At 65.8% G+C, this 56,216-nt stretch carries 50 protein-coding genes and 1 pseudogene (2 of these 51 running past the window's edge); 24 read left to right on the top strand and 27 right to left on the bottom strand.

Annotated features, from left to right (window positions below):
* A protein-coding gene (locus FIV02_RS18975; RefSeq protein WP_152489500.1) for a PqiB family protein crosses the window boundary here: on the top strand, positions 1-115 show its 3' portion. It extends 2,186 nt beyond the left edge of the window; the window shows 115 of its 2,301 coding nt (coding positions 2,187-2,301); its start codon lies beyond the left edge, outside the window; its stop codon occupies positions 113-115.
* A 201-nt stretch (positions 116-316) separates the two neighbouring features.
* On the opposite strand, the gene mksF is transcribed toward FIV02_RS18975, so the two are convergent.
* From mksF to mksB, 3 genes are all read right to left on the bottom strand, one after another.
* Positions 317-3,148, bottom strand: a complete 2,832-nt coding sequence (mksF, locus tag FIV02_RS18970; RefSeq protein ID WP_152489499.1) for an Mks condensin complex protein MksF — start codon at positions 3,146-3,148, stop codon at positions 317-319.
* Complete coding sequence (mksE, locus tag FIV02_RS18965) at positions 3,145-3,837, bottom strand: Mks condensin complex protein MksE (protein ID WP_152489498.1); 693 nt, start codon at positions 3,835-3,837, stop codon at positions 3,145-3,147. The genes mksF and mksE overlap by 4 nt, the downstream gene beginning before the upstream one ends.
* A 168-nt stretch (positions 3,838-4,005) precedes the next feature.
* Positions 4,006-5,247: an Mks condensin complex protein MksB gene (mksB, locus tag FIV02_RS18960; protein ID WP_152489497.1), complete on the bottom strand. Its 1,242-nt coding sequence runs from the start codon at positions 5,245-5,247 to the stop codon at positions 4,006-4,008.
* A gap of 224 nt (positions 5,248-5,471) precedes the next feature.
* Here mksB and FIV02_RS18955 point away from each other — a divergent pair, with 224 nt between their 5' ends.
* The 7 genes from FIV02_RS18955 (at position 5,472) to FIV02_RS18925 (ending at position 14,029) form a co-directional block, all read left to right on the top strand.
* Positions 5,472-6,077 carry a hypothetical protein gene (locus FIV02_RS18955; protein ID WP_134678210.1) on the top strand — a complete coding sequence of 202 codons (606 nt, stop codon included), beginning with the start codon at positions 5,472-5,474 and terminating at the stop codon, positions 6,075-6,077.
* 186 nt (positions 6,078-6,263) lie between these two features.
* The gene (locus FIV02_RS18950; protein WP_152489496.1) at positions 6,264-7,292 is read left to right on the top strand and encodes a DUF6160 family protein; all 1,029 of its coding nucleotides are present in this window, start codon (positions 6,264-6,266) and stop codon (positions 7,290-7,292) included.
* Positions 7,293-7,294: 2 nt separating this feature from the next.
* Entirely contained in the window at positions 7,295-8,350 is a 1,056-nt protein-coding gene (locus FIV02_RS18945; RefSeq protein WP_256662998.1) for a hypothetical protein, read from the top strand.
* Between the two features lie 13 nt (positions 8,351-8,363).
* Positions 8,364-8,927: a DUF6160 family protein gene (locus FIV02_RS18940; RefSeq protein ID WP_371923185.1), complete on the top strand. Its 564-nt coding sequence runs from the start codon at positions 8,364-8,366 to the stop codon at positions 8,925-8,927.
* A gap of 10 nt (positions 8,928-8,937) precedes the next feature.
* On the top strand, positions 8,938-11,265 hold the full coding sequence (locus FIV02_RS18935) for a DUF6160 family protein (RefSeq protein ID WP_152489494.1): 2,328 nt from the start codon (positions 8,938-8,940) through the stop codon (positions 11,263-11,265).
* 278 nt (positions 11,266-11,543) lie between these two features.
* Entirely contained in the window at positions 11,544-12,641 is a 1,098-nt protein-coding gene (locus FIV02_RS18930; protein WP_152489493.1) for a carboxynorspermidine decarboxylase, read from the top strand.
* Between the two features lie 143 nt (positions 12,642-12,784).
* Positions 12,785-14,029, top strand: a complete 1,245-nt coding sequence (locus FIV02_RS18925) for a saccharopine dehydrogenase family protein (RefSeq protein ID WP_037055960.1) — start codon at positions 12,785-12,787, stop codon at positions 14,027-14,029.
* 60 nt (positions 14,030-14,089) lie between these two features.
* On the opposite strand, the gene FIV02_RS18920 is transcribed toward FIV02_RS18925, so the two are convergent.
* From FIV02_RS18920 to FIV02_RS18910, 3 genes are read right to left on the bottom strand one after another with little or no spacing between them, the layout of a single operon-like run.
* Positions 14,090-15,397, bottom strand: coding sequence for a CitMHS family transporter (locus FIV02_RS18920; protein ID WP_152489492.1), 1,308 nt, complete (start codon positions 15,395-15,397; stop codon positions 14,090-14,092).
* Between the two features lie 50 nt (positions 15,398-15,447).
* Complete coding sequence (locus FIV02_RS18915; protein WP_152489491.1) at positions 15,448-15,768, bottom strand: hypothetical protein; 321 nt, start codon at positions 15,766-15,768, stop codon at positions 15,448-15,450.
* The gene (locus tag FIV02_RS18910) at positions 15,768-17,117 is read right to left on the bottom strand and encodes an acyclic terpene utilization AtuA family protein (RefSeq protein WP_152489490.1); all 1,350 of its coding nucleotides are present in this window, start codon (positions 17,115-17,117) and stop codon (positions 15,768-15,770) included. The genes FIV02_RS18915 and FIV02_RS18910 overlap by 1 nt, the downstream gene beginning before the upstream one ends.
* Before the next feature lie 110 nt (positions 17,118-17,227).
* On the opposite strand from FIV02_RS18910, the gene FIV02_RS18905 reads away from it, so the two are divergent.
* From FIV02_RS18905 to rimI, 3 genes are read left to right on the top strand one after another with little or no spacing between them, the layout of a single operon-like run.
* Positions 17,228-18,166: a LysR family transcriptional regulator gene (locus FIV02_RS18905; protein ID WP_037055965.1), complete on the top strand. Its 939-nt coding sequence runs from the start codon at positions 17,228-17,230 to the stop codon at positions 18,164-18,166.
* A gap of 20 nt (positions 18,167-18,186) precedes the next feature.
* Positions 18,187-18,978: an energy transducer TonB gene (locus tag FIV02_RS18900; RefSeq protein ID WP_152489489.1), complete on the top strand. Its 792-nt coding sequence runs from the start codon at positions 18,187-18,189 to the stop codon at positions 18,976-18,978.
* Positions 18,979-19,009: 31 nt separating this feature from the next.
* Complete coding sequence (gene rimI / locus FIV02_RS18895; protein ID WP_037055967.1) at positions 19,010-19,462, top strand: ribosomal protein S18-alanine N-acetyltransferase; 453 nt, start codon at positions 19,010-19,012, stop codon at positions 19,460-19,462.
* A gap of 19 nt (positions 19,463-19,481) precedes the next feature.
* Here rimI and FIV02_RS18890 read toward each other — a convergent pair whose 3' ends face one another.
* The 3 genes from FIV02_RS18890 to hmpA are packed head-to-tail and all read right to left on the bottom strand — an operon-like array spanning position 19,482 to position 22,098.
* Positions 19,482-20,660 carry an NnrS family protein gene (locus FIV02_RS18890; protein WP_152489488.1) on the bottom strand — a complete coding sequence of 393 codons (1,179 nt, stop codon included), beginning with the start codon at positions 20,658-20,660 and terminating at the stop codon, positions 19,482-19,484.
* Complete coding sequence (locus FIV02_RS18885) at positions 20,647-20,898, bottom strand: hypothetical protein (protein WP_047586807.1); 252 nt, start codon at positions 20,896-20,898, stop codon at positions 20,647-20,649. Before FIV02_RS18885 ends, FIV02_RS18890 begins: the two co-directional genes overlap by 14 nt.
* A gap of 18 nt (positions 20,899-20,916) precedes the next feature.
* A complete protein-coding gene (hmpA, locus tag FIV02_RS18880; protein WP_152489487.1) occupies positions 20,917-22,098 on the bottom strand; it encodes an NO-inducible flavohemoprotein in 1,182 nt (393 codons plus the stop codon).
* Positions 22,099-22,291: 193 nt separating this feature from the next.
* Between hmpA and norR the strand changes: the two genes are divergently transcribed.
* On the top strand, positions 22,292-23,842 hold the full coding sequence (gene norR / locus FIV02_RS18875) for a nitric oxide reductase transcriptional regulator NorR (protein WP_152489486.1): 1,551 nt from the start codon (positions 22,292-22,294) through the stop codon (positions 23,840-23,842).
* A gap of 74 nt (positions 23,843-23,916) precedes the next feature.
* Here the strand turns inward: norR and FIV02_RS18870 are convergent, their stop codons facing one another.
* Genes FIV02_RS18870 through FIV02_RS18860 form a run of 3 tightly spaced genes read right to left on the bottom strand, consistent with a single transcriptional unit; the run spans position 23,917 to position 25,605 of the window.
* Positions 23,917-24,843 (bottom strand): class I SAM-dependent methyltransferase, encoded by a 927-nt coding sequence (locus FIV02_RS18870; RefSeq protein ID WP_152489485.1) that lies wholly within the window; start codon positions 24,841-24,843, stop codon positions 23,917-23,919.
* On the bottom strand, positions 24,836-25,174 hold the full coding sequence (locus FIV02_RS18865; RefSeq protein WP_037055976.1) for an FKBP-type peptidyl-prolyl cis-trans isomerase: 339 nt from the start codon (positions 25,172-25,174) through the stop codon (positions 24,836-24,838). The genes FIV02_RS18870 and FIV02_RS18865 overlap by 8 nt, the downstream gene beginning before the upstream one ends.
* Positions 25,171-25,605: a group II truncated hemoglobin gene (locus FIV02_RS18860; protein WP_134678224.1), complete on the bottom strand. Its 435-nt coding sequence runs from the start codon at positions 25,603-25,605 to the stop codon at positions 25,171-25,173. Before FIV02_RS18860 ends, FIV02_RS18865 begins: the two co-directional genes overlap by 4 nt.
* A 162-nt stretch (positions 25,606-25,767) precedes the next feature.
* Here FIV02_RS18860 and FIV02_RS18855 point away from each other — a divergent pair, with 162 nt between their 5' ends.
* From FIV02_RS18855 to FIV02_RS18845, 3 genes are all read left to right on the top strand, one after another.
* Positions 25,768-28,131 carry a DNA polymerase II gene (locus tag FIV02_RS18855; protein WP_152489484.1) on the top strand — a complete coding sequence of 788 codons (2,364 nt, stop codon included), beginning with the start codon at positions 25,768-25,770 and terminating at the stop codon, positions 28,129-28,131.
* A 187-nt stretch (positions 28,132-28,318) separates the two neighbouring features.
* Entirely contained in the window at positions 28,319-29,308 is a 990-nt protein-coding gene (locus tag FIV02_RS18850; protein ID WP_152489483.1) for a TerC family protein, read from the top strand.
* Between the two features lie 60 nt (positions 29,309-29,368).
* Positions 29,369-29,680, top strand: a complete 312-nt coding sequence (locus FIV02_RS18845; RefSeq protein WP_152489482.1) for a hypothetical protein — start codon at positions 29,369-29,371, stop codon at positions 29,678-29,680.
* Between the two features lie 7 nt (positions 29,681-29,687).
* Here the strand turns inward: FIV02_RS18845 and FIV02_RS18840 are convergent, their stop codons facing one another.
* The 6 genes and pseudogenes from FIV02_RS18840 to FIV02_RS18815 form a co-directional block, all read right to left on the bottom strand.
* Positions 29,688-30,815 carry an FAD-binding oxidoreductase gene (locus tag FIV02_RS18840; RefSeq protein ID WP_152489481.1) on the bottom strand — a complete coding sequence of 376 codons (1,128 nt, stop codon included), beginning with the start codon at positions 30,813-30,815 and terminating at the stop codon, positions 29,688-29,690.
* A gap of 72 nt (positions 30,816-30,887) precedes the next feature.
* Positions 30,888-32,330 (bottom strand): ATP-dependent RNA helicase RhlB, encoded by a 1,443-nt coding sequence (gene rhlB / locus FIV02_RS18835; RefSeq protein WP_037055988.1) that lies wholly within the window; start codon positions 32,328-32,330, stop codon positions 30,888-30,890.
* A 110-nt stretch (positions 32,331-32,440) separates the two neighbouring features.
* Positions 32,441-33,604, bottom strand: coding sequence for a dipeptidase (locus tag FIV02_RS18830; RefSeq protein WP_152489480.1), 1,164 nt, complete (start codon positions 33,602-33,604; stop codon positions 32,441-32,443).
* Between the two features lie 76 nt (positions 33,605-33,680).
* Complete coding sequence (locus FIV02_RS18825; protein ID WP_152489479.1) at positions 33,681-34,619, bottom strand: GGDEF domain-containing protein; 939 nt, start codon at positions 34,617-34,619, stop codon at positions 33,681-33,683.
* A 191-nt stretch (positions 34,620-34,810) separates the two neighbouring features.
* Positions 34,811-36,708: pseudogene (locus tag FIV02_RS18820) on the bottom strand (acyl-CoA synthetase).
* 24 nt (positions 36,709-36,732) lie between these two features.
* On the bottom strand, positions 36,733-37,392 hold the full coding sequence (locus FIV02_RS18815) for an alpha/beta hydrolase (RefSeq protein ID WP_037055996.1): 660 nt from the start codon (positions 37,390-37,392) through the stop codon (positions 36,733-36,735).
* Between the two features lie 478 nt (positions 37,393-37,870).
* Here FIV02_RS18815 and FIV02_RS18810 point away from each other — a divergent pair, with 478 nt between their 5' ends.
* From FIV02_RS18810 to FIV02_RS18795, 4 genes are all read left to right on the top strand, one after another.
* Positions 37,871-38,899: an amino acid ABC transporter substrate-binding protein gene (locus FIV02_RS18810; protein ID WP_152489478.1), complete on the top strand. Its 1,029-nt coding sequence runs from the start codon at positions 37,871-37,873 to the stop codon at positions 38,897-38,899.
* Positions 38,900-39,042: 143 nt separating this feature from the next.
* Positions 39,043-40,227, top strand: a complete 1,185-nt coding sequence (locus FIV02_RS18805; RefSeq protein WP_152489477.1) for an amino acid ABC transporter permease — start codon at positions 39,043-39,045, stop codon at positions 40,225-40,227.
* Positions 40,228-40,236: 9 nt separating this feature from the next.
* Positions 40,237-41,334, top strand: a complete 1,098-nt coding sequence (locus tag FIV02_RS18800; protein ID WP_047585072.1) for an amino acid ABC transporter permease — start codon at positions 40,237-40,239, stop codon at positions 41,332-41,334.
* 153 nt (positions 41,335-41,487) lie between these two features.
* Positions 41,488-42,249 (top strand): amino acid ABC transporter ATP-binding protein, encoded by a 762-nt coding sequence (locus FIV02_RS18795; RefSeq protein ID WP_152489476.1) that lies wholly within the window; start codon positions 41,488-41,490, stop codon positions 42,247-42,249.
* A 66-nt stretch (positions 42,250-42,315) separates the two neighbouring features.
* On the opposite strand, the gene FIV02_RS18790 is transcribed toward FIV02_RS18795, so the two are convergent.
* Entirely contained in the window at positions 42,316-43,260 is a 945-nt protein-coding gene (locus tag FIV02_RS18790; protein WP_152489475.1) for a GlxA family transcriptional regulator, read from the bottom strand.
* 120 nt (positions 43,261-43,380) lie between these two features.
* Between FIV02_RS18790 and FIV02_RS18785 the strand changes: the two genes are divergently transcribed.
* The 4 genes from FIV02_RS18785 to FIV02_RS18770 all read left to right on the top strand — a co-directional run bounded on the left by FIV02_RS18785 (position 43,381) and on the right by FIV02_RS18770 (position 46,027).
* Positions 43,381-43,851, top strand: a complete 471-nt coding sequence (locus FIV02_RS18785) for a nuclear transport factor 2 family protein (RefSeq protein WP_152489474.1) — start codon at positions 43,381-43,383, stop codon at positions 43,849-43,851.
* Positions 43,852-43,950: 99 nt separating this feature from the next.
* Complete coding sequence (gene pcsA / locus FIV02_RS18780; protein WP_152489473.1) at positions 43,951-44,670, top strand: phosphatidylcholine synthase; 720 nt, start codon at positions 43,951-43,953, stop codon at positions 44,668-44,670.
* Positions 44,667-44,984, top strand: a complete 318-nt coding sequence (locus FIV02_RS18775; protein ID WP_152489472.1) for a GIY-YIG nuclease family protein — start codon at positions 44,667-44,669, stop codon at positions 44,982-44,984. Before pcsA ends, FIV02_RS18775 begins: the two co-directional genes overlap by 4 nt.
* A gap of 107 nt (positions 44,985-45,091) precedes the next feature.
* A complete protein-coding gene (locus tag FIV02_RS18770) occupies positions 45,092-46,027 on the top strand; it encodes a glutathione S-transferase family protein (protein WP_152489471.1) in 936 nt (311 codons plus the stop codon).
* Positions 46,028-46,124: 97 nt separating this feature from the next.
* Here FIV02_RS18770 and eutC read toward each other — a convergent pair whose 3' ends face one another.
* The 4 genes from eutC to FIV02_RS18750 form a co-directional block, all read right to left on the bottom strand.
* On the bottom strand, positions 46,125-46,934 hold the full coding sequence (eutC, locus tag FIV02_RS18765; RefSeq protein WP_152489470.1) for an ethanolamine ammonia-lyase subunit EutC: 810 nt from the start codon (positions 46,932-46,934) through the stop codon (positions 46,125-46,127).
* A 15-nt stretch (positions 46,935-46,949) separates the two neighbouring features.
* The gene (locus FIV02_RS18760) at positions 46,950-48,344 is read right to left on the bottom strand and encodes an ethanolamine ammonia-lyase subunit EutB (protein WP_152489469.1); all 1,395 of its coding nucleotides are present in this window, start codon (positions 48,342-48,344) and stop codon (positions 46,950-46,952) included.
* A 46-nt stretch (positions 48,345-48,390) separates the two neighbouring features.
* Positions 48,391-49,839 (bottom strand): ethanolamine permease, encoded by a 1,449-nt coding sequence (eat, locus tag FIV02_RS18755; protein ID WP_037056018.1) that lies wholly within the window; start codon positions 49,837-49,839, stop codon positions 48,391-48,393.
* 63 nt (positions 49,840-49,902) lie between these two features.
* Positions 49,903-51,423 carry an aldehyde dehydrogenase family protein gene (locus tag FIV02_RS18750; RefSeq protein WP_150606385.1) on the bottom strand — a complete coding sequence of 507 codons (1,521 nt, stop codon included), beginning with the start codon at positions 51,421-51,423 and terminating at the stop codon, positions 49,903-49,905.
* Positions 51,424-51,800: 377 nt separating this feature from the next.
* Here FIV02_RS18750 and FIV02_RS18745 point away from each other — a divergent pair, with 377 nt between their 5' ends.
* On the top strand, positions 51,801-52,871 hold the full coding sequence (locus FIV02_RS18745) for an AraC family transcriptional regulator (protein WP_152489468.1): 1,071 nt from the start codon (positions 51,801-51,803) through the stop codon (positions 52,869-52,871).
* A 3-nt stretch (positions 52,872-52,874) separates the two neighbouring features.
* Here the strand turns inward: FIV02_RS18745 and FIV02_RS18740 are convergent, their stop codons facing one another.
* The 4 genes from FIV02_RS18740 to FIV02_RS18725 form a co-directional block, all read right to left on the bottom strand.
* Positions 52,875-53,195, bottom strand: a complete 321-nt coding sequence (locus FIV02_RS18740; protein ID WP_037049770.1) for a glutaredoxin family protein — start codon at positions 53,193-53,195, stop codon at positions 52,875-52,877.
* Positions 53,192-54,037, bottom strand: a complete 846-nt coding sequence (locus FIV02_RS18735; protein ID WP_152489467.1) for a polyphosphate kinase 2 family protein — start codon at positions 54,035-54,037, stop codon at positions 53,192-53,194. Before FIV02_RS18735 ends, FIV02_RS18740 begins: the two co-directional genes overlap by 4 nt.
* Before the next feature lies 1 nt (position 54,038).
* Positions 54,039-55,046: a nucleoid-associated protein YejK gene (gene yejK, locus FIV02_RS18730; protein WP_037049760.1), complete on the bottom strand. Its 1,008-nt coding sequence runs from the start codon at positions 55,044-55,046 to the stop codon at positions 54,039-54,041.
* 447 nt (positions 55,047-55,493) lie between these two features.
* A protein-coding gene (locus FIV02_RS18725; protein ID WP_134676962.1) for a TAXI family TRAP transporter solute-binding subunit crosses the window boundary here: on the bottom strand, positions 55,494-56,216 show its 3' portion. Its footprint extends 603 nt past the window's final position; 723 of the gene's 1,326 nt are visible here — the last part of the coding sequence; its start codon lies beyond the right edge, outside the window; it ends in the stop codon at positions 55,494-55,496.

Genomic DNA, 56,216 nt, shown 5'->3' with positions numbered 1-56,216 from the left:
CACGCCGAACAATCCGGAGATGGGCGGTCCGGCGCAGCCGGGGCAGACTTTCGCGTTGTTCGATGAGCCGCAGGATGCCTGGATGCAGTGGGCGCCGAAGATCGTCCTGGAGTAGGACGGGGCGCGCGGCGGTTGCCGGGAGGGATGTAAGAACGACATCCTCCCTGCGCAGTAACAGGAAGGGCCGCATTGTGCGGCCCTTTCTTTTGGGGGATGTGAACAGCGGCATCCAGCCGGCTGGTAGAGACAAGCTCGCGGCTGAAGCCGCTCCTACGCTCATGTCCCGAGCCGTGGGAGCGTCTTCGGCCGCGACGAGTCAGGCCGGCTCGGCCGTTTCTGCCTGCTCGGGCGCCTGCGCCTTGGCATTCTCGCGGGGCTTGATGAACTTCCAGTCCGCCTCGTCAATGTAGATGCCGTTGGGGCCGCTGCCGCCTTCCAGGTCGATGGCCACGTGGGCCGAAACCTGCGGCTTGACCGAGGCCAGGATAGGCACGAAGCCCAGCTGCAGGCTGGTCTCGATCAGCGCCTGCTGGTTGCGTTCATCGATGTCCGCCGCCTCGTCGAGGTAGTAGGGCAGGCGCACGCGCCCGGCCTGCTCGCGATCCATCAGGTGCAGCAGCAGGTACATGTTGGTCAGCGCCTTGATGGTCATGGTGGTGCCGTTGCTGGCTGCGCCATCGATGTCGGTGTGAATCACCGGCTGGCCATGCACCTTGGTGATCTCGAAGGCCAGTTCGAACAGATCCTTCAGGCCCAACTGGTTGCCGTTGGCGGCCACCAGGCGCGACAGGTAGTCCTTGGCTTCTTCGTTTCTGGCGTCCTGCTCGGCCGACTGCGACAGGTCGAACACCGACAGAGTCTCGCCTTCCTCGTACTGGCCGGCGCTGTGGATGATCTGGTCGATGTGGCGCAGGGCTTCCTTGTTCGGCGCGAGGACGATACGGAAGCTCTGCAGGTTGGAGACCTGGCGCTTGTTGATCTCGCGGTTGAACAGGGCCAGCTGGTGTTCCAGGTTGTCGTAGTCGCTGCGGATATTGCGCAGGGTACGGGCGATATCGGTGACCGCCGCGCGTCTGGCCTTGGCCAGCGTGAGGGCTTCGTCCTGGCGGTGGGCGTAGGCGTTGACCAGCAGTTGCAGGCGGCGCTCGACATCGTCTTCGCTGTCGAACTTGGCCACGCCCTTGAGGCGTACCTGGGCGTACAGTGCCTCGATCTGGCCGTCGATGCGTTGCAGCGCCTGCCAGGTGTCCTGATAGTCGTTGAGTAGCGGCAGCAGGTTGTCCAGCGAGTCGTCCACAGGTTCCATGAACGGCGTGCCGAACGGTAGGTCGGCCGGTAGCAACTGGCGACGGCGCAGGGCATCTTCCAGAGTGCGTTCCTTGGATTCAAGATCACCAATTTGTCGGCTGATCAGTTGCAGCTTGGCAGAGAGCTGTTGCACGCGTTCGGCGAAGGCATCGCTGGCCCGCTTGAGCTCGTCCTGAGCACCTTCCAGCTCGGCCAGACGCTCCAGTCTCTGTGGTTCCTCGGCGGCCAGGGTCTGGCTCTTGCGGAAGTCCTCCAGGGCCTTCTGCGCATCCAGCACGGCTTGGTACAGGGTTTCGGCCTGCGCTTTGCTGGCGGCGCGATCGGCGGCGACTGATTGCTGAGTCTTGAGCTGTTTCAGCTCGCGCTCCAGGCGATCCTTCTGGTCGCGCAGGGCGGCGCGGTCAGCCAGTGCCTGCAGGGCCGGCGGCTCGATATGGCTGAGGTCGATGGACAGGCCGGGCACGGCGAAGGTGTCGCCCTTGAAGCGGTCGAGCACGGCTTCGACCGCCTTGACCCAATCGTCGCCGTCGGCCTGGATGCCTTTCTCGCCCAGTGGCAGGCTGAACAGTTGACCGTTGAACAGTCGCATCAGGCGGTCGACGTCCTGCTGGCTGAATTCTTCACGCAGGCGCGAGTAGCTGTTGTTGTCGGCGTGGTCGAGTTGCTGCTTGATCGATTTGAGGCGTTTCTCCAGATCGCGCAGACGCTCGTCGAGGTCCTCGCTGGAGAACTGCCGCGACTGCGCCAGGGCGCCAGCCAGTTCGTCGTGGGCGTCTTTGGCGGCGAGCAGTTGTTCCTCCAACACCTTGGCGTTTTCCACCAAGGCGAAGCGGTTCTTCAGCACCGCCAGTTCGCCCAGCCAGCGCTGGATCTCGCTGATCTCGCGCTCCAGGCGCATCAGCTCGGCGGTGCCTCCACGCTGTTCGTTCTGCAGGCCATCCTGCTCGTTGCGGTAATGCTCGGCCTGGATCACCAGCTCTTCCTTACGCGCATCGGCGTAGTCGTGCCAGGTGCCCAGCAGGTTGTCGAGCAGTGGCGACAGGCGATGCAGCTTGCCGCGCAGGATCTCGCGCTGGTCGACGCCGGTGGCCAGCGCTTCGATCAGCGGGCCGGCAGTGACCAGTGCCTGGTAGTCCTGCTCCATGCGGCGCACGTCGCGGAAGGCCTCCTCGGTGGCGGCAATGTAGTCGACGCTGCCCGAGCGCAGGCTGTGCTCGAAGGCATCGAGGAACAGCTGCTTGAGCTTGGCCGCAGTGATTTCGCGCATGTGCAGCAGGTTGATGAACAGCGCGCGGAAGGTCTTCAGGCTCTGCTCGCTGGTCGAGCGTAGCGGAATCAGAGTCAGGTCCAGCGGGATGCTGGTGTGGCCGCCGACCAGCAGGCGACGCAGCTCGTCGGGCTTCAGTTCGTAGGCGGTGATGCCCGCCTGGCCGAGGTTCTTGAACAGTTCGCGCTGACGCAGGCAAGTGCCGTTGCTCTGGTAGTGCTCCAGATCCAGCTCGCCGGCGTAGGCGAAAAACTGGTGGCCGAAGCCGCCGCCTGGGCCGCGACCGGCCACGCCGATCACGTGCGGGCCGTGGGGCAGCGAGACTTCGACGAGGATGTAGCTGGTGTCGCTGGCGAAGTAGAACTTGCGCGAGGCTTCCAAGCTGTACTTGCCGAAGCTCATGTCCGACATGCGTGCCAGGATGGGGAACTGCAGGGCGTTGATCGAAGCGGACTTGCCCAGGTTGTTGGCGCCGTACACCGACAGCGGGTTTTCCAGCGGGAACAGGCCGAGGCTGTAGCCGGCGGTGTTCAGCAGGGCGAAGCGGCGGATGCCGTAGCGTTCCTGGCTCATGCGTCCATCTCCTGTGCAGCGCGTTCTTCGGCCATGGCGCGGGCCAGGGCGTCTTCCTCGGATTCCTCGGTGCCGCTGGCGTCGGCCACTGCGGCGTCACCGTCATCGTCCAGCAGCACCGGTGCCGGCAGCGGCAGGTCGCTGCTGTGCAGGCTGGCGGCCAGGTCACGGTCGTGCTGCACCGACAGGCAGACGTCGAGGAAACGGTGCATCGGCGGCAGGAAACGGTACACGCCGTTACTGTCCTCGGCGAAGCCGAGCTGGGTCAGGCGGCGGATGATCTTGTCTTCCAGCTCCTCGAAGGTGGTCACCTCGGCCTGCAGGAACAGGTCGCGGTACTTCTCCAGCAGAGCTGGCAGTTCGTCACGGCCAATGCTGCCGCCGTCGAGTACGGAGAGCGGGTCGCGGCCCTGGTCGGCCAGGTGCTCGACCAGGATGAAGGTGAACAGCGCCAGGCGCTGGGCGGTCTTGTTCACCTGTGGTGCGACCTGCTCGGGGACGAAGTAGTAGAAGCCGCGCGGGTCGCAGACCAGCTCGAAACCGAGGGCGCGGAACAGGGCGCGGTACTGGTCCTGCATGCTCGACAGCTGGGCGTAGCACTCCGGCTCGCTGCGGGAGATGTGGTAGCCCTTGAACAGGTCGCGAAACGCGGCTGCCAACTGGGTCATTTCTTTCAGGTCGATATTCATAGATGGTGCTCACGGGCAAGCATTGGGTCGAGTGCGCCTGAGCGCGCTCCACCTGAGAGTTCGGGGTGGCCGATGGCGGGCAGGCGCAGGGTGGACGACGCTTGATCCGTCCACCGCCCGGCCATCGGCGAGGCGGACAAGCAGAGCGTTGCCCACCCTACGGGTTGCTCATACATCGGGGCGACCCACCAGGGCGTAGGAGCTGATGCTGATTTCATGCTCGCGGGTCAGGTAGGTCTGGCGCTGCAGGCGGTCGCGCTGGAAGCGGCCTTCGCGCGACAGGCGCGAGAACCAGTAGAGCAGTTCGTCGGTGGCGCCTTCCGGCTCCTGCTCCAGTAGCCAGGTCATCAGATCCGGCAGTGGCAGGGCCTGTTCGCAGCGTTCGATCATCTCTCGCGCGGTCTTCGGCGCCTTGGGCGCGCCGCCCTTTCGGCTGCTACTGGCTTTAGGGAAGTGCGCTGGCTTGGCTTCGAAGCGGGCCAGGGCGTAAACATAGGCCTCGACCTGACTGGCCGAACCGAGGAAGTTGCTCTGCGGTCGGGTGAACAGCGGTAGGGCCGCCTGGGGCACGGCGTCGATGCCTTTTTTACGAACCACTGACAGGGCCAGGGCGGCGCCGCGGGTCACGGCGTTGTGCCGGCGCGCCTCTTCGCGCAGCGGCAGCAGCAGCTCGCGGGCCTTGCGCAGGGTCAACTGGGCGGTGGTTTGCATTTCCAGGATGCGTGCATGGGTTCGCAGCAGCAGGTCGTCGTCGACCAGTTGGCCAAGGCGTTGCTGATCGCCGAGCAGGCGCAGCAGCACCTGTTCGACGCGGCGCACGCCCTGCTCGAAGGCGCCATCGGCGGCGACCAGTTGGATCATCGGCTCGACGTATTCGTCCCAGGTCGCCAGCACCTCGGCGTAACGTTGGCGCAGGGGAATCTGCCGGTCGCTGGTCTTGGCCCGGTCGGCCACGCTGGCCAGCGCCTGTTCGTCGTTAGCCAGCTTCTTCAGTACGTCGCGCACGCGCATGTCGAGCAGGCGTAACTGACGCGCTAGGTCGTTGGCGTCGCGTACCTCGAAGGCATCTTGGATATAACCGGCCAGACGCTCCAGATGGCGTAGGTAGGCCTCGATCTCCAGGCACAGGCCCAGGCGGTGTTCGCGGCGCAGGTAGGCGAGGAAGTCGTGGATCTGTGCGTTGAGCTCGAAACGGTTGGGGCTCTTGGCCACCGGCACGAGGATGTCCAGGCGAATCCAGGTGTCGAGCAGGGCAGTGGTGTCACCGGGCGTGGCGTCGGGCAACTGGGCCGCGAGCTGGCCGCGCAGTTCTACCAGACTCAGGGTGCCGGTGTCGAAGCGCTCGCACAGCGGTTCGAGCAACGTCCAGTGTTCGGCGAGGGCGCGCAATACGCGCTTGGGATCGATCATCGAGGCGCCGGGTTCCAGGCAAGTGAAAAGGAGCGATTGTACTGCAAGGCGGATGCCTGTTTTGAGCCCGAATCGATCAGTTGCAGGTGACGTTATTCGGCACATTGGGACGGGCTGTGGTTCGCTGGTAGCTGCAAACCCTTGAAATGCCGCAGAAATCGGCACTCTGACGGATGGCACGCTTTCTGCCATGTTCCTGAGGAGAACCTGCCAGTGGAGTCACCATGTCCGCCCTTGCCCTTAATGTCGATGCCCGTTGGCACGAGTTGCAGCATCAGCGCGACCTGGATTGGGACCTTCACGCCATCACCGACCGCGCCCAGGCGATCGCGTTCCTGCGGCGTTTCGAAAACCGCCTGTGCATCTACTCCAGCTACGTCGAGAAGCTCTACAGCAACTACAGCTTCGTGGTGCCGCAGGACGAGCAGGGCGGCATCACCATCCTGCCCGACGAGATGGCTTGGCACGACATCTTCCATGACATCCCCGCCGACGCGGTGGAGCCTACCGGCGTGCACGTCCTGCCGGGCGAGGCCATCGGTTGTGACGGGCTGTACATCAAGGTTCCGGGGGAGTCGCGGCTGGTGGCCTCGCGCGAGCTGCCGTTCCAGGAAGGATTGCGCCTGCTGATCGAGCGCTACCGCCAGCGCGGCGAGCATTTCCTGCCCGTGCTGGTGAAGGGGGATCTGCGCGAGTACGAGGCGCGCATGCCGTCGTTACACCTGCACCGCATCAACCCGAGCAAGCTCGGGCACTGCTCCCGGCTGAGCATCGACGCCATTCGCAGCGCGATCGCCGAGCACCTGCTGAGCCTGTTCCGCCAGCGTTGACCGGCAGTGGTGTTACGCCGATGTGACTGCTGGTAACACCCGTCTTGCGGTCATTCTCCCGCTGCAGGCCGTTTGCCAGCCTTTTCTCGACTATGGGTCGGGCCGCTTTTGCCGGTGCGCTTCTATAGTGGCTTCAAGAAATCGAGTCGGAGCGCTCGATGCCACTATAAGAAAAGGGGTTTTGCCATGCGCCGGTCCTTTCGCTTCGCCAGACATGCCCTGGCGGTGGTTTGTGCTGGAGTCCTGAGTGCCCAGGTCCAGGCCAAGATGGTCGAGCTCGAGGACAGCGAGCTGTCGGACATCACCGGGCAGGCCTTCATCAACCTGACCACCGACAGCAATGCCGGCATCAACTACACCCGCGTCAATCTCGGCCTGAACATCGACACCCAGCTGAACGTCAAGAAGCTGCAGCTCGGCCAGTACACCCGTCCGGGGGAGGCCGCCGGTTCGTCCGACATCCTGATAAACAACTTCGCACTGGGGACAGTGGGGCCGAACGACACTATCAACCCGTTCAAGATCTCCAATCCCTTTCTCGAACTGGCTTACGAAGGCGATCGCGTCGTCGGGGTGCGCATCGGCTTCGGCGAGGCTAAGGGTACGCTGTCCGGGGATATCCAGAGCCTGACGGGCAACATCCCGGTGCACATCAAGGGTACCGGCGATGCCATCTACGACAAGGCGACCTTCGCCCAGCGCGCCGCGCTGGTGCTTGCGGGGGTGTATCGCAGCAGTACCGTCGAGGCCGACGCCATACTGGTCAACTCCGGTGGCACGGCAGACCCGGTCAGGGGCACCATGGCCGGTATCAAGAATGGCGATGGTCTGACCTGCACCTCCGGCTGTGCCGGCGGCTGGACCGATGCCCTGCTGGGGGTCTTCGCCTCGGGCAATTGCAGCATCCTCGGCATCCAGACCTGCTTCAATCTGTCCCAGTTCCAGTCGCTGCCGGTGGGTAACACCAGCGACATGAGCAACATGCAGAACGCCGCCAAGGGCTTCTTCATCTCTCTGCAGACCCAGGACGTCGCCTGGCGAGACATGGACAGCAATGCCTTCATCACCGCGCTGCAGGGCGCGTTCATGAACCTGCCCAAGTACCGTGACACCAACGGCAATCTGGTGTCGCCGATCAATATCGACTTCGACCAGGCCTTCAACGGTATTCCCCGGCAGGATACCTGCGTCGGTAGCGCCACTGCGGGGTGCTGAACATGCGTAACGGGGTGCTGCTGATGGCGCTGCTCCACGCCGGAACCACGCTGGCGATGGAGCCGCTGAGCGACGCGGAAATGTCCGACGTGCAGGGCGCCGGCCTGGGCTTCGTGCTGGATCAGGTGCTGCTGGATGGTTCCGGTGCGCAGATCGTGATCAACGACATCACCGACGGTCAGGGGCGCAACGTGCCCATCTCCCTGAAGAACCTCTATCTGGGGGCCGCCGGCAGTGACAAGGGCAGCAATCTCAATCCGGTGACCATCGGCAGTCTGGACCATCCCTTCGAACTGGAGCTGGCCAAGGGTGAGGAGCTGCGCAGCCTGCGCGACGACGGGCAGTGGGTGCAGACCACACCGAACGACATCACCGTGCTGTCACTGAAGTTCCCTGAGCGTCTCGTTTCGGGCGGCAATCCCTGCATCGCCAGCTATGCCGGTGCCGGCTCCAACTGCTCGACCGGCCCCAGCGGGCGTGCTGACCTGGGCATGCGTTTCGATTTTCAGGTATCGGCCGGACGTACCGAGATGCTGGCGCTGGACATCCACCAGTTGGTGATGGACGGCTCCTACCTGCGGCTGTGGGGTGACCCAGGGCAGAATGGCAATGGCGAGCTGGTTGGCGAGGCGCGGATCAATATCTTCGCCAAGACCCTGGAGGTGATGTCCTGCGCCCAGGCCAACTGCGATACCGCTGGCGAAACCGCTGCGCAGCGCGGCGCGCGCACCCTCTATATCACCAACGGTTACGCCAACATTGCCCTGGGCTACGGCAAGTCGCAGCCGCTGCGGTTGCGGGCGAGCGCTGACGGCCAGTTCGTGCTGGAGTTGCAGAACCCGACGGCGACCGGCACCACGGCGGCACAGCGCCAGGCCCTGGCCAGCGACTTCTATGCCAATGCGCCGCGGACCAACCTGGTGTTCGAGAACCTCACCATGGGCGGCACGCGCAGCAGCCCCACGGCGGTTCCCACCGGCGGCTACAACTTTGGCCGCAACGAGATCTCCGGGTTGAGCTTCAACTACCTGAAGGTGAGCAGCTATGACCTGCGTTAGCCGAGCGATTGCCATGCTGGCGCTGCTCCCAGGTCTGGCGCTGGCGGAAATGCAGGCTCTGGATGACGACACCCTGAGCGAGCTGAGCGGCCAGGGTGGCGTCTACCTCTCCGGCGAGTTCAGCATCAACAAGAACGGGGGCGTGCTCTGGGATACCCCCGTCAGCAACAACCCCGCGCAGTGGACGGCCAACCAGCGCAGCTGTGCCCTGGTCGGTGCCAGCAGCCCGGAGAGTTGCGGCATGCGGGTGGCGGTGCGCTCCGGTGCCAATGCCGGCTGGTATGTGCTGGACAACATCAAGGGCATCTTCAGTTTCGAGGGCCTGACCCTGGATACCCGCACCCTCACCAGTGCCGGCGGTGAGCGTGAGGTGCTGGCGTTGGGGCTGCCCAACGAGATTCGCTTCAAGGACGGCAACTTCGCCTTTGCCGTGGCCAGCCAGGGCGGTTGGAAGAACAAGGCGCTGAGCGCCGCCAATGGCGGTGACCCGAGCTACCAGCAGACCACGATCTTCTCCGCCAAGATCGATGGCAGCATCCGCATGCAAGGCAGCGTGCTGGTGTTCCCGACCAACTGAGGAGGCCGTTATGCAGCGTTACGGATGGCTATCTGCGCTGCTGCTCGGCAGCACGCCGGTCTGGTCGATGCAGGCGCTGGACGATGCCGGCCTGGCCAGTGTCAGTGGCCGTGGCGGCATCAGCATCGAAACGAGCGGTGGCGGCTGGTCCGCCGATAGCCTGGAGTACCGCGAGGACGGCCAGAGCCTGCGTGTCGAAGGCATCTCCAGTCGTGCACAGCAGGCTGGCAGCCGCTCCACGACGCAGATCGACGTGGTCGATGACCGCTTGCATGTCGAGCACCAGGGCCGAGCGAACGAACTGGCGGTGAACGGCATCGGTTTTGCCGGCAGCGACAGGAGCTTTGGCGCCTTCCGGGCCTTCTATACCCTGGGGGCCAGCCTCCAGCTACGCGGTGGCGGCGCCAGCGGCGTCGCTGGGTTCAGCGTCGATGACAGCCGCCTGAGCCTGGATGCAGTGACCTTCTACTACCGCGACAACGGCTTCGACCTGATCGTGCGCAACGCTTCGTTCGATGCCTACCTGAACAACGCCTATATGGACATCGTCAGCGGCGGCAACGGCTCGGCGGTGCGGCTCGATCTGGGGGACACGCGCTTCGTCGCGCAGATTGGCGGCATCGGTCTGGATCTCGCCCATGGCGACCCTGATCCGGGTGTCGCGGTGACACCGGATGCGCCGGACACCCGTCATGTCGACCATGCGCGCAGCTTCGGTCAGTTGGACATGGATCTGCGCCTGGGCGGCAGTGTCCGCATCGCTGGCGGCGGCGCGAGTGGCCAGGGCGTACGCCTGATTCCCCAGATCACCATCGCCAACAGCCTGTTCCAGTACAAGGATGATGGCGTGCTGCGCGCCGAGAATTTCGCCGGAGTGCTCAGCAGCCAGAATGGCGTCACCCTCGACCTGGGTGAGGACGGCAGCGGGCGCTATGCCCAGTTGGCTTTCCAGGACCTCAAGCTGAACGCCAGCCTTGGCGGGTTGATCATCGGTAACCCGAGCAATCAGAAGATCGGCAGCCTGGCCCTGGACCTCAACTTCCAGGATCAGGGCGCGCGGCAGAACTGGTTCAAGCTGCGCCCCGGCGGTGACCCCAATTCCGGCTTGCAGGGCATCAGCGCCGATGTGTCGTGGAACATGGTCAGCAGCTCGGTCTCGCTCACCGATAACGGCAACAGCATGTGGTTCAGCGGCCTGCGCACCCATGGTGTCGGTCAGCTCACGCTCGACTTGACCCGTAGCTGTGCCGGCGGCGTCAGCGCCGGCTGCTACGCCGGCAGTGTCGACACGCAACCCGGGAGTGGCGGCTATGACGGACACTTCGACGGCCTGCGCCTGGGGCTGAAGAACGTCAGCGGTGGCTACAGCTTCGATGGCCTGCGGGTCGGCGGGGCCGACGCACCGTTGCAGGGTGGCACCGAACTGCTGGTCCTGCTGGAGATCTTCCCGGCCTACGATTTCACCCTCAATGGCCAGCTTACGCTGCGTCCCGGCGGCGCCAGTGGCGACGGTGTGCGCTACAACGCCGACTTCTTCGTCACCGATGCCAACGCGGCGATCACCGTCGATGAGACCGGTCGCGGTCTGTGGCTGGCGGGTACGCGCTACGACATGCACTTTCGCGATGGGTCGCTGGACGTGACCCAGGCCGGTGTGCAATTGAGCAAGGGCACCTACTGGTCGACCCTGGATGTGCACGATGTACGCTGGGGCGACCGAGCCGCTGGACAGAGCCTCGGTCGCATCGTGCTGCGCCGCTACGAGCAGGGCTCCACCCTCAGCCTCAGTTCAGGTGGCGCCGGCGCGCTGTGCGTCGGCGGCAGTGGCAGCAACGCTTCGGCGTGTGCCGCCAGCGGCGGGCGCTGGGAGGATCGCGGCAACGAAGGCCTCACCGCCGGGCTGAGGAACGTCTTCGTCCGCGATGCTTCGGGCAACCCGGCGGGGAGCGTGTCGAACAGCGAGAAGCGCAACCAGCTGATCATCGAGACGGACCGGGTGAACGGCGTCGACGGCACCGGCGCGCAACTGGTGGTGGACAACTTCTACACCTCCGATGCCAACCCCGGCGATGCCAATGCCAACAGCTATGGGGTACGGGTCGACCTCAACCTGGACGTGGCGCCGACCAGCGTCTGCGACAAGAGCACCAGCGGCTGCCCCCCGGTGTCGCCGGATCCGTTGGGCTTCGCCGTCAACGGACGGGTGCATTTCAAGGAAATCAACATCGACCGTATCCAGAACGTCCACCCGAGCGGCGGGGCGGTCACCTCCATGTACGGCATCAAGCTGCAGAACGCCGATATCCGCGCCAACCTCACCGCCACCCCCATGAACTGAAGCGGAGCCTGCAACGCATGGCCCCTGCCGCCAGGCGCTCGTCGCGGCGGCTGTCGCGGCCGAAGCCACTCGCACGGGTCAACCGGGCGCCCCGTCATACCGCTGTAACCGCGCTGTCCTAGCGTGCTCGTCCAGGCGGGCCAGCTTCCGGTCATCACCGGTTGTACAAAAAATCTCCAATGCCCTTTCGATATGCGCCGGTTATCGGCACAATTCGCGTCCACTTTTTTCCGGGGGGCAGAATGTCCCTCACTGGCTGACCTTGCTGGGGCGACGAGATGATCCAGACGCCGTACTACCTCATCGACAAACAGAAGCTGCTGGTCAACCTGGAGAAGATCGCCTACGTGCGTGAAAACTCCGGTGCCAAGGCGCTGCTGGCGCTGAAATGCTTCGCCACCTGGTCGGTCTTCGACCTGATGCAGCAGTACATGGATGGCACCACGTCGTCTTCGCTGTACGAGCTGAAACTGGGGCGGCAGAAGTTCGCGGGCGAGACCCATGCCTACAGCGTCGCGTGGGCCGACGACGAGATCGAAGAGATGGTCGCCAACTGCGACAAGATCATCTTCAACTCCATTGGCCAGTTGGAGCGTTTCGCCGAGCGGACCTCGGGCACCATCCGTGGCCTGCGCGTCAACCCGCAGGTGAGCAGCTCCGACTATCTGCTGGCCGACCCGGCGCGTCCGTTCAGCCGCCTGGGCGAGTGGGACCCGGCCAAGATCGAAACGGTCATGGGGCAGATTTCCGGCTTCATGTTCCACAACAACTGCGAGAACGGCAGTTTCGAGTTGTTCGACAAGATGCTGGGCACCATCGAGGAGCGCTTCGGTCATCTGCTCGCGCAGGTCGAGTGGGTCAGCCTCGGTGGCGGCATCCACTTCACCGGCGAGGGCTACCCGATCGATGCCTTCTGTGCGCGACTGAAGGCCTTCTCCGAGAAGTACGGCGTGCAGGTCTACCTGGAGCCGGGCGAAGCGGCGATCACCCTCAGCGCCTCGCTGGAAGTGACCGTGCTCGACACGCTGTACAACGGCAAGAACCTCGCAGTGGTCGACAGCTCCATCGAGGCGCACATGCTCGATCTGCTGATCTACCGCCTCAACGCCAAGATGGCGCCCAACGATGGCGAACACACCTACATGGTGTGCGGCAAGTCCTGCCTGGCTGGCGACATCTTCGGTGAATACCAGTTCGACAAGCCGCTGCAGATCGGTGATCGCCTGTCGTTCATCGACGCCGCCGGTTACACCATGGTCAAGAAGAACTGGTTCAACGGCCTGAAAATGCCGTCCATCGTGGTGAAACAACTCGACGGTAGCGTCGAGGTGGCTCGCCAGTTCGAGTTCGACGACTACCTATCCAGCCTGTCGTGATATCCCCTGGGGTGGATGAGGCTTTGCTCGTCCACCCCGGTGCGGCGGTGAGGTGGACGCTGAAGCGTCGTCCACCCAACGGCTCGCACTTCCCTTGCAACGCAATACCTATCTAGAAACGCAGTACTCAGGAGGTGAAACAATTGAAGAAGAACGTTCTTATCATTGGTGCAGGAGGTGTCGCCAAGGTGGTGGCCCACAAGTGCGCGCAGCATAACGACGAGCTGGGTCGTATTGCCATCGCGTCACGGAACATCTCCAAATGCCAGGCCATCATCGACAGCGTACAGGCCAAGGGCAGCCTCAAGCAGCCCGGTGAGATCAAGGCCTATGCACTGAACGCCCTGGACGTGGAAGCGACCAAGGCGCTGATTCGTGAAACCGAGTCGCAGATCGTCATCAACGTGGGCTCCGCCTTCCTCAACATGTCCGTGCTGCGCGCCTGTATCGATACCGGCGTGGCCTATCTGGACACCGCGATCCACGAAGACCCGAGCAAGATCTGTGAAACCCCGCCGTGGTATGGCAACTACGAGTGGAAGCACCTGGCCGAATGCCAGGACAAGGGCGTGACCGCCATCCTCGGTGTCGGCTTCGACCCGGGCGTGGTCAATTCCTATGCCGCACTGGCGCAACAGCAGTACTTCGACAAGATCGAGTCGATCGACATCCTCGACGTCAACGCCGGCTCGCACGGCAAGTACTTCGCCACCAATTTCGACCCGGAAATCAATTTCCGCGAATTCACTGGCACGGTCTACAGCTGGCAGAACAGCCAATGGACCAGCAACAGCATGTTCGAAGTCAAACGCACCGACGATCTGCCGGTGGTTGGCGTGCAGAACCTGTACCTGACCGGCCATGACGAGGTGCACTCGCTGTCCAAGCACCTCGACGTGCCGAACGTCCGTTTCTGGATGAGCTTCGGCGACCACTACATCAACGTCTTCACCGTGCTTAAGAACCTCGGCCTGCTCTCCGAGCAACCGGTCAAGACTGCCGAAGGTCTTGAAGTGGTGCCGCTGAAGGTGGTCAAGGCCGTGCTGCCGGATCCGTCCTCGCTGGCGCCGGGCTACAGCGGCAAGACCTGCATCGGCGACCTGGTCAAGGGCACCAAGGATGGCCAGCCGCGCGAGCTGTTCATCTACAACGTAGCCGACCACAAGGAAGCCTACGTCGAGACCGACAGCCAGGGCATTTCCTACACCGCCGGTGTACCGCCGGTTGCCGCCGCCCTGCTGGTGGCGCGTGGCGAGTGGGACGTGTCGCGCATGGTCAACGTCGAAGAGCTGCCGGCCGAGCCGTTCCTCAAGCTCCTGGATGTGATGGGCCTGCCCACCCGCATCAAGGACGAGCACGGCGATCGTCCGTGGGACCAGGCCATCTGAGCCCGTCCCCAGCATGAAAAAAGGATCGCCTCGGCGATCCTTTTTCGTTTCAGGCCGGGCTCAGAGCGTGACCACGCCCAGCAGCACGGCGGCGGCCAGCATCACCAGGCTGATTCCCCAGGCCCACAGCAGGGTGTAGCGAATGTGCCGGTACAGTTCGACCCCCGCCAGGCCGATGGCCAGGTACACGCTGGGCACCACCGGGCTGATGCCGAAGCCGGTGTTCTCGCCGATCAGCAGCGCCTTGGCCACCGCAGCCGGGTCGACCCCGGCAGCCACGGCGACGTCGCGGATCACTGGCAGCAGGGCGAAGTAGTAGGCGTCCGGGGAGAACAGCATGCCCAGCGGTACGCCGAAGGCGCCGATGATCAGGTGCAGCCAGTTCGCCGAGCCGTCTGGCAGGATGTTGATCATCCAGTGCGCCATGCCGTCGGACATCCCGGCGCCGGCCAGCACGCCGAGCAGAATGCCGGCCGCGAGCATCACCAGGGCCATCTGCATGGCGTCGCTGGCGTGACGCAGCACGGCCTGGTTCTGCTCTGCCAGGCTCGGGTAGTTGAGCAGCAGCGCGATACCGAGGCCGACCATGAAGCAGGCGAACAGCGGGAAGGCGCCGGTGAACAGGCAGGCGAGGATGATCAGGGTCAGCGCCAGGTTGGCCCAGTAGCGCCAGTGGCCGAGGCTCAGCTGGCGGCTGTCGTCGGGCTGTTGCGCGGTCTCCGGCAGCGGCCCGCCGGCCACCCGGCTATCGCCGCTAATGCTGCGCTGGGCACGCAGGCCGAGAAACGCCGCCAGCGCCAGTACCAGGGCCAGACCCACCGCTTGTACCGGAATCAGCGCGATCCACAGCTGCGAGGCGTCGATGCCGGTCACCGCCGACGCGCGTGCAGTGGTGCCGCCCCAGGGCACCATGTTCATCACCCCGGCGCTGAGCACGACCAGGCACAGGAGCATCTCGCGCGGCATGCCCAGGCGCAGGTACAGCGGCAGCAAGGCGGGAATCACCAGCAGGAAGGTGGCGGCGCCGATGCCATCGAGGTGGGTCACTGCCGTCACCGCGACGGTGACCAGTGCCACGGCCAGCGGCTTGCCGCCCGTGCTGCGCAGCAGGAAGTTGACCAGCGGGGCGAACAGGCCACGCTCGCGCATGACCCCGAAGTAGAGGATGGCGAAGATGAACAGGGTGGCCGTGGGCGCCACGGCCTTGAGCCCGTCGGTGGCGAACTTGCCGATCTCGCTCGGGGTGAAACCGGCCATGGCGCAGGCGATCACCGGCAGGGTGACGAAGGCCACCAGCGGGCTGATGCGGCGCAGCAGAATCAGGGTGACGATGAGGAACATCAGGCCGAAGCCCAGGGCGGTGATCATGATGATCTCTCCGGTGTTGTTATTGTTGGAGACAGGGTGAGAGTGAGCGCTCAGTCGGGAGGCGGCAGCCTCAGGCCGAGCAGGGCGTAACTCAGGCTCTTGCCGTGACGGTCCAGGCCGGGACTGGCATTGACGCCACCTTCCAGGGCGTTCTCCACGACGAAGTTGAAGCCGCTCAGGTTGGGCAGCGCGTAGCGTGTCACCGCGCCGATGGCGCGATGGCCCAGGCAGGCCGCCACGCGCTCGCAGGTCAGCTCGCGCTCCAGCCAGGCGTAGTGCTCGGCGGCGAAGGCGAATACCGCCACGCTGAGGGTGTTGCCCTTGTCGCCCGCGCGGGCATGGGCGTAGTCGCACAGCAGGACGTCGATCATCAGAACCACTCCAGTCGTTGTTGCACCGCTGTGCGTTCGATAAGGAAGCTGGCCGTAGCGAGCGACTCGCCGATATGCCGGCGCACCCCGCCACCGCCGGCAGGGCCGTTGGTGTAGAGCGATTCGGCATCGAGCAGCAGGCGCTCCAGCAGCGCCTTGTCGTGATCCAGGAAGCTGATGCGCAGGCGCGCGTCCTGGCAGTCGGATGCCTGTGCCAGGCGCTGCTGCAGCCACTGGCCGGCGGCATCGTTGAACAGGCTGGCGACGCCGATGACATCGATCCATGGCGTGACTCGAGGGGCCAGCCTGGCGCAGCGTTGCAGCAGGATGTCGCGTGCCAGTGCGGCGCGGGCGGCCGCGCCTGGGCCGGCGTAGGAAATCTCCGCCTCGGCGAACCACTTGCCGCGCAGGCCGATCAGCCCCTTGAGCTGCGTGGGGCGTGGTTTGCCCTGTACGCCGCTCACCTCGACCTGATCGATGGCGACCTGGCGCACGCGCACCTGGCTCAGGTCCATGACCACGTCCGGCGTCAGGTAGGCGGCCGGGTCATGCACTTCGTAGAGCAGCTGTTCCTTGACCGTGCGCTCGGTGACGCAGCCGCCGGTGCCGGCCGCCTTGCCGATGACCACGCGGCCATCGGCCGCGACCGTGGCGATGGGGCAGCCGACGTTGGCCAGGTCCGGCACGTCCTTCACACCCGGATGGGCGAAGTAGCCGCCGCTGACCTGGGTGCAGCATTCGAGCAGATGGCCGACCGCCGTGGCCTGGGCGATGCGTTGCCAGTCATCGGCCGCCCAGCCGAAGGCATGACGCAGCGGGCCGACCGCCAGGCTGGGGTCGGCGACACGGCCGCAGAGCACGATGTCGGCCCCCTGGTCCAGTGCCTCGGTGATGCCATCGGCCCCGCTGTAGACGTTGACCGAGACCACCTCGCCATCGAGCGACGCGGGCAGCCAGCGTTGCAGCTCGATGCCGGCGTCCAGCAGGTCGTCGCCCAGTACGCAGGCGATGCGTGCCGCTGCGTGGCGCGTGGCGTCCAGGCGCTGGCGCAGGCGGCGGGCTGCGGCAACCGGGTTGGCGGCGCCGCCGTTGGTGATGATGGGGATGCCGGCGTCCAGGCAGGTCTCCAGCACCGGCTCGAGGAAGTCGAACAGGCGCAGGGCGTAGCCGCTCTGGGCGTCGTTGAGGCGGCGCAGCTGGGATTCGGCCAGGGTGCGTTCGGCCAGCAGCTCGAAGAACAGAAAGCGCCGGCCATCGCGAGCGGCGAGGTCGTTGGCCAGGGCCAGCGCGGCATCGGGACGGTCGTTGGCGAAGCCCGCCCCGCACCCGATATGGACTGTTGTGGTCATTGTCGATCCATTTAACGGTCAGGTCTGGGGCAAGGTTGACCTGTGGCGATTTAGTTGTGAATTCGAAATGTGATATGAATTAATAAGCGTGTTTTATAAGTTGCCTCGTCATGGATATCAGCTTCCGTCAGCTTCAGGCGTTCGTCCTGATCGCCGAACAGCGCAGTTTCAGCCGCGCCGCCGAACAGATTCACCTGTCGCAACCTGCGTTGAGCTACAGCCTGCGCAAGCTCGAGGACGCCCTCGGCCTGTCGTTGCTGGCGCGCAACACGCGCAGCGTGGAGCTGACCGATGCCGGCCTGCGTTTTCTCGAGCAGGCGCGGCGCCTGCTGCGCGACATGGACAACGCCGTGCACGATGCCCGCGAGCAGTTGCATCTCGAGAGCGGTTCGCTGCGCATCGCCGTGTTGCCGTCGGTGGCGATCGAGCCGTTGCCACGGGTGTTGCAGGAGTACCGACGGCGCTATCCCGGCATCGACATCAGCCTGTGCGATGGCCGTGCCGGAGAGATCCGCCAATGGGTGAGCGCCGCCGAGGTGGATTTCGCCATCACCTCGGCGGCGGACGATCTCGGGGCGCTGGATTTCCGGCCGCTGTACGACGACAGCCTGGTGCTGCTGGTACGTGGTTCGGCTCGCCTGCACGGCAAGGCCCTGCTGGCTGCGCTGCGCGAGCAGGACTACATCGCCACCACCCGTGACACCAGCCTGCGCGGCATGGCCGATGCCACGTTGCAGCGCATGGGCCTGCTGCGCGAGCCGGCGTGGGAGGTGGCCTACATGAGCAGCGCCGCGGCGCTGGCACGCTCCGGGCTGGGCTATGCGCTGCTGCCGGCGAGTGTCGCCGATACCTTCAACGGCGATGGCAGCCTCGCCGTGCACGTTCTGGCCGAGGCGCCCGTGCGCAGCATCGGCCTGCTGCAGCGCAAGCCCTGCTACCTGAGTCCGCCGGCGCAGGCCTTCGTCACGCTGCTGCAGCAACTGACGCGGGGTGCTCAGGGACTATCCGCAGGCGTCGATTCACGCGACAATCCCACCTCTTTCAACTGACTGCACTGGATACCGCTGGTTTGAACACCGAGCTGCGCCGTCGCGCCTACCTCGATGCCATGCAGGTGGCCACCTGGCTGCCGCGTACCGAGCTGCCTTTCGCCGCGCCGTCGCGTCAGGAACTGCTCGCGCCGCCGCCCGCTGAAGAACCGCAGCCGGCGCAGGCCGAGGCACCGCTGGCGGCCGTCGAAACGGTACGCGAGGCGCCTGCCGAGCGCCCCAGGATCGAGATTCCACGACCAGCTGCTCAGCCGCGTCAGGCGGCTGTCGAGACGCCCGTCGCCGCGCCGGAGGCGGTCGAGGAGAAGCCGGCGCGGGTCAACGTCCTGCCGCCGCGCTTCGCCCTGCAGCTGCTGCGTGCCGGCGACTGCGCGCTGCTGGTGGAGCTGCCCACTGGCGAGCCCTTCCAGAGCCGTGACCCGGCCTACATTCTGCTCAAGGACCTGCTGCGTGCCGCCGGCCTGCCGGACAGCCCGCAGCTGCTGGGCGAGCCGGTGCGCTGGCCGCTGCTGGTGCGCGGCAACATGGACCAGGGCCCGCAGGCGGCGCTGGAGTTCGTGCAGAGCTTCGTTGCTGCACGCCTGGAAGAGCAGCCAAGCGTCTGCCTCTGGCTGGTCGGCCTGCCGGCCATTCGCTTCGCCGGTGAAGCTGACGAGCACAGCTACAACCGCGAGTTGCAGATCGATGGCCTTGGCGCCTGCTGGGCGTTGCCGGGCCTGGAACTGCTGATGGAAGAGCCCACGCGCAAGCGCGAACTGTGGCAGGCCATGCGGCGTGTCCGGCAGCGCTGGCTGGCAGCTGCTCGTTCCTGAGAATCCCACCTTTGCGCCCGAGTGACGCCCCATGAGCGATGCGATTTCCTTCCGCCCGATGACCGAGGCGGATCTCGATGCCGTGCTGAAAGTGGAGTACGCCGCCTTCAGCCACCCGTGGACGCGCGGCATCTTCAGCGACGCGCTGAAGTCCTACAACTGCTGGTTGATGTTCGAAGGCGGTCAGCAGGTCGGTCATGGCGTGATCAACCTGATCCTCGATGAAGCGCACCTGCTCAACATCACCGTCAAGCCCGAAAGCCAGGGCCGTGGCCTGGGCCTGTGCCTGCTCGAGCACCTGATGAAGGAGGCCCACGAGCTGGGCGGGCGCGAGTGTTTCCTCGAAGTGCGTGCCAGCAACCAGGGGGCCTACCGCCTGTACGAGCGTTTCGGCTTCAACGAAGTGGGGCGCCGCCGCGACTACTACCCGGCCGTGGGTGGTCGCGAAGACGCCCTGGTGATGGCCTGCACCCTGGTCGAGTGAGACGTTTCGGCGTCGGCGTTCAGCCGGGATGCCCGTCCAGCCGCGCCCGGCACAGCATGGGCGCGTAGTTCAGGCTGAACAGGGCGAACGCCATCCCCCAGCACAGCGCCGCCAGCCACAGCCAGTCGCCGCCGGCCGCGACCCGGAGCAGTGCACCCAGGTTGATCAGGGCGAAGGCCCAGGCCATGGCCCTGGGAGGCTGCAGCGGACGCCCGGTATGCCCGAGGCTGACCCGCGCCATCATCGCCAGGATCAACCCACCCATCGCCCCCACTGCCAGTGCGTGGCTGGCCAGGCTGGCCTGGGGCAGCCAGCCCAGGTGCCAGGCTGCCATGCCGAGGGCGGCCAGCAGCAGCCAGGCATAGGCCAGGTGCAGCGACCAGAGCAACGGCACGCGCCAGATGCCGGGCAGGTACCAGCGCCACAGGCGCAGGCCGTGCAGCGTGGCCAGGCCGACGAACAGCGTGGCCAGCCAGGGCTGCGCCTGCAGGCCGTATCCGCTGGCATTCAGCGCGGCGGCCAGCACGCCACCGAGCAGCAGCGCGCGGTCCTGCCAGGGATGGGAGGCGAAGGCTTCGCTGCGGCCCAGGCCGCGCTGGGTGAAGAAGGGGATCACCCGCCCGCCGATCAGGCTCAGCAGCACGGCGATCAGCCACAGGGCGGCCAGTGCCCCGCGACGTTGCAGGTCGTCGTCGCCCTGCGCCAGGCCGGCGAGGGTCAGTGACTGGCACAGGGCGAGCAGGGCCAGCACCAGCAGGATCGGGTAGTTGTTGCGCTGCCTGGCGCTGATCAGCTGGCGCGCCATCTGCACGATGAACAGACCGACGAAGGCCAGTTGCAGGCCGATCAGGACACCCGGCGGCACGGGCACGAACCAGGCCAGGCGTGCAGCCAGCCACAGCCCGAACAGGGCGATCAGTGGCCGTCCGCTGAGGCCGGGGCGTCCCGTCCAGTTCTGTACGGCCGTGAGCAGGAAGCCGGCGATGATCGCCAGGGCGAAGCCGAACGGCATCTCGTGGCGGTGCCAGGCCAGCATGCCGCCGGGCACCGTCACGAGGCTCACCGCACCCTGCAAGGCCAGGGCCCAGAGGGCGATGGCGAGCAGGGCGAAGACGGCTCCGGCGAGGAAGAAGGCGCGAAAGCCCAGGCGCCAGAGCGGCAGTACCGCCAGCGCCTGTTTGCGATCAAGCAACTGCATGCGTACCCGCTCCTTCTGCCAGCCGCGCCTGGGCGATCAGGCGCAGCACGTAGCCGATCTTCAGCACGCTCGGGCCGATCAGCGTCAGGCTGTGTGCCAGTACCAGCGCGGCGAGGTTCAGCTGCTTGTCCAGGCCGTAGGCCGCGACCAGGCCCAGGATCAGAAGCAGCAGGCCGGCCCAGAGCAGGCGGGTGGACAGCAGCAGGATCTGTACGGGTGGAAGATTGAGCGGGTACATGATTCACCTCCTGATCGATCAGCTGTCCAGTGCCGAAGCCGGGCCGAAGAACTCGTAGCGGCTCTGTTCATCCGGTACGCCCAGTGCCTGCAGATGGCGCTTGACCTGGGCCATGAAGGGTTTGGGGCCGAGGAAGTAGGCGTCCAGGTCGCGTTCGGCGGGCAGCCACTGCTCGAGCAGCTCCTGGCTGAGGTAGCCGGTGGCATCGGCCTGGTCAGCGGCGCCTGGCTCGCTGTAGCAGACGTAGTGGCGGATCTGCGGGTGCTCGGCGACCTGTGCGTCGACCCAGTCGCGGAAGGCATGCACGTCCGCATTGCGCGCGCAGTGGATGAAATGGATGGGCCGCCCGGAGTGGCGCGCCGCGTCGAGCATCGCCAGCGCCGGCGTGATGCCCACGCCTGCAGTGATCAGTGCCAGCGGTTTGTCCGACTCGCTCAGGGAGAAGTCGCCGGCAGGTGGGAACAGGTCCAGCTCATCGCCTTCCTGGACGTTGTCGTGCAGGTGGTTGGAAACGCGCCCGCCCAGCTCGCGCTTGACGCTGATGCGGTACTCGCGGCCGTTGGCCAGGGCCGACAGCGAATAGTTGCGGCGGACCTCCTCTCCGTCCAGCAGCAGGCGCATGCCGATGTACTGGCCCGGCAGATAGTCGAGCAGGGGCCCGCCATCGACCGGTACCAGGTGGAAGGAGGTGATCTCGTCGCTCTCGCCGACCTTGCGAGCCACCCGGAAGCGGCGCGCGCCACGCCAGCCGCCGGGGGCTGCGGCGTTCTGCTGGTACAGCTGTTCCTCGGCGCCGATGAAGATGTCGGCCAGTTGCTGGTAGGCCACGGCCCAGGCGTCGATCACCGCATCGGTGGCGACTTCGGCGCCCAGCACTTCGCGGATGGCGCGCAGCAGGCAGCCACCGACGATGGGGTAATGCTCCGGCAGGATCTGCAGGGCAACGTGCTTGTTCACCACCTGCTTGACCAGCGGTCCCAGGGCCTCGAGGCGGTCGATGTGACGGGCGTACATGAGCACGCCGTTGGCCAGGGCGCGGGGCTGATCGCCGCTGGCCTGGTGGGCCTGATTGAACAGCGGGCGCACCTGCGGAAACTCGCTGAGCATCATCCGGTAGAAGTGAGTGGTCAGCGCTTCGCCGCCGCTTTCCAGAAGCGGGACGGTGGCTTTGATCAGGTCGCGTTGGGTGGTGGTGAGCATGGGGAGGGTCTCCGCAAGGCAAATAAAGGCGCCGGGGTGGCTCGTCTGGCCATTGCCGACGTGCTAGCGTTAGCGCTCTATTCGTTCCATTAAGCGTGCCATTTATTTTGTTCTTACAAATCAATGGCTTATATGTTTTGCGGTATTTATGACAGCAACTCTTCTTGTGTCATAAAGACTTCTGGTAGTCGATATGACCACTAATCCCTTGCTCGAAACGCTGATCCCCCTGGTCGCCGACCTGTCCCGCGAACTGGACGATGGCGAGCGCTACCGGCGCTTGCTGGCCGCGTTGCGCCGGCTGTTCCCCTGCGATGCGGTGGCGCTGCTCAAGTTCGATGGCGAACTGCTGTTGCCGGTGGCGGTGGAGGGGCTGAGTGCCGATACCCTGGGGCGGCGTTTCAGGATCAGTGAACATCCCCGCCTGGCGGCACTGGTGGAGCATCGTGGCCCGACCCGGTTCGCCGCCGACTGTGGCTTGCCCGACCCCTACGATGGGCTGGTCGACGGCCTGCACGGTCACCTGGAGGTGCACGACTGCCTGGGCTGTCCGCTGTACCTGGATGATCAGCTGTGGGGCCTGCTGACGCTGGACGCGCTCGACCCTTCGAGTTTCGCGCGCGTCGACCTGGACAGCCTGGATGCGTTCGCCAGCCTGGCGGCCGCCACGGTCAAGGCCAGCGAGCGCATCAGCGGCTTGGCCCAGCGCGTCGAGACCGAGCGCCAGCTCACCGAGCTGTACAAGCAGGCACGTCAGCAACCGCGCGAGCTGGTGGGGCAGAGTGCGGCGTTGCGCAAGCTGCAGGATGAGATTCGCCTGGTGGGCGACAGCCCGCTCACCGTGCTGATCACCGGCGAAACCGGCGTCGGCAAGGAGCTGGTGGCCGAGGCCATTCATGCCGCGTCACCGCGTGCGCGGCGGCCGCTGGTCAGCCTCAACTGCGCTGCGCTGCCCGATTCGCTGGTGGAAAGCGAGTTGTTCGGCCACGTGCGTGGCGCCTTCTCCGGCGCGGTGAACGAGCGCAGTGGCAAGTTCGAGCTGGCCGACGGCGGCAGCCTGTTCCTCGACGAGGTCGGCGAGCTGCCACTGGCGGTGCAGGCCAAGCTGCTGCGCGTGTTGCAGAGCGGGCAACTGCAGCGGGTCGGCTCGGACCGCGAGCATCGTGTCGACGTGCGGGTGATCGCCGCCACCAACCGTGACCTCGCTGCCGAGGTGCGCGCCGGGCGTTTCCGCGCCGATCTGTACCACCGCCTGAGTGTCTACCCGCTGCCTGTGCCGCCGCTGCGTGAGCGCGGCCGTGACGTGCTGCTGCTGGCGGGGTACTTCCTCGAAGAGAATCGCGCGCGTCTCGGCTTGCGCAGCCTGCGCCTGGCGGCCGAGGCGCAGAAGGCGCTGCTGGCGCATGACTGGCCGGGCAACGTGCGCGAGCTGGAGCATCTGGTGGGCCGTGCCGCGATCAAGGCGCTGGCGCGGCATGACGAGCGGCCGCGCATTCTCAGCCTGGAGGTGCAGGACCTGGACCTGCCGACCGGGGCGGCGAACAGCGCCGTGGAGGCGACGCTGGCCAGTGCAGAGCCGGTGCCGGCAGGCCTGGAGCTGCGCACGGCGGTGGATGCCTTCCAGCGCCAGCTGATCGAACAGTGCCTGGCGCGTCATCACGGCAAGTGGGCCGATGCGGCGCGTGAGCTGGGGGTGGATCGAGCCAACCTCAGCCGCCTGGCCAAGCGCCTGGGCATTCGCTAGCAGGCTGCTAAGTCGGGGCCGATGCTCGGCGTGGCCCGGATGCTTCCGGGGGCAGGGCGCCGGGTTGCGCCTGGCTAAAGCTCGAACACCAGCGCCTTCAGGCCGCTTTCCGGCGAGATGTCGGGAAACTCCGGCGGGTTGTCCAGGCGCTCGACGAAACGCAGCTGTGGCGCCTCGGCGGCCATGCCGGCGATGAGGAAGTCCGGGCCGGTGTCCGGGTCATTGACGCAGGCCAGTACCGTACCCTGTTCGCCGAGCAGCTCCGGCAGGCGACGGAGGATGCGGGCGTAGTCCTGGGTGAGGGCGAAGCTGCCTTTCTGGAAGCTCGGCGGGTCGATGATGATCAGGTCGTAAGGCCCGCTCTTGCGCACCTTGCCCCAGGACTTGAACAGCTCGTGGCCGAGAAACTCCACCTGGCTCAGGTCGTGCTGGTTGAGGCGGTGATTGTCGCGTCCACGGGTCAGGGCGGCACGCGCCATGTCCAGGTTGACCACCCGCGTCGCACCGCCGGCAATGGCTGCCACGGAGAAGCCGCAGGTGTAGGCGAACAGGTTGAGCACGCGCTTGCCGGCCGCCTGCTGGCGCACCCACTGGCGGCCCAGGCGCATGTCGAGGAACAGGCCGCTGTTCTGTTTGCTGCCCAGGTCGAGCAGGTAGCGCAGGCCGTCCTCGCGGATCGTCCACTGCGCCTGCTCCTCGCCGGCCAGCCATTCGCTCTCGCTGCCGTGCACGTAGCGATGCTGCAGCAGCAGGCCACGGGCGCCGCTGGCCTGCCACTCTGGCGTGTCCAGCAGTTCCAGCAGCAACGGGCGCAGGGCGGCATCCGGCTCGCGGAACAGCATGACCAGGACGATGCCCGACAGCCAGTCGACGGTGATCTGCTCCAACCCCGGCCAGCAACGGCCACGGCCATGGAACAGCCGCCGGGTCTCGTCGCCGGGCGGGTTGTGCAGCGCCTGCAACAGGTGCTGGCGCAGGGTGGCGAGGGGCGCGTCAGTCATCGCGGGTCAGCACTTCCAGCAGTTCGATCTCGAAGGTCAGGTCGGCGTTGGCAGGAATCGAGCCGACGCTGCGTTCGCCGTAACCCAGGTGTGCCGGTACCTGCAGCTTGCGCTTGCCACCGACCTGCATGCCCATCAGGCCCTGGTCCCAGCCCTTGATCACCCGTCCGGTGCCGATCACGCACTGGAACGGCTTGCCGCGCGAGAAGGACGAGTCGAACTCGCTGCCGTCGGCCAGCCAGCCACGGTACTGGGTGGTGATCAGGGCGCCCTTGACCACGGCCTTGCCGTCGCCGGGTTGCAGGTCTTCGATGATCAGTTCGTTGCTCATGTCGGGGTTTCCTTGCGATGACGATTCTGACTGGCCTGCACCGAGCGTTCGGCAGGCACGCGAAGTTGCCTCAGCAGGTAGTCGGCGAATGCCGGCGCATAGCCCTGCAGGGCGATGGCGCCGGCCATGCAGCTCAGCCAGCTCTCGGCCAGGGCCTGGTCGATCGGCCACTGCGAATGGAAGGCCGGAATGCTGATGCTGCCGTATTTCTCGGCGAACAGGCGCGGCCCGCCCAGCCAGCCGCTGAGAAAGCACGCCAGCTTGTCCCGCGACGCGCTCAGGTCGGCCGGATGCAGGGCGCGCAGGGCAGCGGCCTCGGGACGTTCGTCCATCAACCGGTAGAAGTCGTCGACCAGCCGGCGCAGGCCGTCGATACCGCCGGCAGCCTGGTAGGACGCGTCGAGAGTGCCGTAGGGCAGGGTGTCGCTCATGCGCGCCTCCTGAAAAAGGCGCCATTGTAACCGCTGGCGTAGAATGGCCGGCCATTTGAAGTGCACGCCCTGTGGGAGGCGCTTTAGCGGCGACGGTCGCGGCTCAAGCCCCTCCCACACGTAGCACGTAAGCACCGAGTTTGAATCCGCAGCCCATTCCCGATGACCCAACCCCAGCAAGGCTTCGTGCTCAGCCGCCATTGGCGCGATACGCCGCAAGGCACCGAGGTGGCGTTCTGGCTGGCCACCGATGCCGGCCCGCTACAGGTGCGCCTGCCGTTGCAGGAGTCGGTGGCGTTCATTCCGCTCGAGCAACGCGCCTGGGCCGAGCCGTTGCTGCGCAATGAACAGGGCGCCGAGTTGCGCGAGCTGGCCCTGCGTGATTTCCGCCAGCGCCCGGTGCTGGGCCTGTATTGCCGTCAGTACCGCCAGTTGCTGCAACTGGAGAAGAAGCTGCGCCAGGTCGGTGTGGATGTCTACGAGGCCGATATCCGTCCGCCGGAGCGTTACCTGATGGAACGCTTCATCACCGCCAGCGTCGCCTTCGAGGGTGTCGAACAGGCGGACGGCAGCCTGCTGTGCAAGTCGCTCAGGCCGGCCGCCGACTACCGCCCGCGCCTGCGCCTGGTCTCGCTGGATATCGAGACCAGCGCCCGTGGCGAGCTGTACTCCATCGCCCTGGAGGGCTGTGGCCAGCGTCAGGTCTACATGCTCGGCCCGGCCAACGGTGACGCCAGCAGCGTCGACTTCGACCTCGTCTACTGCGACAGCCGCAAGGCGCTGCTCGAGTGCCTGAACGCCTGGCTGGAGCGGCATGACCCCGACGCGATCATCGGCTGGAATCTGGTGCAGTTCGACCTGCGCGTGCTGCGCGAGCACGCCGAGCAGCTCAAGGTGCCGCTGCGCCTGGGGCGTGGTGGCGACGTGCTCGGCTGGCGTCAGCACAACAGCAGCCAGCACTACTTCGCCGAGGCGGCCGGGCGGCTGATCATCGATGGCATCGAAGCCTTGCGCTCGGCCACCTGGAGCTTCCCTTCGTTCAGCCTGGAGTCGGTGGCGCAGACCCTGCTGGGCGAAGGCAAGGCGATCGACACACCCTATGCACGCATGGACGAGATCCAGCGCATGTTCGACGAGGACCGGCCGGCGCTGGCGCACTACAACCTCAAGGACTGCGAGCTGGTCACGCGCATCTTCGCCCACACCGAGCTGCTCGCCTTCCTGCTGGAACGCTCCAGCGTCACCGGCCTGGCCGCCGATCGCAGTGGTGGCTCGGTCGCGGCGTTCACCCATCTGTACCTGCCGCCGATGCATCGCCTCGGCTTCGTCGCGCCCAACCTTGGTGACATCCGTGGCGAGAACAGCCCGGGCGGTTTCGTCATGGATTCGCGTCCGGGGCTCTACGACTCGGTGCTGGTGCTGGATTACAAGAGCCTGTATCCGTCGATCATCCGCAGCTTCCTGATCGACCCGGTGGGGCTGGTCGAAGGCCTGCAGCGCCCGGACGACGCGCATTCGGTGGAAGGCTTTCGCGGCGCGCGCTTCTCGCGCACGCAGCACTGCCTGCCGAGCATCGTCGAACGCGTGTGGCAGGGGCGCGAGACGGCCAAGCGCGACGGCAATGCGGCGCTGTCGCAGGCGCTGAAGATCATCATGAACGCCTTCTACGGTGTGCTTGGCTCCAGTGGTTGCCGCTTCTTCGACCCGCGCCTGGCGTCGTCCATCACCCTGCGCGGGCACCAGATCATGAAACGTACCCGCGAGCTGATCGAGGCCGAGGGGCACGCGGTGATCTATGGCGATACCGACTCCACCTTCGTCTGGCTCGGTCGGGCGCATGACGAGGACGAGGCGGCGCGCATCGGCCGCGCGCTGGTGGCTCGCGTGAATGCCTGGTGGCGCGAGCACCTGCAGCACGCGTACGGGCTGGGCAGTGCGCTGGAACTGCAGTTCGAGACCCACTACCGGCGCTTTCTGATGCCCACCATCCGTGGCACCGAAGAGGGCAGCAAGAAGCGCTATGCCGGCCTGGTGCGCGACGCCGCTGGCGCCGAGCGCATGGTGTTCAAGGGCCTGGAAACGGTGCGTACCGACTGGTCGCCGCTGGCGCAGCGCTTCCAGCAGGAGCTGTACCGCCTGGTCTTCGCCGGCGAGCCCTACGAGGCGTACGTGCGCGACTACGTCGAGCGCACCCTGGGCGGTGAGCTGGATGAACTGCTGGTCTATCGCAAGCGCCTGCGCCGGCGCCTCGACGACTACCAGCGCAACGTGCCGCCGCACGTGCGCGCCGCGCGCCTGGCCGACGAGCACAACCAGCACCTGGGCAGGCCGCTGCAGTACCAGCGCGGCGGCTGGATCAGCTACCTGATCACCAGGGGCGGGCCGCAACCGCTGGAGCGCCTGCTGTCACCCGTCGACTACGAGCATTACATCAGCCGCCAGCTGAAGCCGGTGGCCGATGCCATCCTGCCGTTCGTCGGTGGCGACTTCGAGCGCCTGCTGGACGGGCAGTACAGGCTGTTCTGAGTGCTGCTGGCGGGCGTCTCCCGCGCGTGACGCGGATGCCGCTGGCAGGAAATAATTTGCAAAGCTCGTCCCGTTGAGCGGCGTTCACGGCCTGAATATATTGGCGCCCGTGATGCCGGGCCCCTCTGGCGGTTAACACCGCGATGTCGGAATCACAGTCTGTTCAATCTGACTGTAGGAGGGGCTCATGACTGCCCTCGAACCGTTCCTCTTCGCCGACTTCCTCGGTACGGCCACCTGGTTGTGGCTGGTCTTCATCGCTGTCGTCATCTCCCTGCTGGCCTTCGACCTTGGCGTGCTGCATCGCGACAATCGCGAGATCGGCGTGCGCGAGAGCCTGTTGCTGTCCGCCGGCTACATCAGCGCCGGCCTGCTGTTCGGCGTCTGGGTGTTCTTCCAGAAGGGCGGCGACGCCAGCATGGATTACCTCACCGGCTTCCTGATCGAGAAATCGTTGTCGATGGACAACGTGTTCCTCATGGCCATGATCTTCAGCTTCCTGGCGATCCCGCGGCAGTACCAGCACAAGGTGCTGTTCTGGGGAATCATGGGGGTGCTGGTGCTGCGCGCGATCATGATCGGCCTGGGTGCGGCGCTGATCCATGAATTCAGCTGGGTGCTCTACCTGTTCGGTGCGTTCCTGTTCTTCACCGGGGTGAAGATGCTGTTCTCCAGGCTGGACGACGCACCGGACCTGCAGAACAACCTGCTGGTCAGGTTCCTGCGCAAGCACCTGCGCGTGACCGACGACCTGCACGGCCAGCGTTTCTTCGTGCGCCAGGACGATGGCAACGGACGCCGCGTGCTGTGGGTGACGCCGCTGTTCCTCGCGCTGATCCTGATCGAGTGTGCCGACCTGGTGTTCGCCATCGACAGCGTGCCGGCGATCTTCGCCATCACCCAGGATCCGTTCATCGTCTACACCTCGAACATCTTCGCCATCCTCGGCCTGCGCGCCCTGTACTTCGCCCTGGCCGCGCTGATCCACCGCTTTGCCTATCTCAAGTACGCACTGGCCCTGGTGCTGGTGTTCATCGGCACGAAGATCTTCCTGGTGGGCATCATCGGCAAGATCCCGGCGGCCGTATCCCTCAGCGTGACCCTCGGCCTGCTGGTCGGTGGCGTGGTGCTGTCGCTGTACAAGACCCGTAGCCAATCGCAGCCACACGAACATTGATGCTCGCCCCGGCCCCGCCGCTGGCGTGGTCGGAGGCAGCCCGAAACTGGAGAATCACTGATGAATAGCTGCCGCAAACGTCCCCTGGCATTCGCTGCCTTGGGCGCCATTGTGTTCACCCTGGCCGGCTGCGAGGCCGCCGAGCAGTCGGCGCAGAAACTGGCCGACGAGGCGAAGAAGGAAGCGCAGGCGTTGATCGAGGGCTCGGTCGGAGAGGTGGTGGACGAGGTCAACCGCCAGGTGGACGCCTTGCAGGACTCCACCAACCGCGCCCTGGGCAAGGCCGAGACCGAGGCCGAGGAGGAGGGCAGCGACAGGCCGCACGACGAACCATCCGCCGAACGTCCCGTCGAGCCAGGCGTGGAAACCTGATGAGGCGTCAGCCGAGCAGCCGCTGCGGGCTGAGCATGGCGGCGGTCAGGCCGGCGGCGATCAGCTGTTCCGGCAGCGGCTGCTTGCGGATCAGCGCGGCGCAGGCCTGGCCCATGGCCGCGCTGGTCTGGATGCCGTAGCCGCCCTGTGCGGCGACCCAGAAGAAGCCCGCCGCCTGCGCATCGAAACCGCCGACCAGGTCGCCGTCGGCAACGAAGCTGCGCAGGCCGGCCCAGGTGTGCTCCGGGCGGCGAATCTGCAGGCTGGTATGGGTTTCGATCTGGTGGATGCCGAGGGCGATGTCCAGCTCTTCCGGCTGCACGTCGTGGGCTGCCACCGGGTCGGCATTGGCCGGTGAACCTAGCAGCAGACCGGCATCGGGCTTGAAGTAGAAGGATTCGTCCAGGCTGACCAGCGCCGGCCAGTTCTGGCAGTCGATGCCCGCGCCGGCTTGGAAGGTGAAGGCGGCGCGTCGTTTGGGTTGCAGGCCGATGCCGGGCAACCCGGCCAGCTGGGCGATCTGGTCGCACCAGGCGCCGGCGGCGTTGATCAGCAGCGTGGCGCTGTAGCGTTGCCCCGCACAATCCACCTGCCAGCCCTCGGCGCTGCGGCTGATGGCCAGCACCTCGCGGTCGCAGTGTATTTCGCCACCCTGCTGACGGATGCCGCGCAGGTAGCCCTGGTGCAGGGCGGCGGTATCGATGTCGGCGGCGCTGGGGTCGTACAGCGCCCCCCGGACCCGTTCGCGACGCAGCACCGGCACCATGGCGCAGGCCTGCTCGGCGCTGAGCAGGCGCGCCTCGGCGACCTGTTGGCGCGCCTGCTCGAACTGGCGCTGCAGCTCGGCCACATCGCCGCTGAAATCCACCACCAGTTCGCCACGCGGGGTGAGCAGCGGGTGGTCGCTGAAGCCAGCGGGTGGCGCGTCGTAGAAGGTGCGGCTGGCGGCGGTCAGCGCGCGCACCTGAGGCGTGCCGTAGGCCACGGTGTAGAGCGCGGCCGAGCGACCGGTGGAGTGGTAGCCCGGTTGCGCCTCGCGCTCCAGGACGATGGTCTTGCCGTGGCCGGCGAGAAAGTAGCCGGTGGAGGCGCCGGCGATACCGCCGCCGATGATGAGGTAGTCGCAGTGCTGCATGTCGTGTCGTTCGATGGGGTCAAATGAAAAAGGCGAAGCCACAGGCTTCGCCTTTGTTCGCTCGCCGTCGCTTCAGTGCTTGCGCGGCACGGCCTTGAGCAGCTCGTCCGGCGGCATCTCGCACTGGATCTTGCGCCCGATCAGTTCTTCGATGGGCGGCAGGGCGAAGGCGTCGTCCTCGCCGGCGAAGCTGATCGAGGTGCCGCTGGTGCCGGCGCGGCCGGTACGACCGATGCGGTGCACGTAGTCGTCCGGGTCTTCCGGCAGGGTGAAGTTGATCACGTGGCTGATGCCGTCGACGTGGATGCCGCGACCGGCCACGTCAGTGGCGACCAGTACGCGGATGTGTCCGGCACGGAAGCCTTCGAGCACCTTGATGCGCTTGTGCTGCGGCACGTCACCGGACATCTGCGCGGCGCTGACGCCGTCGCGGGTCAGGCGTTCCTCGATGCGGCGCACTTCGTCCTTGCGGTTGGCGAAGACCATCACCCGGTCCCAGGCGTTCTGCGTGACCAGGTTGTACAGCAGCTTGTACTTGTCGCTGGAGGCGACGGCGTAGACGTGCTGCTCGACGGTGTCGCTGGCGACGTTCTCCGGCTCGATCTCGACGATGGCCGGGTTGACCGTCCACTGCTTGGCCAGGTTCATCACGTCTTCGGTGAAGGTGGCGGAGAACAGCAGGGTCTGGCGGTCACCCTTCATCGGCGTCTGGCGGATGATCTGGCGCACCTGCGGGATGAAGCCCATGTCGAGCATGCGGTCGGCTTCGTCGAGGACCATCACCTCGACCATGTCCAGGTGCACCTCGCCGCGCTGGTTGAAGTCCAGCAGACGGCCCGGGGTGGCCACGAGGATGTCGCAGAAGCGCGACTCCAGCTGCTTGAGCTGCTTGTCGAAGTCCATGCCGCCGACGAAGCTCATGACGTTGAGCCCGGTGTACTTGGTCAGCTCGGCGGCGTCCTTGGCGATTTGTACCACCAGCTCGCGGGTCGGCGCGATGATCAGCGCGCGCGGCTCGCCCATGTAGCGCTCTTTCGGCGCCGGGGTCTGCAGCAGCTGGGTGATGATCGAGATGAGGAACGCGGCGGTCTTGCCGGTGCCGGTCTGGGCGCGGCCGATAGCATCCTGGCCCTTGAGGGTGTAACCGAGGACGCCGGCCTGGATCGGTGTGCAGTAGGGGAAGCCCAGGTCGTGGATGGCATGCATCAGCTCGGGCGCGAGCCTGAAGTCATGGAAGCGCACCTTGCCTTCGGCAGGCTCGACCACGAAGTCTTCCAGCTTCCAGGTGTCCACCGGCTTGGCCGGGCGTTCGCGACGGGGCTTGTCGGCCTTGGCGGGGCGTGGTTGCTGCTGCGGGCTGGGCGTGCCGGCGTTGTCGCTGGCGGCACGGGCGGGTTTGTTCTTGCGGGAGCGCTGGTCGTCTGTGCCGCGGGCCGGGCTGGGCGCTGCTACGGGGGACGCTTGTGGCTGCTCGTCTTCGGCCTTGCCGAACATTTTCTTGAGTGCTTTGAGCACGGGCTTCTCATCGACTGGTTAAGGAGTGAACGCTCGCCAGTGTAATGCAAGACGCGAGCGTGGCGAAGTGCTTCGCTCGCGTCTGTCAAGGGGACCGAGTGGTCAGTGCCTCATTGCTCCGGCAGGCTGGCCAGCAGCAGGCGCTGCACGTTGCCGCCCATGATCGCGGCGATGGCGCTGTCATCGAAGCCGGCCTGCTGCAGGCCTTCGGTGATCTGCGCCAGGCCGGTCACGTCGAACGGCGTATGCACGGTGCCGTTGAAGTCCGAGCCGAGGGCGACATGCTCGACCCCGACCTGGTCGACGGTGTAGCGGATGGCCTTGACGATGGCCGCGACCGAGGTGTCGCACACGGCGGTGCTCCAGTAGCCGATGCCGATGACCCCGCCTTTGGCGGCAATGGCCTGGATATGCTTGTCGCTGAGGTTGCGGGTGCCGGGGCAGGTGCCTTCGACACCGGTATGCGACACCAGCACCGGGCGTGTGGACATGGCCAGCACGTCATCGATCAGTGGGCGCGAGGCGTGGGCCAGGTCCACCAGCATGGCCTTTTCTTCCAGGCGTGCGATCACCTGGCGCCCCAGCGGCGTCAGGCCGCCCTTGTTCAGGCCATGGGCCGAGCCGCCGACTTCGTTGTCGAAGAAGTGCGTGAGGCCGGCGATGCGAAAGCCGGCGTCGTACAGCACGCCGATGTTCTCCAGCTTGCCCTCGATGGGTTGCAGGCCCTCGGTGGCCAGCAGCCCGGCGACGCGGCGAGGGTCCTGCTGCCAGGCGGCGATGAAGCCGGCGAGGTCCTCGCGGCTGCGAATCAGTACCAGGCGCCCGTCGCTGCCGGCCGCGGCGTCGCGCAGTTTCTGCGCCTGGTACAAGGCGCGCTGCAGCAGGCTGCTCCAGGTTTCCCGTGGCCAGCGCTGGGCCATCGCCAGCAGGGTGATGTTGTCGCTGTCGGCGCCATTGCTCTCCATGTTCAGCCCGCGTGGGGTCTTGGTCACGGTGGAGAACACCTGCAGGCCGAGACGCCCCTCGAGCATGCGCGGCAGGTCCGAGTGCCCGTAGTCGTAGCGCTTGAGCAGGTCGCGCTCCCAGAGCAGGGCGTCGTCGTGCAGGTCGGCGACGAACAGGCCCTGGTGCAGTTCCTGCGCGCTGGCGCTGGTGCTGTAGGGCGGCGGGCTGGCGACGCTGTTCATCTTCGCGTCGAGCAGCGACGGCAGGCCGAGAACGGCCAGGGCGGAGAGGGGAACGAGGAGCAACAGGGCGAGCAGGAGTTTGCGCATGAGTAGCCATCCAGGCGTGTTGTTATGCCGGGCACTCTAGCAGGGAAGTTCTGGCGCGGGCGTGTGCGGGGGCGATTCAGCCGCAGAGGCAGTTGCGCCCCTGCTGCTTGGCCTGGTACAGCGCGGCGTCGGCGCGGGCGATGAGCCCCGACAGGCTGTCGCTGTGCCGCATCTGCGCCAGGCCGATGGAGATGGTGACACCCGGTAGCACGCCGACCGGCGAGTAGAACGAGTCGATCTGCTCCAGGCTGGCACGCAGTCGCTCGCCGATGGTGCGGGCATCCTGATCGGCGATCTCCGGCAGCAGGATGACGAATTCCTCGCCGCCGAAGCGAATCAGGCTGTCCTTGGGGCGGAGCTGGTTGCGCAGGGTGTGGGCGACCAGGCACAGGGCGTAGTCGCCGGCCAGGTGGCCATGCTGGTCGTTGTAGGCCTTGAAGTGGTCGACATCCAGCATCAGCAGCGACATCGGCTCGTCGTTGAAGGCGCAGCGGGTGCTCTCGCGCTCGAACACATGCTCCAGCCAGCGCCTGTTGAAGCAGCCGGTGAGGGTGTCGATATTGGCATTTTGCTCGCTGTCGAGAATCTGCCGGTTGCCCTGGCGAACCCGTTCGCAGAGCAGCTCCAGCAGGTTCTGCATCAGCTGCGGCGATTGCTGGAACAGGGCGATCAGCGACTCACGGTGCAGGCGCAGGACGACCGAGGGACGCTCGGCCACCACATAGGCGGAAGGGTGCTCGTTGTCGATGAAGCTGATCTCGCCTGCGCAGTCGCCCACTTCCAGGGTGCTCACGGCCTGGTTGTCCAGTGAGCCTAGGTAGACGCGCAACTGGCCTGAAATCAGCAGGTAGAGGTGTTGGTTGCGATTGAAGGGGGAGAGCAGGACTTCGCCTGCTTCCAGCTCACAGGCACGAAACTCCCGCAGCAGCTGATCGAGGCTGCTGGCCGCGACATTGTGAAACAGCCGCAGTTGCTGAACTTGCTGCAGGTCTGCCTGCCAGTGCGCCGATTTCATCGCGATCTCGTCGTGCCAGACCGGGCAATAAGGCCGGAAGGCAAAACCAACGCTCCCTGTCATGTCCACGAATAATCTTCGACATTATTCTCGGGTCGCAGACCTGGCAATGCTCGGGCAAAGCCTCACCGACCAATGGTTGTACCTCGGTGCGAAGCTGTTAACTGATGCCTGTTCGTGTGTGCTCGAGATCACGGCGCGAAATGAATGCGGTGGCCGACGGCGTAGCCGGCCAACCGCTCGCCGATGGCCGATGCCAGCGCCTCGTCCTGGTTCGGCACATGGACGTGGGCCAGCTGCCCGGCCTGGTCATCGCTCAGCACCTCGACGCGGATGGCGGGATGCAGCTCGGCGAGGTCACTCTGGTAGACGCGGGCGATGGCGTCGAAGCGCAGTGCCGGCTTGAACGTCTTGCCCACCGCGGTCAACGGGATGGCGTCGACGATCCGTTCTTGGGGATGGCCGCGCGCTCGGGGATGTGCGCCGCCGCGTGCTCCAGCAGTTCCGCCTCGCTGGCCTGGTTGCCGGGTTTCAGTTGCACGTAGACCACCGGCAGCTCGCCGGCTTTCTCGTCCGGTTTGCCGACGGCTGCGGCCATGGCCACAGCGGGGTGCTTGTGCAGCGCTTCCTCGATCATCTGCGGGTCGATGTTGTGTCCGCCTCGGATGATCAGGTCCTTGCTGCGGCCGGTCAGCCAGATGTAGCCATCGGCATCGACGCGGCCGAGGTCGCCGGTGTTGAACCAGTCACCGTCGACCCAGATACCGGCATTCTTGCTCGTCTGCAGGTAGCCCTTGAACACCGTCGCGCCACGGATGCACAGGTTGCCGATCTCGTTCTGCGCGGCGTCACGCATGTAGCGGCCCTGGTCGTCGAGGACCTTGATGCTCACCTCGCAGTAGGGCATGCGCAGGCCGATGGAGCCCGGGCGCCGTTCTCCGGCCGGCGGGTTGGCGCAGCTGCCGCAGGTGCCTTCGGTCAGGCCGTAGCCTTCGATCAGGGTCAGGCCGGTCTTGGCCTCGAACTGACGGATCAGCTCGACCGGCATCGGCGCCGCACCGCACAGCGCGTATTTCAGCGAGGACAGGTCATGGCCTTCGCTGGGCACCTGCAGCAGCCCGGCATAGATGGTCGGTACGCCACTGAAGAAGCTGACCCGGTGGCGCTCGATGACTTTCCAGAAGTTGCCGATCAGCGTGGTGTTGCGATAGCCCTGTGGCGTCGCCAGCAGCACCTCGGCACCGCCGATGAAGGCAGCCAGGCCGGTAACCACCACGCCGTTGACGTGGAACAGCGGCAGGCCGCAGAGCGTCACGTCGCCCGGGCCGAAGCGGGTGACCAGGTTCATGCTGTAGGCCATCGCCACTTCGTTGCCGTGGCTGTGCGGGGCGAGCTTGGGCGTGCCGGTGGTGCCGCCGGTGTGGAAGTAGCTGGCGACGTCGTCCGCGGCGATGATGCGACCGCTTTCCAGGTGGTCGTTCGGGCAGGCGGCGATGGTCTCGTCGAAGTCCAGCACACCTTCCGGCCAGGCGCCGCGCTGGGCCTTGAGCGCACTGCGTTGTGGCTCGGGCAGCAGGTTGGCCATGTCCACGCAGAGTATCGCCTTCAACTCGGGCAGTTGCCCGCGCAGGGCCTGCACCTTGTCCCACAGGTCGGTGCCGGGGAAGGGGGCGAGGGTCACCAGCAGTTCGGAGTCCGAGGCGTGGATCAGCTCGGCGATATGCTCGGGATCGAGCAGCGGGTTGATCGCGTTGACGATCCCGGCCGCTTCGCCGCCCCAGATGGTGTAGTGGGTCTGCGGCAGGTTCGGCAGGAGGAACGACACGGCCTTGCCCGGGCGCAGGCCCAGGCGGTGGAAGGCGTTGGCGGTCTGGGTGAGCTTGCCCAGCAGCTCGGCGTAGCTCAGGCGCAGCGGGGTTTCCTCACCATTGCCCTGGAGAATGAACGACAGCGCCGGGGCATCGGGTTGCGCACTGGCCGTCCGGCGGATCAGCTCGAAGGTGCTCGGCGGCAGGTCGCGTTCGCTCAGTGCGACGGCCTCGATCTGCTCGATGTCCTGCAGGGTGCGAATCAGGGGCGCTGTGCTCATTTATTGTGCATCTCTTCGGTTCGGTCAGCCGGCTTGCAGCTGGCTCAACCAGTCGGCGATATCGCGAATCTCCTCCGGCAGTACCTCGTGCGCCATCGGATAGTCGCGCCATTGCACCGGCACCCCGCAGGCGTGCAGGCGATCATGCGCGGCGCGTCCCATGTCGGGCGTCACCACGTCATCGAATTTGCCATGCAAACACAGCACCGGCAGTTGTCTTTTTGTATCCGTCAGCTGCATTTCATCGCTGAAGGTCGGGGCGTAGGTCGACAGCGCCAGCACGCCGCCGAGGGTTTCGGCGTAGCGCAGGAAGGCGGTATGCAGCACCACCGCTCCGCCCTGGGAGAAGCCGGCCAGGACGATGCGCTCGGCGGCGATGCCGCTGTCCCGCTCGGCTTCGATCAGGGCGATGACCTGGTCGGCGGAGGCCTCCAGTTGCGCCTGATCGATGGCGCGGGCCGGGCTCATGGCGAGGATGTCGTACCAGCTGGGCATGCTCCAGCCGCCATTGATGGTCACCGGGCGTGTGGGGGCCTGCGGCAGGATGAAACGGGTGGTTGCCAGCCGCTCCTGCAGCATCTCCGCGACCGGCAGGAAATCGTAGCGATCGGCCCCCAGCCCGTGCAGCCAGATCACACTGGCGTCGGCGGTTTGTGGGGGCTGCAGAATCATGGGTGCGGTCATTGGTAGCTCCAGTGTGGTGCGAGTGCCCGATGTTGGGGCGGCGCTATGTGCCAGTCTCGACTAATCTGTGAATAAGTTGTCGCAAGGGTGAACATTTTGCTCTTGACCCTTGTTCATCCTGCATTTTGCAGGCTGCTGGTACGGGGCTTGCTAAGGCAGATGTGGACTGACGATGCAGTGCGGCAAAGGTAACACTGTGCCATTGCCGACTGCTCAACAGGCAGGAATCTGCTGTGTGGGGTTCCTTAGTAGACCGTCCGGGTGGCACGCCGCCCAGGCGGATGACGATCCGTCTCTGGCCCGTTCAACCAATGGGCAGGGCAGGGGCAGTTGGCCAGCAGAGGGCATTGCCGACTAGACTCCCGCCTGACGTCCGAGTTTCTCGCCGACCTCGTTGCTGCCAGCGGGGCGTGCACCTCAAAAGGGTTGGGAAGCCGGACTGAGACTCCAACACAACAAGAGCAACTGGAGGTTTTTGATGAAGATGGTGAAATCCACCCTGGCTATGCTGACCACCGCTGCGGTGCTTGGCGTCAGTGGCTTCGCTCAGGCGGGCGCCACCCTGGACGCCGTACAGAAGAAAGGCTTCGTGCAGTGCGGTATCAGCGACGGTCTGCCGGGCTTCTCCTATGCAGATGAGAAAGGCAACTACCTGGGTCTGGACGTCGACGTCTGCCGCGCTGTTGCTGCCGCGGTCTTCGGTGACGCTACCAAGGTCAAGTACAGCCCGCTGACCGCCAAGGAGCGCTTCACCGCGCTGCAGTCGGGCGAGGTCGACATCCTGTCGCGCAACACCACCTGGACCAGCTCGCGCGACTCGGCGCTGGGCCTGAACTTCACTGGCACCAACTACTACGACGGCCAGGGCTTCCTGGTGAACAAGAAGCTGGGCGTTTCCAGTGCCAAGGAACTGGACGGCGCTACCGTCTGCATCCAGGCCGGTACCACCACCGAACTGAACCTCTCCGACTACTTCCGTGCCAACGGCATGAAGTACACCCCCATCACCTACGATACCTCCGACGAGAGCGCCAAGTCGGTCGAAGCCGGCCGTTGCGACGTGCTGACCTCCGACCAGTCGCAGCTGTACGCGCAGCGCATCAAGCTGGCCAACCCGGACGAGTACGTGGTACTGCCGGAAGTCATCTCCAAGGAACCGCTGGGCCCGGTCGTGCGCCAGGGTGACGAGGAGTGGTTCGACATCGTGCGCTGGACCCTGTTCGCCATGCTCAACGCCGAAGAACTGGGCGTGACCTCGGCCAACGTCGAAGAAACCGCCAAGACCACCAAGAACCCGGACGTCGCTCGTCTGCTGGGTGCCGAGGGTGAGTTCGGCAAGGACCTCAAGCTGCCGAAAGACTGGGCCGTGCAGATCGTCAAGCAGGTCGGTAACTACGGCGAGTCCTTCGACCGCAACGTGGGTGCCGGTAGCGAGCTGAAGATCGAGCGTGGTCTCAACGCCCTTTGGAACAAGGGTGGTCTGCAGTACGCACCGCCGGTGCGTTGACCGTCCACAGCGGCAGGCGGGAATCTGTTCATAGGCTCGCGCGCAGCAGCCTATGGACCGGTTCTCGGGGTCTGCCGCTGTCGTTTCCGCTGATGTGAACTCCGGCCGGCTTGCGTGCGGCCGGGGCTTCCAAGAGGGTTGTTATGCAAACGACTGCTAATGCCCCGCGCCCGCGAGGATCGTTCCTGAACGATCCGCAGGTGCGCGCGTGGCTGTTCCAGATCATCGCCGTTGTCGCTGTCGTGGCGCTCGGCTGGTTTCTCTTCCAGAACACCCAGGCCAACCTGGAGAAGCGCGGGATCATTTCCGGCTTCGCTTTCCTCAACAACAGTGCCGGCTTCGGCATCGCCCAGCACCTGATCGATTACACCGAGAGCGACAGCTACGTCCGCGTCTTCGTGATCGGGCTGCTCAACACCTTGCTGGTCTCGGTCATCGGTATCGTGCTGGCCTCCATTCTCGGGTTCCTGCTTGGCGTGGCGCGCCTGTCGCCGAACTGGCTGATCAACAAGCTGGCCACTGTCTACATCGAGATATTCCGCAACATCCCGCCGTTGCTGCAGATCCTCTTCTGGTATTTCGCCGTGTTCCTCGCCCTGCCTGGTCCCCGGCAGAGTCTGGATCTGGGTGAAACCTTCTTTCTCAACAGCCGTGGCCTCTACCTGCCTGCGCCGAGCCCGTCGGAGAACTTCGGGCTGTTCGCCGTGGTGCTGCTGGCGACCATCGTCGGCATCGTCGCTCTCGGCCGCTGGGCCAAGAAGCGGCGTGAGGCCACCGGCCAGATATTCCCGCTGCTGTGGACCTCGCTGGCGCTGATCGTGGTGCTTCCCGGCCTGGCCGTGCTCGTCGGCGGCAATCCGCTGCAATGGAGCGTGCCGCAGCTGGCTGGTTTCAACTTCCGTGGCGGCTGGGTGATGATCCCCGAGCTGATGGCGTTGACCCTGGCACTGACCATCTACACCGCCGCCTTCATCGCCGAGAACGTGCGCTCCGGGATCATGGCCGTCAGCCATGGCCAGACCGAGGCCGCCCGCTCGCTGGGGCTGCGTCCGGGCATCACCCTGCGCCTGGTGATCATCCCGCAGGCCCTGCGGGTGATCGTCCCGCCGCTGACCAGCCAGTACCTGAACCTGGCGAAGAACTCGTCGCTGGCCGCCGGTATCGGCTATCCGGACATGGTCTCGCTGTTCGCCGGCACGGTGCTCAATCAGACCGGCCAGGCCATCGAGGTGATCGCCATCACCATGAGCGTCTACCTCGCCATCAGCATCAGCATTTCCCTGCTGATGAACTGGTACAACAAGCGCATCGCGCTGACCGAGCGGTAAGGAGCAGCCATGCAATCCCATACTTTCAAACCGGACCTGCCGCCGCCGCGCATGAGCGTTGGCGTGCTGGGCTGGCTCAAGGCGAACCTGTTCTCCAACTGGTTCAACAGCCTGTTGACCGTCTTCGCGATCTACCTGATCTGGCTGGTGGTGCCGCCGCTGCTGCAGTGGGCGATCATCGATGCCAACTGGGTCGGCAGCACCCGCGCCGATTGCACCCAGGAGGGCGCCTGCTGGGTGTTCATCCAGCAGCGCTTCGGCCAGTTCATGTACGGCTTCTACCCCAGCGAACTGCGCTGGCGCGTGGACACCACCCTGTGGCTGGCAATCGTCGGCGCGGCGCCGCTGTTCGTTCCGCAGATGCCGCGCAAGGCGCTGTACGGCCTGGCGTTCCTGGTGCTCTATCCGCTCATCGCCTGGAGCCTGCTGCATGGCGGCGTGTTCGGCCTGAGCGTGGTCGCCACCAGCCAGTGGGGCGGCCTGATGCTGACGCTGGTGATCGCCTCCGTCGGCATCACCGGGGCGTTGCCGCTGGGCATCCTGCTGGCGCTGGGGCGACGCTCCAACCTGCCGGCGATCAAGGTCATCTGCGTCACCTTCATCGAGTTCTGGCGCGGTGTGCCGCTGATTACCGTGCTGTTCATGTCCTCGGTGATGCTGCCGCTGTTCCTGCCCGAGGGCATGCACTTCGACAAGCTGATGCGCGCCCTGATCGGGGTGATCCTGTTCCAGTCCGCCTACATCGCCGAAGTGGTGCGTGGCGGTCTGCAGGCCATTCCCAAGGGCCAGTACGAGGCCGCTGCGGCCATGGGCCTGGGCTACTGGCGGATGATGGGCCTGGTGATTCTGCCGCAGGCGCTCAAGCTGGTGATACCGGGCATCGTCAACGTGTTCATCGCCCTGTTCAAGGACACCAGCCTGGTGATCATCATCGGCCTGTTCGACCTGCTCAACAGCATCAAGCAGGCGACCACCGATCCGGCCTGGCTAGGCATGGCCACCGAAGGCTATGTGTTCGCCGCACTGATTTTCTGGATTTTCTGTTTCGGCATGTCCCGCTACTCCCAGCGACTGGAGAGGAAGCTGGATACCGGCCACAAGCGTTAGGAGCTGATCAGTATCTGCTGCGCGTCGGTCAGGCGGCGTTGAAAACGGTCCCGGAATGCTCAGGTACACCAGTACGCTGCGCGTCCTCACCTGTTTTCGCCTTGCCTGGCTGCAGCGCCAAATCCTGAATCGGTCCCTCGAGAGGAGTGAATTATGAGTGAAGCAGTCAAGCAACCCAGCGCCGAGCCGATGATCCTGCTGCAGGGCGTGAACAAGTGGTACGGCCAGTTCCACGTGCTCAAGGACATCAACCTGAGCGTGCAGGCGGGTGAGCGTATCGTGCTGTGCGGGCCTTCCGGCTCGGGCAAGTCGACCACCATCCGCTGCATCAACCGCCTGGAGGAGCACCAGCAGGGGCGCATCGTGGTCGATGGCACCGAGCTGACCGGTGACCTCAAGCACATCGAGGCGATTCGTCGCGAGGTGGGCATGGTGTTCCAGCACTTCAACCTGTTCCCGCACCTGACCGTGCTGCAGAACTGCACCCTGGCGCCGATGTGGGTGCGCAAGATGCCCAAGCGCCAGGCCGAGGACGTCGCCATGCACTTCCTCGAGCGCGTGCGTATCCCCGAGCAGGCGGGCAAGTACCCGGGACAGCTCTCCGGCGGCCAGCAGCAGCGTGTGGCGATCGCCCGTGCGCTGTGCATGAAGCCGAAGATCATGCTGTTCGACGAACCCACCTCGGCGCTGGACCCGGAAATGGTCAAGGAAGTGCTCGACACCATGATCGGTCTGGCCGAAGACGGCATGACCATGCTCTGCGTGACCCACGAGATGGGCTTCGCCCGTACCGTGGCCAACCGGGTGATCTTCATGGACAAGGGCGAGATCGTCGAACAGGCCGATCCGGATACCTTCTTCACCAACCCGCAGAACGAGCGTACCCAGCTGTTCCTCAGCCAGATCCTGCACTGAGCCAGCGCCACGCGATTCATCAGGGAGCCTGCGGGCTCCCTTTTTCGTGGTCGCCCGGCGGGCGGGTCAGCTGCTGCGCCGCAGGCGTTTGCGGAACGCGCCGGGCGTTTCGCCGCACAGTTGCTTGAAGCGCTTGGCGAAGGTCGCGCGATCACTGAAACCGACCTGACAGGCGACCTGCTCCAGCGACTGCGTCGACTCGGCCAGTGCCTGCTGCGCCTGGCTGATGCGCAGGCGTTGCAGGTATTCGCCCGGGGTCATCCCGGTGGCCAGGCGGAAGCGGCGCAGCAGGGTGCGCGAGGAGCAGTGCGCCTGCCGGGCGAGGCGGGGCAGGTCGAGTGCCTCGGCATGGTGTTCGCGCAGCCACTGCAGCAGCGGCGCCAGCGTTCGGTCTTCGCTGTGCGGCAGCAGCGGGGCGAAGCGGGTCTGCGTGCCGCGCTGGCGTTCGATCACCATGGCGGCGGCCACCTGCTGGGCCAGCCATTCACCGGCGTGCAGGGCGATCATGTGCAGGCACAGGTCGAGTCCCGCCTGGGCGCCGCCCGAGCAGAACAGCGGGCCATCCTCGGTCAGCAGCAGATCGCTGCGCAGGTGCACCTGGGGGTAGTGTCTGGCGAAGGCATCCGCCAGCGCCCAGTGCGTGGTCGCCTGGCGCCCGTCGAGCAGGCCGGCGGCGGCCAGCAGGAAGGCGCTGCTGCACAGGCTGGCGACTTGCTGGCGGTCGCGGCGTGCCAGCCAGGGCAGCAGCCTGGCGTTGCTTTCCAGGGTCAGGCCGACCGCGCTGCCGGTGGCCGGCACGATCAGCAGGTCGGCCTGTTCCGCCAGCTCCAGTCCGCCATCGACCTGGATCTGGGCGAACTCCAGCTGCACGGGACGGGCATCGAGGCTGAAGCGCTGGAGCCTGAAGCAGGGCGCGGCTGCCAGGCGGTTGGCCAGGGCGAAGGCGTCCTGCGCCATGCTCAGGCTGGAGCAGATGGTCTGGGGGCAGACGTACAGCGCGATGCGCAGCATGGCGGTATCCGATGAAAAGGTTGGCGATTATTGACACAAAGTTGTCCTGATCGCCAATCGTCTTCAGAGCGGGCGACGCACAGACTAGGCTGCATTCATCAGCGATTCGCAGGAACGCCCATGAGCCACCCCAATGCCGAACTGATCCAGCGCTTCTACAGCGCCTTCCAGCGTCTCGACGCCGAGAGCATGGCCGGCTGCTACGCCGAGGACGTGCACTTCTCCGACCCCGTGTTCACCGATCTGCGAGGTGCGCAGGCGGGGGACATGTGGCGCATGCTGTGCAGCCGAGCCGAGGGCTTCTCGCTGGCCTTCGACGGGGTGGAGGCCGACGAGCATGGCGGCCGCGCGCGCTGGGTGGCCAGCTACCGCTTCAGCGCCACGGGGCGACAGGTGGTCAACCGTATCCAGGCGCGCTTCGTGTTCCGCGATGGCCTGATCGTCGAGCACCACGACCACTTCGATCTCTGGCGCTGGTCGCGCCAGGCGCTCGGCCTCAAGGGCCTGCTGCTGGGCTGGGCGGCGCCGGTCCAGGCGGCCATCAGACGACAGGCGGCACGTGGTCTGGAGCAGTTTCGCGCGTCGCGCTGAGGCGGGCGAAGGAACGCAGTGGTAGGCTAGCCGGTCTCAATTGCCAATAAAGCGTGCGCACACGGTGTGCTGCACCACCACTGCCCATCGAGACCTGCCGTGACCGAACTGATCGTTGCCGTTAAACAGGCCAAGGCCTGGGGGGTTCATGCCGTCACTGCCAGTGGCGTGATCCTCGCCCTGCTGGCCCTGCTCTCCGTACTCGATGGCCAGCCCAAGCAATGCCTGTTGTGGCTGGGCCTGGCCCTGCTGGTCGACGGCCTGGATGGTTCGCTGGCGCGGCGTTATGACGTCAAGAGCGTACTGCCACACTTCGATGGTTCGACCCTGGACCTGGTGATCGACTACCTGACGTACGTGTTCATTCCGGCGATCTTCCTCTACCGCTTCATCCCGTTGCCCGACTACACCCCGCTGTTCGCGGTCGGGCTGATCCTGCTGTCGTCGCTGTTCTGTTTCTGCAACCTGAACATGAAGAGCCAGGACAACTACTTCGTGGGTTTCCCGGCGGCCTGGAACGTGGTGGTGCTGTACTTCTACATCCTCGATGTGCACCCCTGGATCACCCTGGGCATGATCGTGCTGCTGGCCGCCCTGACCCTGACCAAGATGAAGTTCCTGCACCCCTTCCGGGTGCGCCAGTTCATGCCGCTGAACATCTTCGTGACCTTCGTCTGGATGCTTTCCAGCGCGCTGCTGATCCTGCAGTATCCGCACAACTCGGTGTGGGTACTGGGCCTGTGGTTCGCCGCCTCGACCTATTTCGTCGGCATGTGCCTGTGGCGCTCGGCGCGCGAATGGTTGCCGCGGCGCGCATGAGTGCCGCGACGGACAAGGCCTGGTTCGTCTACCTGGTACGCGCCGCCAACGGTGCCCTGTATTGCGGCATCAGCGATGACCCGCAGCGGCGTTTCGCCCAGCACCAGGCCGGCAAGGGTGCGCGTTTCTTCCATACCAGCCCGGCGCTGGCGCTGGCCTACGTCGAGGCCTGTGCCGGCAAGGGCGATGCCCTGCGTCGCGAGCGGGCGATCAAGCGCCTGAGCAAGGCGGCCAAGGAATCGCTCATTCTGGCCATTGATGGCGACGCATCAGCCCAATACGGTGTGCGCGACCCCCTGTCGCGGGTAAGCTGACGGCTTGGAGTCTTTTCAACGTCTGCGAGCCTGAGTCGCTGCCCGCGTCACATGGCGGAGAGAGCGCAGACCTTGAACGGGCATTCGGACCTGATACGGAGCGCCTCATGCACGAGTTGATTCTTCACCATTACCCCACTTCGCCGTTCGCCGAGAAAGCCCGCCTGATGCTGGGCTTCAAACAGCTGTCCTGGCGCTCGGTGATGATCCCTCCGCTGATGCCCAAGCCCGATCTCACCGCGCTGACCGGCGGCTACCGCAAGACCCCGGTGCTGCAGGTCGGTGCCGACATCTACTGCGATACCGCGCTGATTGCCCGTCGCCTCGAGGCCGAGAAAGCCGCACCGGCGCTGTTTCCCGAAGGGCAGGAGTTCAATGTCGGCCTGCTGGCCCAGTGGGCCGACTCGGTCCTGTTCCAGCATGCCGTGGCGCTGGTGTTCCAGCCCGAGTCCATGGCCCTGCGTTTCGCCAAGGTGCCGCCGGAATTCGCCAAGGCCTTCGCGGCCGACCGCAGCGCGCTGTTCTCCGGTGGCACGGCCACCCGCGTGCCGCTGGAGCAGGCCAGGCACCAGTGGCCGGCTCTGATGGGGCTGTTGCAGCAACAGCTGCAGCGCGAACAGGGCGACTTCCTCTTCGGCGAACCCTCGCATGCCGACTTCGCCGTGGCCCACTGCCTGTGGTTCCTGCGTGGTACCCCGGTGACCTCGCCGCTGGTCGACGACTACCCGGAAGTCGCCGCCTGGCTCGGCCGTGTGCTGGGCTTCGGGCATGGCTCGTTGAGCGAGATGAGCAGCGAGCAGGCCATCGCCATCGCCAGCGAGGCGAGCCCGGCGGCGCTGCCGGACGAGGCGTTCAGCGACCCCAACGGCTTCGTGCCCGGTCAGGCGGTGAGTATCGCGGCGGTGGACTATGGCGTCGATCCGGTGCAGGGCGAGCTGGTCTTCGCCGGGCGCGATGAGCTGATCCTGCGTCGTGAGGAGGAGCGCGCAGGCACCGTTCATGTGCATTTCCCGCGCCTGGGCTTCCGTATCGAAGCACGCTGATCGGTCGCAAGGATCGCGGCTAAGCCGCTCCCGCAGAAGCCCCTGCCACTGCCGTGGGAGGGGCTTTAGCCGCGACAGCTGCGGTCCTTGCCCTCCCTCAGCGCTGATCGGGCAACAGGAAGTTGCCCGGCCCGCTGTCTTCGAGCGTCGGCACCTCGGCCTCGTCCTTGAGGTCGACCCCCGAGAGCTGGCGCCGGCAGGCTTCGCGCATCAGGTACATCAGGCGGAAGGTGGCCATGCCGTAGCTCAGGCCCTCCAGACGCACGTTGGAGATGCAGTTGCGGTAGGCGTCGTTGAGGCCGACTTTCGGCCCGTAGGTGAAGTACAGCCCCAGGCTGTCCGGGGAGCTCAGCCCCGGCCGTTCGCCGATGAGGATCACCGTCATCTTCGCCCCGAGGCGTTCGCCGATCTCGTCCGCCACCGCGACCCGGCCTTGTTCGACCAGGGTGATCGGCGCCAGCGACCAGCCTTCTTCCAGTATCTGCTCCTGCAGACGATCGAGAAACGGCAGGCTGTGCCGCTGCACCGCCAGCGACGACAGGCCGTCGGCGATGACGATGGCCAGGTCGTAGCCCCGGCCGTGCTCTTCGGCATAGTCGACCAGCAGCTGGGCCGCGTCTTCGTGCAGGCGCCTGCCGAGGTCCGGGCGCTGCAGGTAGGTGTGGCGGTCGGCGGCGGCGCTGTGCAGCAGCAGGGTCGGCAGCTGGCGGTCGTGCAGCGCTTCGCGCAGGGCCGTGTGGTCGAACGGCAGGTGCACGGCGTCACGCGCCTGGGCGTGGGCGAACTGGAAATCCAGCTGGGCGCTGGTCGGCAGGCTGGTGCCGGCCCGGCCCAGGGCAATGCGCGCCGGTGTCAGCTGGCGCAGCTGCTGCCAGGGGTTTTCGGTAGCGGGGGACTTTTCGCTCATGACAACCTCGAATGATCAGGCCAGCTGGGCCAGGGCCTTGCGGAACGCCGGGGGCAACTCGTCGCCCATGCGCAGCTGCCCGCCCTGTTGCTGGAAGATGCCCATGCGTGCCAGCCACGCCTCGAACTCCGGCGCGGCGTGCAGGCCGAGGACCTTGCGCGCGTAGAGCGCGTCGTGGAACGAGGTGGTCTGGTAGTTGAGCATCACGTCGTCGGAGCCGGGAATGCCCATGATGAAGTTGATGCCGGCCGCGCCGAGCAGGGTCAGCAGCATGTCCATGTCGTCCTGGTCGGCCTCGGCATGGTTGGTGTAGCAGATGTCGCAACCCATCGGCACGCCGAGCAGCTTGCCGCAGAAGTGATCCTCCAGCCCGGCGCGGATGATCTGTTTGCCGTTGTACAGGTACTCCGGGCCGATGAAGCCGACCACGGTGTTGACCAGGAACGGATTGAAGTGACGGGCCACCGCATAGGCACGGGTCTCGCAGGTCTGCTGGTCGACGCCATGGTTGGCGTTGGCCGACAGCGCGCTGCCCTGGCCGGTCTCGAAGTACATCAGGTTGTTGCCCAGGGTGCCGCGCTTGAGGCTCAGGCCGGCTTCGTAGCCTTCCTGCAGCACCTTGAGGCTGACGCCGAAGCTGGCGTTGGCCGCCTCGGTGCCGGCGATGGACTGGAATACCAGGTCCAGCGGCGCACCGCGCTCGATGGCGGCGATGGAGCTGGTGACGTGGGTCAGCACGCAGGACTGGGTGGGAATCTCGTAGCGCTGGATGACCGCATCGAGCATCTCCAGCAGGGTGCACACCGCGCTCATGCTATCGGTGGCCGGGTTGATGCCGATCATGGCATCGCCGTTGCCGTAGAGCAGGCCGTCGACCACGCTGGCGGCGATGCCGGCCGGGTCGTCGGTCGGGTGGTTGGGCTGCAGGCGCGTGGACATGCGCCCGCGCAGCCCCTGGGTGTTGCGAAAACGGGTGACCACGCGGGTCTTCTGCGCCACCAGCACCAGGTCCTGCACGCGCATGATCTTCGATACCGCGGCGACCATCTCCGGCGTCAGCCCTGTTGCCAGGGCGGTGAGGGCGGCTTCGTCGGCGGCGTCGCTGAGCAGCCAGTCACGCAGACCGCCGACCGTGAGGTGGCTGACCGGGGCGAAGGCTGCGCTGTCGTGGCTGTCGATGATCAGCCGGGTGACCTCGTCCTGCTCGTAGGGAATCAGCGCCTCCTGCAGGAAATGCTTGAGCGGCACCTCGGCCAGGGTCATCTGTGCGGCGGCGCGCTCGGCGTCGCTGCTGGCGGCGACGCCGGCCAGGTAGTCGCCGGAGCGCGCCGGGGTGGCCTTGGCCATCAGCTCGCGAAGGCTGTCGAAGCTCCAGGTCATGCTGGCGATGGTATAGGTGAAGCGGGCCATGCAAATCCTCCTGTCGCGGCCGCCCGTGGGCGGCCGCTTGAGCCTGTCAGCGCAGCGAACGTTCGGCGGCCTGGATGGCGGCGAACTCTTCCTCCGGTGTGCCGGACACCAGATGATGACGGCTGTACAAGGCGAAATAGGCGATGAACAGAGCGTAGATGACTGCCGCACCGATCACGACCCGTGGATCGACCAGGAAACCGGCGACCAGTGCCACCGCCGCCAGTACCAGCGCGACCGATGAAGTCAGCACTCCACCGGGCGTACGGTACGGACGCGGCATGTCCGGGCGGCGGATGCGCAGGGTGATGTGCGCAGCCATCATCAGCACGTAGGAGATGGTCGCGCCGAACACCGCTACCAGGATCAGCAGGTCGCCCTGGCCGCTCAATGACAAACCAAAGCCGATAATTCCAGGCACGATCAGTGCCAACACCGGCGCCTTGTTGCGGTTGGTCAGCGACAGGCTGCGTGGCAGGTAGCCCGCACGGGAGAGGGCGAAGATCTGCCGCGAGTAGGCGTAGATGATCGAGAAGAAGCTGGCGACCAGACCGGCCAGGCCGACCAGGTTGACGAACTGGCTCATCCAGGTGGAACCGCCGTAGACCTTCTCCAGCGCCTCGACCAGCGGGTTGCCCGAGGCCATCAGCGCCTGGGCACCAGCACCGCCCGGGCCGACCAGCAGGATCAGGCCGGCGAAGGCCAGCAGCACCAGCATGGCGCCGATCAGGCCACGCGGCAGGTCGCGTTTCGGGTTCTTGGTTTCCTCGGCGGCCAGCGGCACGCCCTCGACCGCGAGGAAGAACCAGATGGCGTAGGGCAGGGCGGCCCAGATGCCCAGGTAGCCGAACGGCAGGAAGGTGCTGGCGCCGGTCGCCTCGGTGGCGGGGATGTCGAACAGGTTGGCCAGCTGGAAGTGCGGCACCATGGCGACGATGAACACACCCAGGGCGATGGCCGCCACGGCGGTGATGACGAACATCAGCTTCAGCGCCTCGCCGGCACCGAGCACATGGATGCCGATGAAGACCACGTAGAAGGCCAGGTAGACCACCCAGCCGCCGATGCCGAACAGCGACTCGCAGTAGGCACCGATGAAGCAGGCGATGGCAGCGGGGGCGATGGCGTACTCGATGAGAATCGCCGTGCCGGTGAGAAAACCACCCCAGGGACCGAACGCGGTACGGGTGAAACCGTAGCCGCCGCCGGCCGTGGGGATCATCGACGACAGCTCGGCCAGCGAGAAGCACATGCACAGGTACATGGTCGCCATCAGCAGCGTGGCGACGAACATGCCGCCCCAGCCGCCCTGGGCCAGGCCGAAGTTCCAGCCGGCGTAGTCGCCGGAGATCACGTAGGCCACGCCCAGGCCGATCAGCAGGATCCAGCCGGCGGCGCCCTGTTTCAGCTGGCGGCTGGCGAAGTAGTCGGCGCTGACCGCTTCCGTTTCCACGCCGCCTGCCGAGGCAGGCGTGGCAAGGGTTTCTTTGCTCATTGAGGTAACTCCTTGGCACCCCGTGACGCGGTCACGGGGTGAGGTTGTCGGGGGAATGGCAGATCAGAAGAACCCCAGCGGATTGATGTCGTAGCTGACCAGCAGGTTCTTGGTCTGCTGGTAGTGATCGAGCATCATCTTGTGGGTCTCACGCCCGACCCCGGACTTCTTGTAGCCGCCGAAGGCAGCATGCGCCGGGTACAGGTGGTAGCAGTTGGTCCATACGCGGCCCGCCTTGATCGCGCGACCCATGCGGTAGGCGACGTTCATGTCGCGGCTCCACACGCCGGCGCCCAGGCCGAACTCGGTGTCGTTGGCGATGGCCAGCGCCTCGGCCTCGTCCTTGAAGGTGGTGACGCCGATCACCGGGCCGAAGATCTCCTCCTGGAACACGCGCATCTCGTTGCTGCCCTTGAGCAGCGTCGGCTGGATGTAATAGCCGCTGGCCAGGTCGCCCTCCAGGCGCTCGGCCGCCCCGCCGGTGAGCACCTGGGCGCCCTCCTGCTGGGCGATCTCCAGGTAGCTGAGGATCTTGTCGAACTGCTGCTGCGAGGCCTGGGCGCCGACCATGGTGTCGGTGTCCAGCGGGTTGCCGCGCTTGATCTGCTTGACCTTCTTCATCACCTCGGCCATGAACGGCTCGTAGATCGACTCCTGCACCAGCGCGCGCGACGGGCAGGTGCACACCTCGCCCTGGTTGAAGAAGCCCAGCACCAGGCCCTCGGCGGCCTTCTCGATGAAGGCCGGCTCGGCGTTCATGATGTCGGCGAAGAAGATGTTCGGCGACTTGCCGCCCAACTCGACGGTGGACGGGATGATGTTCTCGGCCGCGCACTTGAGGATGTGCGAGCCGACCGGGGTGGAGCCGGTGAAGGCGATCTTGGCGATGCGCTTGCTGGTGGCCAGCGCTTCACCGGCTTCGCGGCCGAAGCCCTGGACGATGTTGAGCACGCCGGGCGGCAGCAGGTCGCCGACGAGTTCGGCCAGCAGGGTGATCGACAGCGGGGTCTGCTCGGCCGGCTTGAGCACGATGGCGTTGCCGGCGGCCAGGGCCGGTGCCAGCTTCCAGGCGGCCATCAGCAGCGGGAAGTTCCACGGGATGATCTGCCCGACCACGCCCAGCGGCTCGTGGAAGTGATAGGCCACGGTGCCGTCGTTGATCTCGGCGGTGCTGCCTTCCTGGGCGCGGATGCAGCCGGCGAAGTAGCGGAAGTGGTCGGCAGCCAGCGGCACGTCGGCGTTGAGGGTTTCGCGCACGGCCTTGCCGTTGTCCCAGGTCTCGGCCACGGCCAGCAGTTCGAGGTTGGCTTCGATGCGGTCGGCGATCTTCAGCAGGATGTGCGAACGCTCCTGCACGCTGGTGCGGCCCCAGGCATCGGCGGCGGCATGGGCGGCGTCCAGCGCCTTGTCGATGTCGGCGGCGTTGGAGCGGGGGAATTCGGCGATCACCGAGCCGTCGACCGGGCTGGTGTTGCTGAAGTACTGGCCGCTGAGCGGGGCGACGAATTCACCACCGATGTAGTTGCCGTAGCGCGGCTTGAGGGTGACGACGGCGCCTGGGGTACCGGGTTTGGCATAGAGCATGAGCGTTCTCCGAAACGATGTTGTTCTAGTTGTGCGTAGCAGGTGAGCTGGGATGTCCAGCCAGGGGTGCGGCTCGGATCGAGCGACAGCGAACCCTGGGGCTCGGACCGATCATGAGCCGATTTCATCTGCGCAACTTGACCGCAAGGGCGAGGTGCTGTCGTGCAAAGTCAACTTCGTCTGCCGCTGGCGGGGCGTGTCGCAATGGGTCAACTCGGCCGCCTTGTTTTGGTGCGAGTGTTTCAAAACGACTCACTCGCCAGGCATGGCGCTGCCCTTTGATGTCGCGTCGAGGCTGGAAACGCCTGGCTGGCTGCCTCAGGGTGGTGCGGCGTGTTTCTTGCTTTCGAACAGCCATTGTCACGAAGGAGGACCTGATGAGTTCCTTTCTCTCTCAGGCCGGCGCTACGCTCGGTGCCTCGCTCTTGTCCGGTGCCCCGGCCAATGCCGGTGTGCTGGCAGCGGCGGCGAGCGGCCTGTGTGGATTCATCGAAAAGCACGGCGGTGATCCGGATCGCATTCTCGGCGTATCCGGCATCGACCCCGAGTGCCTGCGCCACCCGACCCTGAGCCTGGCGCTGCCCAACTACTGCCAGGTGCTGGAGGAGGCCGCGCACCAGTCCGGCTGCGACAACTTCGGTCTGTACTACGGTCAGCAGTTCAAGCCCCAGGCCCTCGGCCTGCTGGGCTACATCGGGCTGTGCTCGGCCACGCTCGAACAGGCGCTGATCAACTTCGCGCGGGCCTTCCCGCTGCATCAGCGCAACAGCCTGATTCGCCTGGTCGACGAGGGCGAGTGCTACCGCTTCGACTATCAGGTGCGCCATGGCGCCATTCTCAGTCGGCGGCAGGACGCCGAGTTGACCCTGGGCATGGTGCTCAACCTGGTGCGTCATGTGCTCGGCAGCCAATGGGCGCCGCGCGCCGTGCATTTCGAGCACCCGCGACCGGAGTGCTGGCACGAGCACTGTAAGGTGTTCGATGCGCCGGTGTACTTCGAGCAGCCATTCAACTCGCTGCTGATTCCCAAGCGCGGCCTGAACCGTGCCATGCCGGACAGCGATTCGGTGCTGCTGATGGTGATGCAGGATTCGCTGAACCAGATCAGCAGCCTGTGCGGCCGTGGCGAGCGGGACATGGTCAACGATGTACGCGAGCAGATCCGTCAGCGCCTGCTGTACGGCGAGCCGGCGCTGGATGAGGTGGCCGAGCTGCTGGGCATGACCAGCTGGTCCCTGCAGCGGCGCCTGCGCGAGCAGGGCCTGAGTTTCTCGCAACTGGTGGACAACGTGCGCCGCGAACTGGCCAACCGTTATCTGCGTGAGCCGCAGCTGCCGATCTCGCAGCTGGCCCTGTTGCTCGGCTATTCGGAAACCAGCGCGTTCTCGCGGGCCTTCCGCCGCTGGTTCGGCATCAGCCCGCGGCAGTGGCGGCGTGAAGGTGTCTGAGGCTCAGTAGGCCGCGCGGATGGCGCGCACGTCGTAGCCGTGGATGACCTGCCCGCGCATGTCGATCACCGGCACGCCGCGTCCGCCCAGGGCCTGGTAGGTGGCGCGGCCGGCGCTGTCCTTCTCGATATCCACTTCGCGATAGGCGATGCCATCGGCGGCGAACAGTTCGCGGGTCTTGGCGCAGTAGCCGCACCAGCTGGTGGCATAGAGCACGATCTCGCCGCTGGCGGTGCTGGCCTGTGGCGGATTGAGCCAGCGCTCGAGCTTGTCCCAGTGCTGGAACAGGGCCAGGGCGGCGAGAATCAGCAGGATCTTCTTCATCGGGACACGTCCTTGTGCGGGGTGGCGGCTTGCAATTGCGCCAGAGTAAAGGGTGGCGGGCGATCCGGCCACTGCAATTGCAGGCGCTCCAGCTCACGCGCCAGCAGGCTGGCCAGCAGCAGGTCGCGTAGCCAGCGCTTGTGCGCGGGGATCACGTACCAGGGCGCATCAGCGCTGTGGCTGGCACTGAGCAGGTCGCTCCAGCGGCGCTGGCGCTCTGCGAACTGGCGATGCGACTGCAGGTCGCTGCGCTTGAGCTTCCAGCGTTTCTCCGGTTTTTCCAGGCGTTGGCGCAGGCGCTGGTACTGCTCGTCCGCGTCGATCTGCAGGTAGCACTTGAGCACATGGATGCCGCGGGCAGGCAGCTGGCGCTCGAACGCCAGCAACTCGGCCAGACGCGTGGGCAGCTCGTCCTCGCCGCACAAACCGTCGAGCGGGTCGCAGATCAGCGCTTCGTAGTGGCTGCGGTTGAACACCCCGAGCATGCCCGGTGCCGGCAGGCGCTGGCGATAGCGCTCGAGGAAGTGTGCCTGGCGCTCCTGCGCGCTCGGCGCCTGGAAGCCGTGAATGCTCAGGCCCTGTGGGTTGCAGGCGCTCAGGACCCGGCGAATCACGCCGTCCTTGCCACTGCAGTCAGGCCCTTGCAGCACCAGCAGCAGCGCCTGGCGGCGATTAGCCCAGAGGCGTGTCTGTTGGTCCTGCAGCCAGGGCCGGAGTCTTGCCAGGCGGGCCTTGGCCGTATGCTTGTCGAGGCCGAAGGTACGCGCCGGGTCGCCTGCCAGCGGCGCCGCAACCTGGCAGCGGCAGCTCGCCAGTAGCGCGTCGCCTAGGCGCAGGTCCATCTCAGTCCTGGCGGCGCTTGAGCTGATCCTTCAGCTGGGTCGGCAGCTGGCGGATGATCAGCATGTCGCGGCCTTCGTCGTACTCCACCTTCGAGCCCAGCAGGTGCGCCTCGAAGCTGATCGACAGGCCTTCGGCGCGGCCGGTGAAGCGCTGGAACTGGCTGAGGGTGCGCTTGTCCGCCGGAAACTCCGGGGCCATGCCGTAATCCTTGTTGCGGATGTGCTCGTAGAAGGCCTTGGGACGCTCTTCATCGATCAGCCCGGAGAGCTCTTCCAGGGTGATCGGCTCGCCCATCTTGGCCTGGCCGCTGGCGTAGCCGACCAGTGTCTTGGTCTTCTCGCGGGCCTGCTCTTCGGGCAGGTCCTCGCTTTCCACGTAGTCGCTGAAGGCCTTGAGCAGGGTGCGCGTCTCGCCGGGGCCGTCGACGCCTTCCTGGCAGCCGATGAAGTCGCGGAAGTAGTCCGAGACCTTCTTGCCGTTCTTGCCCTTGATGAACGAGATGTACTGCTTGGACTGCTTGTTGTTCTGCCACTCGCTGATGTTGATGCGCGCGGCCAGGTGCAGCTGGCCGAGGTCCAGGTGCTTGGCCGGGGTCACGTCCAGTGCGTCGGTGACGGCCACGCCCTCGCTGTGATGCAGCAGGGCGATGGCCAGGTAGTCGGTCATGCCCTGCTGGTAATGGGCGAACAGCACGTGGCCGCCGGTGGACAGGTTGGACTCTTCCATCAGCTTCTGCAGCTGTTCCACGGCCTGGCGGCTGAAGGCGGTGAAGTCCTGCTCGCCATCGAGGTAGGCCTTGAGCCAGCCGCTGAAGGGGTAGGCGCCGGATTCCTCGTGGAACAGGCCCCAGGCCTTGCCCTGCTTGGCGTTGTAGCTCTCGTTGAGGTCGGCCAGGAGGTTCTCCATGGCTTGCGACGTGGCCAGCTCGCTGTCGCGGGCATGCAGCGCGGCGGGGCTGCCGTCGGGCTTCTTGTCGATCAGGTGGACGATGCAGTGACGGATCGGCATGGCGGTCTCGATGGGCAAATGAAACAGGCGCGCAGTTTACCCGAAGCGGGTGACGGATTCTGGTGCGGATGCATCGGTGCACGGTGCAGCCGCGTGGGGTGGATGTCGTCTTTTACATCCACCGCAGGGTGAGTCGACGCGGTGGATGCCGGGTTGTTCGTCCGACGTTGCCGGGCATGGTGGATCGATGGAGCGCGATCCACCCTACGGTCGGCGTAGGGTGGATGTCGCCTTTTACATCCACCGCAGGGCGAGTCGACGCGGTGGATGCCGGGCTGTTCGCCCGGCGTTGCCGGGCATGGTGGATCGATGAAGCGCGATCCACCCTACGGTCGGTGTAGGGTGGATGTCGCTTTTTACATCCACCATGGGTGAGTCGACGCGGTGGATGCCGGGCTGTCCGTCAGGCATTGCCGGGCATGGTGGATCGATGAAGCGCGATCCACCCTACGGTTGGCGGCGTTGTTGCAGGGTCTTCAGGCGCTCGACCACGTAGCGCACGTGCAGGTGCAGCTCGTACAGCTGGTTGGAGTAGGACAGCGGCACTTCCACCGCCGCCAGCTCGTCCTCCAGCTTCTCCAGGCGTTCGATCTCGCTGTCCAGCTCGTCCGGCAGCGAACCGGCGTGGAGCTTGCGGTCGATCTCGCGCAGGTACTTGTACCAGCGATAGATGCGCGCCCGGATACGCCACTGGTAGATCGGCCCGACGGCCTTGAACAGCGGGATCATCACCACGATCAGCGGGATCAGCAGGATGATGTAGCGGTCGGCCAGCGAGGCGATGCGAAACGGCAGGTAGCGCTGCAGGATCGGCAGGCCCTTGGCGTAGTAGTGTTCGGCATCCTTGTGCAGCTCGAAGGTGCGTGGTTCGGCGCTGGGATAGGCACCGGCGGTATCGAGCAGGGTGCCGTTCCTCATCACCTCGCGGCTGGCCTCGAGAAACAGCGGCACCAGCCCGGGGTTGAAGTCGTCGTTGACCACCAGGGTGGCCACCGGGGCCAGGGTGACGATGTCGCGGTCCGGTGCGTTGCTGGCCAGGTCGAGCAGGCCCTCGCCGACCGTCACCTGGTTGAAGAACGGCAGGCGCGCCTCGTAGGCCGCTGCGCGACGAAAGTGCGCCAGGGCGATATCGGGGTTGGCGGCCAGTTGCTGCACCAGGGCATTCTCCGC

It is taken from the genome of Pseudomonas sp. THAF187a, from assembly GCF_009363395.1.
Taxonomy (GTDB): Bacteria; Pseudomonadota; Gammaproteobacteria; order Pseudomonadales; family Pseudomonadaceae; genus Aquipseudomonas; species Aquipseudomonas khazarica.
Note: the sequence above shows the minus strand (reverse complement) of the source record. Positions and strands in the feature narration are given on the sequence as shown.

Excerpts from the sequence above, each read along its gene's own strand:
- FIV02_RS18940 (WP_371923185.1), top strand. The coding sequence starts at position 8,364 with ATGCTGGCGCTGCTCCCAGGTCTGGCGCTGGCGGAAATGCAGGCTCTG.
- FIV02_RS18855 (WP_152489484.1), top strand. The coding sequence starts at position 25,768 with ATGACCCAACCCCAGCAAGGCTTCGTGCTCAGCCGCCATTGGCGCGAT.
- FIV02_RS18830 (WP_152489480.1), bottom strand. The coding sequence starts at position 33,604 with ATGCGCAAACTCCTGCTCGCCCTGTTGCTCCTCGTTCCCCTCTCCGCC.
- FIV02_RS18740 (WP_037049770.1), bottom strand. The coding sequence starts at position 53,195 with ATGAAGAAGATCCTGCTGATTCTCGCCGCCCTGGCCCTGTTCCAGCAC.
- FIV02_RS18860 (WP_134678224.1), bottom strand. The coding sequence starts at position 25,605 with ATGAGCGACACCCTGCCCTACGGCACTCTCGACGCGTCCTACCAGGCT.
- FIV02_RS18770 (WP_152489471.1), top strand. The coding sequence starts at position 45,092 with ATGCACGAGTTGATTCTTCACCATTACCCCACTTCGCCGTTCGCCGAG.
- FIV02_RS18905 (WP_037055965.1), top strand. The coding sequence starts at position 17,228 with ATGGATATCAGCTTCCGTCAGCTTCAGGCGTTCGTCCTGATCGCCGAA.
- FIV02_RS18775 (WP_152489472.1), top strand. The coding sequence starts at position 44,667 with ATGAGTGCCGCGACGGACAAGGCCTGGTTCGTCTACCTGGTACGCGCC.
- FIV02_RS18945 (WP_256662998.1), top strand. The coding sequence starts at position 7,295 with ATGCGTAACGGGGTGCTGCTGATGGCGCTGCTCCACGCCGGAACCACG.
- FIV02_RS18800 (WP_047585072.1), top strand. The coding sequence starts at position 40,237 with ATGCAATCCCATACTTTCAAACCGGACCTGCCGCCGCCGCGCATGAGC.
- FIV02_RS18915 (WP_152489491.1), bottom strand. The coding sequence starts at position 15,768 with ATGATCGACGTCCTGCTGTGCGACTACGCCCATGCCCGCGCGGGCGAC.
- FIV02_RS18825 (WP_152489479.1), bottom strand. The coding sequence starts at position 34,619 with ATGAAATCGGCGCACTGGCAGGCAGACCTGCAGCAAGTTCAGCAACTG.
- FIV02_RS18850 (WP_152489483.1), top strand. The coding sequence starts at position 28,319 with ATGACTGCCCTCGAACCGTTCCTCTTCGCCGACTTCCTCGGTACGGCC.
- FIV02_RS18760 (WP_152489469.1), bottom strand. The coding sequence starts at position 48,344 with ATGGCCCGCTTCACCTATACCATCGCCAGCATGACCTGGAGCTTCGAC.
- hmpA (WP_152489487.1), bottom strand. The coding sequence starts at position 22,098 with ATGCTCACCACCACCCAACGCGACCTGATCAAAGCCACCGTCCCGCTT.
- mksE (WP_152489498.1), bottom strand. The coding sequence starts at position 3,837 with ATGAATATCGACCTGAAAGAAATGACCCAGTTGGCAGCCGCGTTTCGC.
- eutC (WP_152489470.1), bottom strand. The coding sequence starts at position 46,934 with ATGAGCGAAAAGTCCCCCGCTACCGAAAACCCCTGGCAGCAGCTGCGC.
- FIV02_RS18750 (WP_150606385.1), bottom strand. The coding sequence starts at position 51,423 with ATGCTCTATGCCAAACCCGGTACCCCAGGCGCCGTCGTCACCCTCAAG.
- FIV02_RS18790 (WP_152489475.1), bottom strand. The coding sequence starts at position 43,260 with ATGCTGCGCATCGCGCTGTACGTCTGCCCCCAGACCATCTGCTCCAGC.
- norR (WP_152489486.1), top strand. The coding sequence starts at position 22,292 with ATGACCACTAATCCCTTGCTCGAAACGCTGATCCCCCTGGTCGCCGAC.
- FIV02_RS18865 (WP_037055976.1), bottom strand. The coding sequence starts at position 25,174 with ATGAGCAACGAACTGATCATCGAAGACCTGCAACCCGGCGACGGCAAG.
- FIV02_RS18885 (WP_047586807.1), bottom strand. The coding sequence starts at position 20,898 with ATGTACCCGCTCAATCTTCCACCCGTACAGATCCTGCTGCTGTCCACC.
- FIV02_RS18930 (WP_152489493.1), top strand. The coding sequence starts at position 11,544 with ATGATCCAGACGCCGTACTACCTCATCGACAAACAGAAGCTGCTGGTC.
- FIV02_RS18950 (WP_152489496.1), top strand. The coding sequence starts at position 6,264 with ATGCGCCGGTCCTTTCGCTTCGCCAGACATGCCCTGGCGGTGGTTTGT.
- FIV02_RS18955 (WP_134678210.1), top strand. The coding sequence starts at position 5,472 with ATGTCCGCCCTTGCCCTTAATGTCGATGCCCGTTGGCACGAGTTGCAG.
- FIV02_RS18845 (WP_152489482.1), top strand. The coding sequence starts at position 29,369 with ATGAATAGCTGCCGCAAACGTCCCCTGGCATTCGCTGCCTTGGGCGCC.
- FIV02_RS18805 (WP_152489477.1), top strand. The coding sequence starts at position 39,043 with ATGCAAACGACTGCTAATGCCCCGCGCCCGCGAGGATCGTTCCTGAAC.
- FIV02_RS18795 (WP_152489476.1), top strand. The coding sequence starts at position 41,488 with ATGAGTGAAGCAGTCAAGCAACCCAGCGCCGAGCCGATGATCCTGCTG.
- mksB (WP_152489497.1), bottom strand. The coding sequence starts at position 5,247 with ATGATCGATCCCAAGCGCGTATTGCGCGCCCTCGCCGAACACTGGACG.
- FIV02_RS18815 (WP_037055996.1), bottom strand. The coding sequence starts at position 37,392 with ATGACCGCACCCATGATTCTGCAGCCCCCACAAACCGCCGACGCCAGT.
- FIV02_RS18735 (WP_152489467.1), bottom strand. The coding sequence starts at position 54,037 with ATGGACCTGCGCCTAGGCGACGCGCTACTGGCGAGCTGCCGCTGCCAG.
- FIV02_RS18810 (WP_152489478.1), top strand. The coding sequence starts at position 37,871 with ATGAAGATGGTGAAATCCACCCTGGCTATGCTGACCACCGCTGCGGTG.
- yejK (WP_037049760.1), bottom strand. The coding sequence starts at position 55,046 with ATGCCGATCCGTCACTGCATCGTCCACCTGATCGACAAGAAGCCCGAC.
- eat (WP_037056018.1), bottom strand. The coding sequence starts at position 49,839 with ATGAGCAAAGAAACCCTTGCCACGCCTGCCTCGGCAGGCGGCGTGGAA.
- FIV02_RS18840 (WP_152489481.1), bottom strand. The coding sequence starts at position 30,815 with ATGCAGCACTGCGACTACCTCATCATCGGCGGCGGTATCGCCGGCGCC.
- mksF (WP_152489499.1), bottom strand. The coding sequence starts at position 3,148 with ATGAGCCAGGAACGCTACGGCATCCGCCGCTTCGCCCTGCTGAACACC.
- FIV02_RS18890 (WP_152489488.1), bottom strand. The coding sequence starts at position 20,660 with ATGCAGTTGCTTGATCGCAAACAGGCGCTGGCGGTACTGCCGCTCTGG.
- FIV02_RS18870 (WP_152489485.1), bottom strand. The coding sequence starts at position 24,843 with ATGACTGACGCGCCCCTCGCCACCCTGCGCCAGCACCTGTTGCAGGCG.
- rimI (WP_037055967.1), top strand. The coding sequence starts at position 19,010 with ATGAGCGATGCGATTTCCTTCCGCCCGATGACCGAGGCGGATCTCGAT.
- FIV02_RS18910 (WP_152489490.1), bottom strand. The coding sequence starts at position 17,117 with ATGACCACAACAGTCCATATCGGGTGCGGGGCGGGCTTCGCCAACGAC.
- FIV02_RS18785 (WP_152489474.1), top strand. The coding sequence starts at position 43,381 with ATGAGCCACCCCAATGCCGAACTGATCCAGCGCTTCTACAGCGCCTTC.
- FIV02_RS18935 (WP_152489494.1), top strand. The coding sequence starts at position 8,938 with ATGCAGCGTTACGGATGGCTATCTGCGCTGCTGCTCGGCAGCACGCCG.
- FIV02_RS18920 (WP_152489492.1), bottom strand. The coding sequence starts at position 15,397 with ATGATCACCGCCCTGGGCTTCGGCCTGATGTTCCTCATCGTCACCCTG.
- FIV02_RS18745 (WP_152489468.1), top strand. The coding sequence starts at position 51,801 with ATGAGTTCCTTTCTCTCTCAGGCCGGCGCTACGCTCGGTGCCTCGCTC.